Consider the following 57,671-nt stretch of genomic DNA (forward strand, 5'->3'; position numbering starts at 1 on the left):
GGCCGACATCAACACGCCGGAAGGCAAAGTCCAGTTGGCCAAGGAAATCATTACCCAGCTGCGCGAACCGTTTGAAGACCGCGGTTCGCAGCAGGAAATCGAAGACGTGCTGTTCACGTCCTTCATCATCCAGTAATAGCGAGTAACAGCGAGAATCATGGCTGATAATTTTCTCTCCCAGGAAGAAGTCGATGCCCTTTTAAAGGGCGTCAACGGCGACCAAGATGACGTTGCGGCGCAAGAAGACGTCGCGGGAGTACGGACGTATAACCTGGCTACCCAGGAACGGATCGTGCGTGGGCGTATGCCGACGCTGGAAATTATCAACGAACGTTTCGCCCGCTTGCTGCGCGTCGGCCTGTTCAACTTCCTGCGCCGCAGCGCCGAGGTCTCGGTCGGCTCGGTGCGGGTGTCGAAGTACTCGGAATTCATCCGTAACCTGGTGGTGCCGACCAACCTGAACCTGGTACACATGAAGCCGCTGCGCGGCACGGCGCTGATGGTGTTCGATCCGGGCCTGGTGTTCCTGCTGGTGGACAACCTGTTCGGCGGCGATGGCCGTTTCCACACCCGCGTCGAGGGCCGCGACTTTACCCAGACCGAGCAGCGCATCATCCTGCGCATCCTGGACATCGTGTTCGAGGCTTACACCAAGTCCTGGGAACCGGTCTACCCGGTCGAGTTCGAGTACATCCGCTCGGAAATGAATACGCAGTTCGCCAACATCGCCACCCCAAACGAGGTGGTGGTGGCGTCGACCTTTACCGTGGAACTGGGCTCGGTGTCGGGCCAGATCCACTTCTGCATGCCGTACTCGATGATCGAGCCGATCCGCGATTCACTGACCTCCAGCCTGCAAGGCGAGGCGCTGGAAGTGGACAAGCGCTGGATCCGCCTGATGACGCAGCAGATCCAGATCGCCGAGGTCGAAGTGGTGGCCTCGCTGGGCACCGCCAAGGTCAATTTCGACGAGATCCTGAACATGCGCGTGGGCGACATCATCCCGCTGTCGATCCCGGAGTTCATCAGCGCCACGGTGGACGGCGTGCCGGTCATGGATTGCAGCTATGGCGTGATGAATGGCCAGTACGCGCTCAAGGTCGAGAAACTGTTAGCCAATACCGATAATCTTAAATAAGCCACACACCGGAGAGAATCATGTCGGACAATCAAGACGATCAACCGCTGGACGAAGACGATCCATGGGGTGCGGCGATCGCCGAGCAAGCGCAGGCCGAAGCGGCCGCGCTGGAGAAACAGCAAGCCGCGCAAGCGGCCAGCGCCGCCGTGTTCAAGGACTTTTCCAGCACCCCCAGCAAAACTGAAACGCACAACGATATCGACTTCATCCTCGATATCCCGGTTCAGCTGACGGTGGAACTGGGCCGCACCAAGATCGCCATCAAGAACCTGCTGCAATTGGCGCAGGGCTCGGTGGTGGAACTGGACGGCCTGGCCGGCGAGCCGATGGACGTGCTGGTCAATGGCTGCCTGATCGCCCAGGGCGAGGTGGTGGTGGTGAATGACAAGTTTGGTATCCGCCTGACTGACATCATCACGCCGTCCGAACGTATCCGAAAACTGAATAAATGAAGCACGGACTGACTTACATCCTCATCGTCGCGGCGGCTCTGGCCGCCGCGCCTGCAATGGCCCAGCGCAGCGTGTCGGGCACCATCGGCGGCGCCCATGCCGCCACCCCGGCAGCAGCCGCCGCACCGGCCCAAGCCGCACCAGCCCCTGCCGCAGAACCTGCCACAACGCCTGCCGCAACACCTGTCACACCATCGGCCGAGACACCGGCCGCCGCTGCCGCCGCGTCCGTGCCTGCCGAGGCGCCTGCTGCGGCACCAGCACCAGCCCAGCCTAGCGCGCTGGCCATGACCATCCCGACACCGCAAGCAAGCACCACCTCGACCGGCGGCGGCTTGCTGCAAACCTCGATTGCGCTGCTGTTCGTCATCGGCCTGATGCTGGGCCTGGCCTGGCTGACCAAGCGCTTCGGCCCGAAAAACTTCGGCGGCGGCAACAGCAACGTCAAGCTGGTCGGCTCGCTGAGCGTGGGCACGCGCGAGCGCATCCTGGTGGTGGAAGTGGGCGAACAGTGGATCGTGGTCGGCGCCTCGCCGGGCCGCATGAACGCGCTGGCCACCATGCCGCGCCAGGAAAGCAGCGAACCAGTGCAACCGGCCAGCGTGCCGGGCGCCAACTTCGCTGACTGGATCAAACAAACGATAGACAAACGTAATGGCAAATAAGCTGTCCGCCTACGCCAAGCCGCTGCTGATGCTGGCGGTATTGGCCCTGCCGCTGGCGGCCGGCGCCGATTCCAACATCGGCATCCCCGCCCTGAACTCGACGCCGGCACCGGGCGGCGGCACCAACTACACGCTGCCGCTGCAAACCATGCTGCTGATGACGGCGCTGACCTTCATCCCGGCCGCGCTGCTGCTGATGACCAGCTTCACCCGCATCATCATCGTGCTGTCGCTGCTGCGCCAGGCGCTGGGCACGCAGTCGGCGCCGCCGAATCAAGTCATGGTCGGCCTGGCCCTGTTCCTGACCCTGTTCGTGATGGGCCCGACTTTCGACAAGATTTACAACGAAGCTTACCTGCCGCTGCAAGAAAACAAGCTGACCATGCAGCAAGCGATGGAAAAAGGCGCGGCGCCATTAAAAACTTTCATGCTCAAGCAAACCAGGCAGGCTGACCTCGCCTTATTCGTCAAATTGTCGCGCAGCCCTGCCCTGCAAGGGCCGGAAGACGTGCCGCTGCGCATCCTGGTGCCGGCCTTTGTCACCAGCGAACTGAAAACCGCGTTCCAGATCGGCTTTGCCATCTTCATTCCATTTCTGATTATCGACATGGTGGTCGCCTCTGTACTTATGTCGATGGGCATGATGATGATGTCGCCGGCGGTGATTTCGCTGCCGTTCAAGCTGATGCTGTTCGTGCTGGTGGATGGTTGGCAGTTGCTGCTGGGCTCGCTGGCCCAGAGCTTCTACTAGGAGGCCGCAATGACGCCCGAAAGCGTGATGACCATGGGCCGCCACGCCATGGAGATTACCCTGATGATCGCCGCGCCGATGCTGCTGGTGGCGCTGATCATCGGCCTGATCGTCAGTATTTTCCAGGCCGCCACCCAGATCAACGAGCAAACGCTGTCCTTCATCCCCAAGCTGGTCGGCATTTTCGTCGCGCTGGTGGTGGCCGGGCCGTGGATGCTGGCGGTGATGCTCGACTACATGCGCGAAGTGTTCAACGGCATTCCCCTGCTGGTGGGCTGAACATTTTATCAATATGTAACAGTTTCCGATTTACTAAAAAGTTCGTCTACAATACAAAAAAGATGCCGGACGGAAATGTAACAAACCCTTATGCTGACCGTCTCTTCCGCCGATATCAATATGTGGGTCGCTGGGTTGCTGTGGCCGCTTGCCCGCATCCTGGCCCTGATTGCCGCCTCGCCGCTGCTTGGTAACAGCGCGGTGCCGGCCAGCGTCAAGGTCAGCCTGGGCGTAGCGATTGCCGTGATCGTGGTGCCGGCGGTGCCGGCGTGGCCGGCCACCGACCCGCTGTCGATGGCTGGCTTGTTGATCGTGCTGCAAGAAATGCTGATCGGCCTGGCGATGGGTTTCAGCATCCGCATCATTTTTGCGGCAGTGGAAATGGCCGGGGAAATTTCCAGTTTGACCATGGGCTTGGGCTTTGCGACGTTTTTTGACCCAACCACCCAGGGCCGCTCGTCGGCCATCAGCCAGTTCCTGTCGCTGGTGGCCACGATGGCGTTCCTGGCGGTGAATGCGCACTTGGTGCTGATCTCGGCGCTGGTAGAGAGCTTCTCCACTCTGCCGGTGTCCAGCATCCCGATCTACGGCGGCGGCTTCAAGCAGCTGGCCGACTGGGGCGGGCGGATTTTCAGCACCGGCGTGCAGTTGTCGCTGCCGATCGTGGCAGCGCTGTTGATTACCAACGTGGCGCTCGGGATTTTGACGCGCGCCGCACCGCAGTTGAACTTATTTGGGATTGGTTTTCCGATTACGCTGGGCGTGGGCTTGCTGGTGATTGCCATGACCCTGCCCTACCTCGGAACGCCGATCCAGAACCTGTTCCTGGACGGGATTGAACGTGCAAGGCTGATGCCGCGCACGTGGTCGCAGCGACCGCAAGTAGTTAAACCGGCAAGCTTGCCGGTTCGACCTCCGGGCCTGCAGCCATAGGGAAATACAATAGCCGTCACTTGATTTTTGGTTTCCATGAGGCAATAAGCCGCGTATCATGGAAGCTTGCCTGGAGAAGCCTGTAATGAGCACGATCGTACCAACTTTTACCACTGACGATATCCTCTCGTGGACGACCTATCAGATCACCACGCTGACCACCGAGGATATGCAGGCGTTTAGTTCCGACCAGATCGGCGCATTCTCCACGAACAATATCCGCGCCCTATCGACGCTGCAAATCTCGCGCCTCAGCCTTGACGGCATCCTGGGCCTGACCACCGACGCCATCCAGGCCATCAAGCCAACCAATATTCCGGTACTGACCAGCGACCAGATCCTGACGCTGAGCACCGACCAGCTGGTGGCCCTGACCACGCAGGAAATGACCGCGCTGACCTCGCGCCAGCTCAATGTGCTGGCGCCAACCCAGCTGGCGGCGCTGGAAACCAACGATATCCGCGCCCTGCTGACCCAGCAGGTCAACGCCATCAGCTCGGATCAGATCGTCAACCTGACCACCGACCAGCTCACCAGCATGAGCTCGCAGCAGCTGCGCGCCATCAGCACCCGCGCCATCGCCGCGCTGAGCACGCAGCAAGTGGCGTCGCTGACCTCCAATCAGTTGCAGCAGATCGCCACCCAGCAGATCAACTCGCTGACCGCCGGCCAGTTGTTCTACATGTCGACCGACCAGATCGCCCAGCTGAGCACGCTGCAAATTGCGTCCCTGGCTACCGCCTCGCTGCAGAACCTGAGCAGCGAACAATTCGCCGCCATCGAAACGCGCGACCTGATCTGGATGACCAGCCAGCAAATCCGCGCCCTGACCTACACCCAGCTGTCGGGCCTGAGCACCGACCAGGCGCGCGCTCTGCGCAGCAATGAGATTGCCGCCCTGCGCGCCGACCAGCTCAACGTGCTGACCACCGACCAGCTACTGGCCTTCACCTCGCTGTCGCCGTTGACTTCGGCCCAGATCGCGGGCCTGACCACCGACCAGATCACCTCGCTGGCCACCCAGACCGTGGCCGCGCTGACCAGCGCGCAATTGGCCGCCTTCAACGGCGACCAGGTGATGGCGCTGAATACCAACCAGGTGGTGGCCCTGAGCAGCTTGCAAGTGGGCGCGCTCACCACCAACGCCGTTAGCCAGCTGACCACCGACCAGATCGCCGCGATTGAAACGCGCGACATCCCGGCCCTGACCAGCAGCCAGTTGCGCGTCCTCAGCAGCGAGCAGTTGAACGCGCTGAGCACGCAGCAAGTGTTCATGCTGTCGACCGCCATCATTCCATTCCTGCGCCCGGATCAGCTGGGCATGATGAGCACCGACCAGATCGCCGCGCTGAAATCGCTGGTGACGCTGACCACCGCCCAGATTCAAGGCCTGACCACCGACCAGTTGATCTCGCTGGAAACCAAGGACGTGGTGGCGCTGACCAGCGCCCAGGTAGCCGCCTTCACCTACGACCAGGTGCAAGCGTTCACCACCGACCAAGTGGTGCTGCTGAGCTCGCAGCAAGTCGCCGGCCTGACCACCAGCATGCTGACCCAGATGACTACGGGCCAGATCGCCGCGATTGAAACGCGCGACATCACCGCCTTGAACAGCGCCCAGTTGCGGGTGCTGAGCACCGAGCAGCTGGCGGCCATGAGCACCGGCCAATACGCGGTACTGGCCAGCGACATCCTGGCCACCCTGCTGCCGGAGCAAATCGCCGCCCTGAGCAGCGACCAGTTGGCCGCGCTGAAGAACCTGCTGACGCTGACCACCGCGCAGTTTGCCGCCCTGACCACCGATCAGTTGGTCACCCTGGAAACCAAGGACTTGGTAGCCCTGACCAGCAACCAGCTGGCCGCGCTGACGGCCGACCAGGTCACCGCCCTGACCACCGACCAGGTAGTGCAGCTGACCTCGCAGCAAGTGGGCGCGCTGACCACCAGCGTGGTGGCACAGCTGAGCACGGCGCAAATTGCCGCGATCGAAACGCGCGACATCCGCGCCCTGACCACCAACCAGATCCGCGCCCTCACCACCGACCAGCTGGTAGCTCTGACCACGGCGCAGATTTACTCACTGACCACGGAAGACGCGCAAGCGCTGCGCCCGGATCAACTGGCCGCGCTGACCACCGACCAGATCGTCGCCATCAAGTCGCTGCTGCCGCTGACCACCATGCAGGTGTCGTCGCTGACCACCGACCAGATCATTGCGCTCGAAACCAAGGTCATTGCCGCCCTCACCAACGCGCAGCTGGCCTCGCTCAATATCGACCAGGTGCAGGCGCTGACCAGCGACCAGCTGGTGGCGCTGACCACCCAGCAGGTGGCCGGTCTCAACACCGTCACCCTGAGCGAACTGACCACGCAGCAAGTGCAAGCGCTGGAAACGCGCGACGTGGCCGTCCTGAGCGGCAACCAGATCCGCAGCCTCAGCACCGACCAGATCGTGGCGCTGGCCACCGACCAGGTCGCAGCCCTGAACGCCGCCGCCGAGCAGGCGCTCACGCTCGATCAGATCGCCTCGCTGACCACCGACCAGATCGTCGCCTTGAAATCGCTGGTGCCGCTGACCACCGCGCAAATCCAGGCCATGACCACGGCTCAGCTGGTATCGATCGAAAGCAAGGACGTGATCGCGCTGACCAGCGCCCAGCTGGCCGCCCTGACCAGCGACCAGGTGCAAGCGCTGACCAGCGACCAGGTGATCGGCCTGACCGTGACCCAGTTCGCCGACTTGAGCACCAATATGCTCAACACGCTGACCACCGACCAGATCCGCCTGATCGAAACGCGCGACATCGGCGCCCTGCGCACCCAGCAAGTGGCGCGCTTGTCGACCGACCAGCTGGTGTCCTTGCTGACCGACCAGTTCACCGCGCTCAGCAGCGCCGCCGTCGGCGCCCTGACCACCGACCAGATCACCGTGCTGACCAGCGACCAGCTGAACGCCATGGCCACCCTGGCCGGCGTCTCCAGCCGCCAGCTGGCCGCATTCACCACCGCGCAGCTGAGCGCGCTGACCACGCGCAACCTGGCCACGCTGGCCAGCAACCAGCTGACCGTGCTGAACTCGGATCAGGTGCAAGCCTTGACCACCGACCAGATCGTCGCCCTGAGCGGCGGCCAGTTCCGCGGCCTGAGCTCGGACGGCATTGCCGCCCTCAGCACCGACCAGGTGCGCGCGATCGAGACGCGCGACGTGGCCGTGCTGAACACCCAGCAGCTCAACAAACTGAGCACCGACCAGATCGTCGCCCTGCTGACCCAACAAATCTACGCGCTCAGCACGGCGCAGGAAGCGGCACTGACGGCCGACCAGATCAGCGTACTCAGCAGCGACCAGATCGACGCCCTGCGCACGCTGTCGGCGCTGACCACGCGCCAGATCCGCGCCCTCACCAGCGACCAGATCGGCACCATCAACTCCACCGACATCGTCACGCTGACGACGCGCCAGCTGGCCGCCTTCACCAGCGACCAGCTGCAATCGCTGGGCACCGACCAGATCATCGCCCTCAACAGCGAGCAAATTGCCGCGCTCAGCACCTCGGCCATTGCCGTGCTCAGCACCGCCGCGATTGCCGCGATTGAAACGCGCGACATCCGCGCCATGCGCACCGCGCAAATCGCCCGCCTCAGTACCGACCAGGTGATGGCGCTGCGCACCGACCAGCTGATGGCCTTCACCACCGCCGAAGTGCGCGCGCTGACCGCCGACCAGCTGGCCGTGATGAGCAGCGACCAGCTGGCCGTACTGCAACTGGCGCCGCTGGGCACCAAGCAAATCATCGCCCTGACCAGCGACCAGATTGCCACCATGGGCACGGCCGACTTTGCCGCCCTGAGCACGCAGCAAATTGGTGTGCTGACCTCCGACCAGGCCGGCGCAATTACCAGCGACCAGATGATCGCGCTGAACACCACCCAGCTGCGCGCGCTGAGCACCAGCGCCCTGGCCGCGCTGGCAACCGACCGCATCGTCGCGCTCACCAATAGCGACCTGGCCTCGCTCACCACGCGCCAGATCGCCGTGCTGACCACCGACCAGCTGCTGAGCCTGAAAACCCAGCAATTGCGCGCGCTCACCACCCAGGAAATCGCCGCGCTGACGCAACTGCAACTGGGCGCCATGAACAGCGAGCAGCTCGACGCCCTGCAGACCCTGAGCGCGCTCAGCACGCGCCAGCTGCAGGCGCTGACCAGCGACCAGATTGCCACCCTGAACCTGGCCGACCTGCGCTCGCTGACCACGCGCCAGATGGCCGCGCTGTCGACCGAACAGATCGCCGCGCTGACCACCGCCCAGATCGTTGGCATGCTGACCGAGCAACTGCGCTCGCTGGGCGTGGCTGCCATCCAGGCTCTGAGCAGCGAGCAGATCCTGGCGCTGACCGCCAACGAGCTGGCCAACATGAGCACGCGCCAGATCGCCTCGCTCACCACCGACCAGATCCTGGTGCTGCGCACCGACCAGATCCAGGCGCTGACCACGCAGGAAATTGCCGCCCTGACCACGGCGCAGAAATCGATCCTGACCAGCGACCAGCTGGGCGCCCTGAGCTCGCTGGCGAGCTTCACCACCGCCTCGATCGCGGCCCTGACCACCGACCAGATTATTTCTCTGTCGCTTGGCATCTTCGCCAACCTGACGACCAACCAGATCGCTTCGCTGAGCACCGACCAGGCCTCGGTGCTGACCACCAACCAGATCGTCGCCCTGACCACGCAGCAGGCACGCGCCCTGAGCAGCCGCCAGCTGGGCGTGCTGAGCACCGACCAGCTGCGCGCCATGGAACTACAAGACTTGCAGGCGCTGGGCACCAAGCAAATCGTCGGCCTCACCACTGACCAGGTGAGCAACCTGCTGCTGGGCCAGATCAACGGCCTGAGCACGCAAATCATCGCTGCGCTGACCACCGCGCAGGTGCACGCGCTGACCACCGACCAACTCGCTAACCTGGCCACGCTGGCGCCGCTGACCAGCCGCCAGATCGGCGCCCTGACCACCGCGCAAATCGCCAGCCTGGGCAGCATCGCCACGCTGAAAACCAACCAGATCGCCGGCCTCACCAGCGCCCAGATCGGCGCCCTGACCACTGACCAGATCGTCGCCCTGACCACCGGCCAGATTCGCAGCCTGAGCTCGGCCACCCTGGCCGCGCTGAGCACCGAGCAGGTGGTCGCCATCGAGGCGGTGGACATCGCCGCGCTGGGCAGCAACCAGATCGTCGGCCTGAACAGCGACCAGCTGGGCGCCCTGACCGCCAACCAGTTTGCCGCCATCGGCACCAAGGTACTGAGCGCCTTCACCACCAAGCAGATCGCCGCGCTGAGCACGGCACAGATCGACAGCCTGGCCTCGCTGGCGCCGCTAACCACCGCGCAAATCCGCGCCCTGACCTCGGACCAGCTCAGCAACCTGCTGCTGGGCCAGATCGTCACGCTGAAGACCCAGCAACTGAGCGTACTCAGCAGCCAGCAAGTGCAAGTGCTGACCACCGAGCAGATCGTCGCGCTGACCACCCAGCAGGTGCGCGGCCTCGGCACGGCGGCCCTGCGCTACCTGACCACCGAGCAAACCGCCGCCATCGAACTGGCCGACATTGCCGCGCTGACCACCGCGCAAGTGGCCAGCCTGACCAGCGACCAAATCCAGGCGCTGACCGTCCCGCAACTGTCGGCCTTCACCTCGCAGGAAATCGCGGCGCTGACCACGGCCCAGCTGGGCGTGATGAGCACCCAGCAGTTTGCCGCGCTGGGCAGCCTCGGCGGCCTAGGCACCAAGCAAATCGCCGGCATGAGCTCGGATCAGATCATGGCCCTGACACCGAGCCAGATCGCCAACCTGAAGACCGTGCAGCTGGCGGCGCTGACCAGCTACCAGATCCAGTTCCTGAGCTCCGACCAAATCCCGGCGCTGACCACGGCGCAAATGCGCTCGCTGTCGACCCAGGCTCTTGCCGCGCTCAGCAGCGACCAGCTCAACTACCTGGAATACGACGACATCCGCGCGCTGACCTCGCGCCAGATCGCCGCGCTGACCAGCGACCAGCTGGGCGGCCTGTCGAACACCCAGTACGGTTCCCTGACCACGCAGGAAATCGCCGGCTTCAGCACGCGCCAGATCGGCTACCTGACCACGCCGCAGCTGGAAGCGCTGAGTACCCTGACCGCGCTCAACAGCAGCCAGATCCGCGCCCTGACCACCGACCAGATCAACGCGCTGTCGGTGGGCAGCCTGATCACGCTCAAGACCAGCCAGCTGGCGGCGCTGACCAGCGCGCAAGCGGGCGGCCTGACCGATCCGCAACTGATCGCGCTGTCGACCGCACAGGTACGCGCGCTGTCCACCGGCCTGATCTCGCGCCTGAACTTGACGCAAATCGTCGCCATCGAAGTGGAAGACTTTGCCGCCATGAGCACGGCACAGCTGCGTTCGCTGACCACCGACCAGATGCAAGTGCTGACCACCGACCAGCTGCACTCGCTGAACGCGGCCAGCATTGCCGCTTTCACCCAGACGCAGATCGGCGCGCTGGATGCCAACCAGCTGGCCGCACTGGGCAATCTGTCGGACTACACCACCAACCAGATTGCCGGCCTGTCGACCACCCGCATTGCCTCGCTGACCCAGGGCGATATCGACTCGCTGAGCACGCGCCAGATCGGCGCCCTGACCTCGCTGCAAGTGTCGGTGCTGGATCAAAACCAGCTGGCCTTCCTGAGCGGCGAGCAAGTCGGCGCCCTGAGCACCAACGCGCTCAAGGGTCTGGACTTCAACAATATCCAGTTCATCGACGCTGGCGACTTTGCCTTCTTCAAGTCCTCGCAACTGGGCTCGCTCAATAGCGACCAGCTGCAAGCGCTGAGCACCGACCAGGTGGCCGCGCTGAGCACGCAAAGCCTGAACGGCGTGAAAGCCACCCAGGTGCCGCTGCTGAGTACCGACCAGCTCAACGCGCTGGGCAATATTGCCGCCCTGAGCACGGCGCAAGTGCGCGCGCTGACCACCGACCAGCTGCCGGGCCTGTCGGCGGCCCAGATTGCCGCCATGAACACCAAGCAGATCGCGGCGCTGACCAACACCCAGACGCCGATGCTGACCTCGGATCAGATCATCGCCCTCGATACCGGCGACCTGATCGCGATGAACACGCGCGCCCTGCAAGCGCTGACCACCGACCAGATCATCGCCATCGAGGCGGCCGACATCGCGGCGCTGCGTTCGGCGCAGCTGGCGGCACTGACCACCGACCAGTTCGTGTCCATCACCACCGACCAGATCGGCGTGCTGAGCACGGGCGCCATGGCCGGCATCAGCATCAACCAGGCCCACATCCTGACCACCGACCAGATCGTCGCGCTGACCGGCGGCCAGCTGCGCGCCATGAGCACCAAGGCGATTGCCGCGCTCGACACCGACCAGTTCGCGTCCATCGAGGCGGGCGACCTGGTCTCGCTGACCACCGCGCAAATCGTGGCGCTGGGCACCAAGGACATGATCTCGATCACCAACGCCCAGCTGCAGGCGCTGACCTCGCAGCAGGTGCGCGCGCTGACCACGGCGCAGGTCAACACCCTGACCACCGACCAGCTGGCGCTGATCCCGCTGGGCTGGCTGCCGACCCGCGCCATTGCCGGCCTGGCCACCGACAGCCTGAGCTCGCTGACCGACGAGCAGCTGGCGTCGCTGAGCACGGCGCAGATTGCCGTGCTGTCGACCAAGCAGATCGCCTCGCTCAACACGCACCAGATCCAGGCGCTGAGCCTGGCCCAGTGGCGCGCCATGAGCACCAATGCGATCCGCGCGCTCGACTCCGACCAGCTGGCGGCGCTGGAGCAGGAAGACCTGGCCGGTCTCAAGACCAATCAGATCGCCGCGCTGAGCACGCTGCAGGTGTCGCAGCTGAGCGTGGATCAGATGGGCCAGTTCACCACGCAGGAAATCGCCGCGCTGACGCAGGCGCAGATCAAGGCGCTGAGCACCGAGCAGCTGGCGGGCCTGGTCTCGCTGAATCCGCTGACCGCGCTGCAATTTAGCGCCCTGACCAGCGACCAGCTGCAATCGCTGGACGCCGACCACATCGCCACGCTGAAAACCGCGCAGATCGCTTCGCTGGTCAAGGCGCAGGTTGCCATCCTCAGCACCGGGCAAATCATCGCCCTGACCACGGCGCAAACGCGCGCGCTGTCGGCGGTCGGCCTGACCGGCCTGACTTCTGATCAGATCGCTGCGATGGAAGTGGAAGACGTGCAAGCGCTGAGCAGTGTGCAGATCGGCCTCCTGAGCACGCAGCAATTCAGCTCACTGACCGGCGACCAGCTGGCTGGCCTGAAAACCGCCCAGATCAAGGGCATTACCGCCAACGACATCAAGGCGCTGAGTACCGACCAGCTCAACGCCCTGTCCACGCTAGGCACGCTGAACGATACCCAGGTGCAAGCGCTGACCTCGGATCAGCTCAGCTCGATGGACGCTGACAGCTTCGAGTCGCTGCGCTCGGCGCAAATGGCGGCGCTCAAGCAGGCGCAGATCGCCATGCTGTCGACCGACCAGTTGGGCAATTTGACCACCCAGCAAGCGAGCGGCCTGACGCTGAAATACCTGACCACCGACCAGATCCCGCTGCTGAGCGTGAATGCGATGTCAGCCGTCACCTCGGCGCAGCTGCCGACGCTGACCACCGCGCAGGTTTCGGTGCTGACGGCCGATCAGCTGAACGCGCTCTCGACCCGCGCCCTGCCGTCGCTGACGCAGCTGCAAGTGCGGGCGCTGACCACCGACCAGCTCAACGGCCTCAACACCATGAGCAAGCTGGCCACGGCGCAGATTTCGTATCTGACCTCCGACCAGATCGGCATGCTGGACGACAACCTGTTCGACACCCTGAGCACGCGCCAGCTGGCCGCGTTCAACTCGACGCAGATCCTCGGCCTGACCACCTCGCAGATCGGCACCTTCAATACCGCCGAGATCGGCGCACTGTCGGCCAACGCCATCAACGCCTTCAACTCCGACCAGGTGGCGTCGCTCGATGCGACCGACATCGGGGCGCTGAAGTCGGCGCAGATCAACGGCCTGAAGGCGGCCACGATGGCGCGCCTGAGCGTCGACCAGGTGGCGGCCTTCACCACCCAGCAGATGCGCACCATGAGCAACGCCGTGCTGAAATTCATGAGCACCGACCAACTGGCCGGCTTGACCATGACCCAGGTCTCGGCGCTGACCTCGGCGCAAATCTCGGCGCTGACCACCGACCAGCGCTCGGTGCTGACGGTCAGCCCGCTGATCCTGGACCTCGACGGCAACGGCGTCACCACGCTGGGCATCGGCAGCGGTGTGCAGTTCGACATCCGCGCCAACGGCCAGAAGGTCAACACCGGCTGGGTCGGATCGGGCGACGGCTTGCTGGCACTGGACCGCAACGGCGACGGCCTCATCAACGACGGCAGCGAATTGTTCGGTACCGCAACGAACAGCAGCAGCGGCGGCAAATCCGCCGACGGCTTCGCTGCACTGGCCGACCTCGACAGCAACCATGACGGCGTGGTCGACAGCAAAGATGCGCAATACGGCGCGCTGCGCGTGTGGGTAGACAGCAATGCGGACGGCGTCAGCCAGGCCGACGAGCTGAAAACCCTGGCCTCGCTCAACATCGCCAGCCTGAAAGTGACGGCGCAGGCAAGCAGCGTGGTCGACAACGGCAACTGGATCGGCCTGCAATCGAGCTACACCAGCAGCGACGGCAGCACGCACGCGCTGGCCGACGTCTGGTTCCTGGCCGCGCATACCGCCACGCTGACGCAAGCGATCGGCAGTTACAGCCAGCAGCCGGACAGCACCAGCAGCACCGCCGGCCACCTGACCCAGCCAAGCACCGATAGCAGCCTCAACAACAGCGTCGTAGCACTGGCGGACCAGATGCAGCAATACCAGTCCACCACCGCGCTGAGCGGCGCCGCCACGGCAACGCACGAGGACTGGCTGCGCAAGCCAGCCTACGCCAACAGCAGCCAGGGCATCCTGGCTGCCAAATAAAATCAGGGTCGGCAAACAAAAACGGCCAGCTTTTACAAGCTGGCCGTTTTCATTGGAGCGGATTTTTCTTTAGCTGATGTAGTTGAACAGCGAGAGCCCGGACATGGTGGTGAACGATTTCTGCGCCGCCGTCAGCGTGGTCTGCTGCTGTGTGAACAGCGAGATCGCCGCCGTGTAGTCCACGTCCTGCAATTGCGACAAGGTGGTCGCGTACTGCAAGCCGAGGTCGTCGCCCGAGCTGTCGAGGTAGTCGATTTCTTTCAGGCGCGAACCGACCGCCGCCTGCACCGACAGCACGTTGTCGGTCGCATTGTCGACGTTCACTTGTAACTGGTTGAGCTTGTTGCTCAGGCTGGCTTGCCCGGCCGCACCGCTGCCCGGCGCGCGCAGCGCGTCGATGAAGCCTTGCACGGTGGTGAAGATCGACTGGTTGGTGGACGGCGCCACCGCGAAGTTATCGCCGTCCGCAGGGTCGCCCTTGACGTCGAACTGGATGCCGTCAAAGGTGATGTTCTGACCACTCACATAATCTTGCGGCACGGCCGGCACCGGCGCCGGCGGCACCGGATTGCCGGTGGTCAGGTCGGTCACGGTGTAGGTGGTTTTCTTGGGCACGCCCGCCGTTTCTGGCACTACCTGGAAATCAATCTGGTATTTGTGGCCGGTCAGCAGCGTCGCGTCCTTGACCGAGCCGGCGCTGATGATGCCGCTGCCATTGCGGCCGTAGTTGGCCGGATCGGCGGTGGTCACGAAGGTGCCGTTGCCGGTGACATTGCTTTCAAACACAGACGCGCCCGAATCGGTAATCGGGATGGTGCGGGTCGAGCCCACTTGCAGCGAGCGCTGGCCTTGGTCGCCCTGGTAATCGGCGCCGGTGGCGGTCTTGGTGAACGGCAGCGTGGTCGATTTGTAGCCGGAGAATACATAGCCGCCGACGCCGTCCGCCGTGTTGGCAATACCGAGCAAGTCGGCCAGGCGCGCCTCCAGTTCCACCGCCACCGATTCGCGATCCGAATCCGTGTACGAGCCATTGCCCGCCTTCACCGCCAGATCCTTGATGTCTTGCAGGATCGAGGTAGCGCTGGCCAGCGCCGTGGTTTCGGTCGACAGCACGCCCTTGGCGTTGGCGCGGTTGGTCGCCAGCTGGGTGTTGAGCGACTGCGACTGCGTCACTTCCAGCGCGCGCGCGGTGGCGATCGGATCGTCGGCTGCCGTCAAATTCTTGCGGCCGGTGGACAGCTGCTGCTGCGTACGCGACATGGCCGTCTGCAAACTCGTGATCTGCGACGAGCCGACGTCATAAATTGTCCTGGTGCTGATGCGCATAACCATGATGCTACCCTATCTGTTTAACCGCCGATGTTCAGCAAAGTGTCGAATAACTGGCTGGCCACTTGCATGACCTTGCCGCTGGCCTGATACGCTTGCTGATAGCGTAGCAGATTGGCCGCCTCTTCATCCAGATTCACACCGGACACGCTCTGCTGCGCGTTGCTGGCTTGCTTGACGGAAGCGTCCGCCGCAGTGCCGCTGATCTGCGCCTCGCGTGCCTTGGTGCCCACGTAGTTGACCATCTGGGCGTAGGTGGTCTGGAACGTGGCCTTGCCGTTGTCCAGGATGTTTTTGGTTTGCAGGGCGGCCAGCAGTGCGCCGTTGCGGCTGTCGCCGACGCCGCTGGTGTTGGGGCCGACCGTGAATTTATCCTGATCCGCCGGCGTGCCGCTGATCGTAAAGTTGACGCCGCCGAAGCTGATGTTGGCGCCGTCCGTGTACGGCACCGGCGTGCCGGCCGGGTACACGGTGGAGGTGCCGTTGGCGGTCACCGTCACGTCCTGCCCCGCCGGGAAACCGGAGAAGGTGCCAGTAGCCTGGTCGAACGTCAGCGTGGACGGCGTCGTGACCTGGTTCCCCGGCAGCAGGTAATTGTTGTCCACCGTGCCAGCCGAGATTTTGCCGTTGCCGGCATTGGTGGTCGGCGCGGCAGTCGCAATCGGCGCCGCCAGCGCGATCTTGTCGCGATCCTTGATCGCCACCGTCAAGCTCTGGGCCGCCGTGTAGGTCGGCCGCACCAGGAAGTTGTCGTTCTGTGCCGGCGTGCCGCTAATGCTGTAGGCGACGCCGTCGATCACCTGCGGCGTGGTCTGCGGGAATGGATTGATCTGCGTGACCTTGCCGTCGCTCTTGCGGGTGACGTTGAAGTTGGTGCCGTCGAAGTCCACGCTGTAATCGCTGGCGGTCAAGCCGCCCGCATCGACCACGGTTGCCGTCACCTCGGCCGTGCTGGCCGGCGAATTGCGCGTGTTGGTGCCGACATAGGCTTCGATCGGGTTGAAGAAATTGGTGCCGAGGTCGCCGTTCTCATCCTGTCCCAGCACGTGCTGGGCGTTGAAGGCGGTCACCAGCCCGGCCGCAACCTGGCCCAGCGAGTTTTGCGCGCGATCCATGGCGCCGTCGCGGAATTCCATCAGGCCGCCCAGTTGGCCGCCGGTGAAGACCTTGTCCGGCAGTTCGGTGAAGGCGCCGGCGTCAGTAACGTAACCGAGCGTCACGCGGCTGACGTCGGTTGGCGAAGTCGAGGTGCCCAGCTGGAAGGCCTTGTTGGCCACCACCAGCGGCTGGCCGGTGCCGAACTGGACGTTGAGCATATTGTTGTCGCCCGGCGTGACGGTGATTTTGACCAGCTTGTTCAGCTCGGTCAGCATCTGGTCGCGCTTGTCGAGCAGGTCGTTCGGCTCGGCGATGCTGGTGGTCAGGCCGGCGATCTGCAAGTTGATGTCGGCAATCTGCTTGGCGTAGGCGTTGATCTCGCCGACGTTGGAACTGATCTGGTTGTTGACGCCGGTCGCAATCTCGTTCAAGCGCGCCGCCATGCCCTGGAAGCGCGAGGCCAGCGATTCCGCATTCGACAGCAGCGATTGGCGCGCAGCAGCCGAGGCCGGGCTGGCGGTCGCATCCTGCACGCCGTTGAAGAAGTCTTGCAGCGCCGGCGACAGGCCTGCGGTCGGATCGGCCAGCAGGTTGTCGATCTGGCTGATCTGCGAGCTGTAGGCGTCCAGCGAGGCCTGGTTGGCCTCGGCATTGCGCAGCGAGGTGGCCAGGAAGTTGTCGTAGTAGCGGCGCACGGCCTGAATCTCGGTGCCCGAGCCCACGTAGCCGAAACCCTGGTACTGGGTGCCGGTATCGCCCTGAATCGCCACCTGGCGGTTGTAGCCGGGCGTGTTGGCGTTGGTGATGTTGTTACCCGTGGTCGATAAACCGACCTGGGCCGCCAACAAACCACTTTTACCGATGCTGAGAAGACTGGACATAATATTTTTACTCTATCTGTGAAGGGTAACGGCAGGCCGTGCCAAAACTTTATTACCCGGCCAGCGAACGCTTGATGATGCTGGTGAGCTTGGTCGCGTAATGGGGATCGGTGGCATAGCCGGCCTTTTGCAAGCCCTGCGCAAAGCTGGCGGCATCGCCGGCGCTGGCCAGCACTTTTTCGTAGCGCGGATTGCTTGCCAATAACTTGGCGTAATCCTTGAAGCTGTCGGCGTAGCTGTCGTAAGCGCGGAAGCGCTCGACCTTGGTCTGCGCCTTGCCGTTGACGTATTCGGTGGTGGTGGCCTCGACCACTTTGCCTTTCCAGTCGCCGGTGGCTTTGATGCCAAACAGGTTGTGGCTGTTGCTGCCGTCGCGGCCCTTGATCTCGCGCCGGCCCCAGCCGGACTCCAGCGCGGCCTGGCCCAGCATGAACTTGGCCGGGATGCCGGTGGCCTTGCTGGCCTCTTCCGCATGGGCCGCCAATTTGTCCTGGAAGCTGCGCACGTGCGGCGCTTGCGAGCCTTTGTTGGCGCTGTCGGTCGCAGTCGTCGTGGTGGCCGCAGCATTGCCGCCGGCCGCCGCGATCGCGCGCTGCAACTTGGCGTCCATCAAGCTGGCAGCGCCATTAAAGCTGCCATCGCCGTTAGCTGCTGAGCCTATGCCTTCGCTGCCGATCGCGAGCGCCGCCGCATCGTTCTTGGCCGACAGCTGGCGCACCAGCATATCGGCCAGGCCGATGCCCTTCTTGGCGATGTTCTGGCTGGTCTGCTGATCCAGCATGGTGGTGAACATTTTGCTCTGCTGGCTGTCCATCATGCCGTCCTGCGGCGTGGCTTCGCGCATGCTCTTCAACATCATGTTGACGAACATCGCCTCGAACTGGGTGGCGGCGGTCTTCAGCGCCTCCGGGCTGCCGGCGCGGGCCGACTGCTTGAGGCTGCCCATATCGCGCACGTCCAGCGAGAACTTGCTGCTCAGGTCGTTAGTGGTGGAAGTCTGGCTCGCCATGATCGCACCTGCTTAGATAATTTCCAGTTCCGCGCGCAGCGAACCGGCGGCCTTCATGGCCTGCAAGATGGACAACAAGTCCTGTGGCGTGGCGCCTATCGCGTTGAGCGCTTTCACCACTTCGGCCAGCGAGGCACCGCCCTTGACCATCATCACTTTGCCGCCATCGGCCTTGATGCCGACTTGCGGATTTTGCGTGACCACGGTGCGGCCGCCCGACAGCGGGTTAGGCTGGCTCACCTGGGTGTCGGCGTTGACCGATACTGACAGGTTACCGTGCGAGATGGCGCACGTATCGAGCGTGACCGCGCGGTTCATTACCACCGAACCGGTGCGCGCATTCATGATGACCTTGGCCGGCTGCTCCGCCGGGTTGACGTTCATGTCTTGCAGCGTGCCGATGAAGCTCACGCGCTGGTCGCTGCCGCTAGGCGCTTGCACGCGGATCACGCGGCTATCCAGCGCGTAAGCGATGCCGGCGCCGTACTTGTCGTTGATGGCTTCCACCACGCGGCTGGCGGTGGCGAAGTCTGCATTGTTGAGTTCGAGCTTGATCATATTGCCCTCGCCCAGGTTGGTGGCAACCGCGCGTTCCACGGTGGCGCCGCCGGAAATCTTGCCGACGCTCAGGTGGTTGACGGTCAGCGAGCTGCCGCCGCCACCGGCACCGCCGCCCGCTTGCACGCCGACGCCGCCGACCAGCACGTTGCCTTGCGCCATGCCGTAGACCTGGCCGTCCGCGCCTTTCAGCGGCGTCATCAGCAGCGTGCCGCCGCGCAAGCTCTTGGCGTTACCCATCGACGACACCGTGATGTCCAAGGTCTGGCCCGGCTGCGCAAATGGCGGCAGCGAGGCCGTCACCATCACGGCCGCGACGTTTTTCAGTTGCAGCTGCGAGCCGCCCTGTGGCAGGTTGACGCCCAGCTGTTGCAGCATCGAGATCACGCTCTGCACGGTGAACGGGGTTTGCGTGGTCTGGTCGCCGCTGCCGTCGAGGCCGACGACCAGGCCATAGCCCAGCAATTGGTTGTTACGCACGCCGGCAATGCTGGCCAGGTCCTTGATGCGCTCGGCTTGGCCCGGCAGCGCCAGCAAGGACAAGCTCAACAGCAGCGCGGCTTTGATGGAAGTTTTCATGATGGTCAGAACGGCAGCAAGCTTTGGAAGAAACGCGACGCCATCGAGGCAATCTCGGCGCGGTCGACCGAGTTGGCGGTGCGGTATTCAACGCGGGCATCGGCCACCGCGGTCGATTGCACGGTGTTGCCGGTGGCAATGCTGTCCGGGTTAATCATGCCGGAAAAGCGGATGTATTCCGTGCCCTTGTTCATGCCGATTTGTTTTTCGCCGGCCACGATCAGGTTGCCGTTGCTCAGCACTTCCACCACGGTAATGCCCATGGTGCCGGTGAAGGCGTTGCTGGCGGCCTGGGTATCGCCATCCGAGTAGGTGTTTTCCGTGCTCACCGACAGCGGATTGCCGAAGGTGCCGGCCAGCTTCTTCGGCATGGTGGCGCTGACACTGCCCGACTTGTTGCCGGTGGCGGTGCCGCTCTTGTTGGCGGAAGTGCGCTCGGTGATCACCAAGGTCAGCACATCGCCCACATGGCGCGCGCGGCGGTCTTCGAACACCGGGCGGAACGCGGCCGGCTGGTAGATGGCGCCGTTGTTCGGCACCGCCTGCATTTGCTCGGTGCTCAGCGGACGCGCGCTCATCGGGCCGGCAACGATGGAGGTCGGCGTGGTCTGGCAGGCGCTCAACGCCAGCGCGGCAACAAGAAGGGTAGCGTATTTCATGGCGGTGTCCTTACATCTGCGACAGCTTTTGCAGCATCTGGTCGGAGGTGGTGATGGCCTTGGAATTGATCTCGTATGCGCGCTGGGTCTGGATCATATTGACCATCTCCTCCACCACGTTGACGTTGGAGGTTTCGACATAGCCTTGCAGGATCAGGCCGGTGCCGTTGGCGCCCGGCGTGTTTTGCTGCGGCGCGCCCGAGGCGGTGGTTTCCACGTACAGGTTCTCGCCCTTCGATTCCAGCCCGGTCGGATTGATGAAGGTGGCCAGCTGCAGGTTGCCCAGCTGCTGGGTAGTGGTGGCGCCGTTGGTGCCGGCGATATTCACCGACACGGTGCCGTCGCGCGCCACGTTAATCGATTGCGCGGTGATCGGGATGGTGATGGCCGGTTGCAGCACGAAGCCTTCCGAGGTCACCATCTGGCCGTTCTGGTCGCGCTGGAACGAGCCGTCGCGGGTGTAGGCAGTGGTGCCGTCCGGCAGCAGCACGGTGAAGAAGCCGCTGCCGTTGACCATCAGGTCTTTATCGTTGCCGGTCGACTGGGGATTGCCTTGCGTGTGGATGCGCTCGATAGCGACGGTGCGCACACCGGTACCGAGCTGCATGCCGGACGGCAGATTGGTCTGCTGCGACGATTGCGCGCCCGGCTGGCGGATGTTCTGGTACAGCAGATCTTCGAAGACGGCGCGCGACTTCTTGAAACCGTTGGTGCTGACGTTGGCCAGATTGTGGGACGTGACGTCCATCTGCGTCTGCTGCGCTTCCATGCCAGTCTTGGCGATCCATAACGAACGTATCATGATGCTTCTCCCAATGCCGGATGAACAGTGAGGGTTCATCCCATGCAAGCATTATGCGGGAGAGGTCATCAACTCAAAGCGAGGATCTGGGTGGCTTTTGCGGCGTTATTCTCGGCGTTCTTCATCAGGCTCATTTGCATTTCAAACTGCCTTGCCAAGCTGATCATGTTGACCATGGAGTCAACCGGATTGACGTTGCTGCCCTCCAGCGCGCCATCGACCACGCGCACGTTGGCGTCGGCTTGCGCTACCGTGCCGTCGGCAATGCGGAACAGGCCGTCATCGCCGCGCAGCAGGGTCTTGGTGTCTGGATTGACCAGCTTGATGCGCCCCAGCGTGTTGGCCGGGCCCGGCTGGAAATTATTGTCGATCACGCTCACCGTGCCGTCGCTGGCGATGCTGACGTTGGTGTCGGGCGGCACCGTGATCGGGCCGCCGTCGCCGATCACCGTCTGCCCGCTGGTGGTTTGCAGGATGCCGTTTTCGGTGATCTTCAAGCTGCCGTTGCGGGTGTAGGCTTCCGAACCGTCGGCCGACTGCACCGCGATCCAGCCCTGGTCGCGGATCGCGATATCGAGCGAGCGCCCGGTGGTCTGGATCGGGCCGGCGCGCCAGTCCGAGCCGACCGTGGAGTCGACCACGAAGGCGCGCGTCGGCAAGCCCTCCGACACCACCGGCACGGCACGGAAAGTGTCGAGCTGGGCGCGGAAGCCGGTGGTGGTGGCGTTGGCCAGGTTGTTCGACACGGTGGCTTGCTGCTCCATCACGTGTCGAGCGCCGGTCATCGCGGTGTAGACGAGACGGTCCATGTTTTACCTCATTAACGCAGATTCACCAGCGTCTGCAGGATCGAGTCCTCGGTCTTGATGGTCTGCGCATTGGCCTGATAGACGCGCTGCGCGGTGATCATATTGACCAGCTCGGCCGTCAAATCGGTGTTCGAGGTTTCCACTGCGGCCGAGCGCAGCTGGCCCATCGAACCCGCGTTCGGCACGCCCACGGTTGGCGGGCCCGAGGCCGAGCTTTCCGCCCACGCGTTGTTGCCAAGCGGCGTCAAGCCATCGACGCTGGCAAAGTTGGCCATGGCGATCTGACCCATGGCGCGCGACTTGCCGTTGCTGTACTGGCCGAGGATGATGCCGTTCTCGTCAATCGAGTAACGCTGCCACGAACCGGCCGAGTAGCCGTTCTGGGTCGAACCCAGATCGTTGGTGACGCTGCCGTACTGGGTGGTTTTGTCAAACGAGGTCGCCACCGTCATCGGGATTTGCGCACCGGTGTCCGGGAAGATCGGCAGCTGGATCTGGATCGGCAAGGTGGTCGGGTTGGTCAGCGAGGTGGCCATGGCCTGCGGATCGAGTGCGCCGTTCTTGGTGAACACCAGCGTACCAGCCTTGACCGCAGGCACGGTGATGGCCGCGCCCAGGATGGCGTTAATCTGATCCGGCGTCTTGCCGGTGATCGCGCCGGTGCTGCCCGGATCGAGCGCGGTGAAGGCGGCGGTCAGCGCGTCCAGCTGGGCTTGGGTAGCAGCAGCTGGCGGCACTTGCGCAGCGCCCAGCATGGCGTTGTAAGCAGCGGTGGCGTAGTTGAAGGCGGCCTGCGCGATCGCCGTATCATCCGGCGGCGTGGCGCGCACGGCGTCGTTATAGAGGGAACGGGCGTCGATGGTCGGCTGGTCGGTCGAAACGCTGGCGGCCACGCTGGCCGAAACGATTTCCTTGTTGTCGGCAGCGGCGTACACGTCCCAGGTGTTGGCATCGGTCTTGACGTAGTAAGTCGTCATGATGTGCGCGGTGCCCAGCGAGTCGTACACGTTCAGCACGGTTTGCTTGTTGTAGCTGGTCGGATCGTTGGCGTCGAACGGGATGGTTTCCGGCACTTTTTCAGCCGAGCTCAAGTTCAGCTGGAAGTTGGCTTCGGTGGTTTGCACCGGGGTCAGGTCGGACTTGTCCAGCGTCAGCGGCACTGGAGAGCCAAGCTGAATCACGCCGGCTTTGTTGGACAGGTAGCCGGTCAACTGCGCGCCCTGTGCGTTGACCAGGGTGTGGCTGGCATCCTCGTGGAACTGGCCGTTGCGCGAATACTGCACCGCGCCGTTGACCACCATGCGGAAGAAGCCGCCGCCGTTGATCGCCACGTCCAGCGGGTTGCTGGAGGTCTCGATATTACCCTGCGTGAATTGCTGGGCCAGCTTCGATACCGTCACCCCGATACCGGCGTTATTGCCCGATACGCCGTTCAGCGAGTTGGCGTACAGGTCGGCGAACTGCGCCTGCGAGCTCTTGAAGCCCACGGTGCTGGCATTGGCGATGTTGTTGCCGATGACGTCCAGCGATTTGGATGCAGCATTCAAGCCGCTCAGTCCTTGTTGGAACATGGTATTCCCCTATGGTGATGACTGCTTACAGAACTTCTTTCACATCGCTCATGGCAAAATGGCCGAGCGAGGTATTCAATTTGACGCCGCCACTGCCGGTCGACACGCTGGCCACGGCCGCCAGTTGCAGCGGCGTGGCGGTGACTTTGCTGCCGGCGTTGGTGGCGCTGACGGTAAAGGTGTAGCTGCCGGCCTTGGCCGTGGTCTTGGCGTCGGTAGTACCGTCCCAGGTGATTGGGTAGGTGCCGGCCTCGGCGTTGGTCATGCTCATGGTGCGCACGGTCTTGCCGGCGCTGTCCTTGATCTCGATGCTGACGCTTTGCGCATCATTCGGCAGGTCGATGCCGAATACGCTGGAACTGGTGGTCTTGCCGTCCTCGTCGGTGCTGCTGTTGAGCTCGATGCCCTTGCCTTCGACCAGGATGCCCTTGCCGATCAGGCTGATGGCGGTGGACGACTGGGTGCTGGCGATATCGGTGCGCAGCGATTCGAGCGTGGCGTTGACCTTGTTGATGCCGGTCACGGTCGACAGCTGGGCCAGCTGGCTGGTCATGGCGGCGTTGTCCATCGGGTTCAGCGGATCCTGGTTTTGCAGCTGCGTGACCAGCAGCTTCATGAACTTGTCCTGATCCGCCTGCACGCTGTCGGTGGTTTTGGTCGTGGTGGTATCGACCGCGTTGTTGGTTGCCGCCTTGGGCGTGTCGATGATGCCGCTAATAGCCATGATGATGACCTCTTCTTAATTTTTTACGATTGACCGATGGTCAGGGTTTTCAGTAACAGCGTCTTGGCCGCGTTCATGGTCTCGACGTTAGTTTGGTAGGAGCGCGAGGCCGACAGCATGTTGACCATCTCGTCCACCACGTTCACGTTGGGCATGGTCACGTAGCCGTTCTCGTCGGCGGCCGGGTGTTTCGGGTCGTACATCAGCTTCATCGGCGACTGGTCTTCCACCACCTGCTTCACCCGCACGCCAGTGGAGGTGCCGCCGGCGGTTGGCGTCTGCGCTTCGAACACCACCTGGCGCGCGCGGTAGGCTTCGCCGCTGGCGCTAGTCGCGCTGTCGGCATTGGCCAGGTTGGACGCCACCACGTTCAGGCGCTGCGCCTGCGCGCTCATGGCCGAACCCGACACATCAAAAATTTTAAACAGCGACATAATTAGCTCCCGGACTGGATGGCGGCCATCATCGACTTGATCTGGTTGTTGATGGCGGTGATCCCGGCTTCGTAACGGATGGCGTTGTCGGCAAACTGGTTGCGCTCCACGTCCATGTCCACCGTGTTGCCGTCCACCGCGCCCTGGATCACGCCGCGGTACAGCAGCGGCGTGCCGTCGGCCAGCGTACCGGCGTCTTGCAGAGGGTTGGGGTAATGCTTCTTGGCAGTGGTGGTCAAGGTTTGCGGCTGATTCGGATTGGCCTTGTCCAGCGCCGACTGCAAAGCACTGCTGAAGTCGATATCGCGCGCCTTGTAATTCGGCGTATCCGCGTTGGCAATGTTGGAGGCGAGCACATTCTGGCGCTGTGAACGCAGGCTGAGCGCGCTTTCATTGAAGCGCAAATAATCGTCTAACTTGCTGCCGAGCATGATTCGCTCCCCTTCCACATTGATGACAGGATCGATGATACGGAGTTGCCCCTCTCAACCATCGGGCGATAAGCACGCCATTTCCGGTCTTATTCAGAGTTTCAAGTTCGCCCCGGCCGACTATGATGGCTACATTGAAGGGGAAACCGACACCATGAAATCACGCTTACTTCTCACTGCGCTGCTGGCCGCCACGGTCAGCACCGGCGCCGCCGCCCAAGGCGCGCGCCAGGACATCGCCGAGCTCAAGCGCACCGTTGAACAGTTCCTGCAAGTGCAGGCCGGCGGCCTGCCGGGCCAAGTGACGGTGAATGTGGGCGCGGTCGATCCACGCATTAACCTGGCCGCCTGCGCCGATCCGCAAGCGTTCTTCATGCCCGGCGCGCGCGCCTGGGGCAAGACCTCGGTCGGCGTGCGTTGCGCAGCGCCCTCCGCATGGACTATTTACATTCAAGCCAGCGTCACAGTGGTGGGCGATTACGTCGCCAGCGCCGCGCCGCTGGTGCAAGGCCAGCCGATCGACGCCAACCAGCTGACCATCCTCAAGGGCGATCTGACAATGTTGCCGGCCGGGATAGCCACCGACATCAGTCAGGTGGTCGGCCGCAGCGCCAATGTGTCGTTGCCTCCGGGCACTCCACTGCGCCTCGACACGCTGCGCAGCAAGCCGGTGGTGCAGTCGGGCCAGCTGGTGCGTTTGGTGTCGAGCGGCAGCGGTTTTAGCGTTTCCTCCGAGGCGCGCGCCATGGGCACGGCCGGCGACGGCCAGGTGGTGCAGGTAAAAACGGCCAGCGGCCAGCAAATTACCGGCATTGCCAAGAGTGGCGGCATGGTGGAGGTAGCATTTTGAGCAACAGATGGGCTAAAGTTTCCGGCCATGCGGCCGTTACCGACTCAGATCCCGGAGTTTCGTACTCCTAGCTGAGAAGGAAAAGCTGTGAAAATCAACGACACACTCAAGAGCACGCCCGGCTTGCCGTCGACGCCTGCTGCCACCTCCTCCACCGCGCGCGGCGCGGAAAAGGCGGCGGAAGCAGCACCGGCGAATGTAGCCTCGGACAATGTGCGCCTGTCCCCGCAAGGGCAGGCAATGGCGGCCAGTTCGGCCGGCGGCGCCAATGCGGTGTTCGACACCAAGAAAGTCGAACGCATCAAGCTGGCAATTGCCGACGGTCAGTTCCAGGTCAACTCGGAAAAAGTAGCGGATGGCCTGTTAGACACAGTCAAGGATCTGCTGCACTCACGCAAACGATAGGATTACCATGACCACCGTCACCCCGCTGAACAGCCTGCGCGAAGAAGAGCAAATCATGTCCACCTTGCTGGACTTGCTGCGCCAGGAACAGCACCTGCTGGTGACGGCGGAAATCGAGGCCCTGCCGGCGATCACTACCCGCAAGACCGCGCTGGTCACGCAAATGACCTTGTTGTCGGCGCAACGTCACCGTTCTCTGGGCAAATCGGGCTTCCCGGCTGAGGAAGCCGGCATGGACGCGTGGATTGCCGCCAGCGGCGCCGCGCGCGAAGAATCGGCCAGCTTGTGGTCGGCGCTGCTGCAACACACGCGTGAAGCCAAGGAGCTGAACCGCGTCAATGGCATGTTGATCAATAAGCAGATGGGTCACACCCAGGGCGCGCTGCAAGCGTTGAGCCCGAAAGGCGCCAACTTCTACAGCCCGGGCGGCATGTCCACGTCCCTGCCGCGCAGCCGCGGCTTCCTTGCTGGCTGATTTCCCCCCCCACCCCGCACTGCGCACACCCGGAACAAGCGGGTGGATTTCTGCATTCCCTGAGCTGCAGCGAGCACGCCACTCCGACAATTATTACCCCGCACTTCGCATACCGGGGTCTGACCCCGTACGGGGTCAGACCCCTTCGGGTGAAGGGTTACTGCGTCGGCACTTCCGTGCTTGGATCGGGGATACCAGAAAGAATGGTGACCGCCACGCGGCGGTTGCGCGCGCGGCCTTGCAGCGTGTCGTTGTCCGCCACCGGCACGTTGGAACTGTAGCCGACCGCCGTCAAGCGCTGCGGCGCCACGCCAGCGTCGATGAACAGCCGCACCACGCTGCTGGCACGCACCGAAGACAATTCCCAGTTGGATGGAAAACGCGTATTCCCGATCGGCTGATTATCGGTGTGGCCTTCCACTTGCACGTCATGCGTATCAGCCTTGAGCAAGCTGGCAACCGCGCGCAAGGCTTCCACCGATTCCGGCATCAAGCGCGCATCGCCCGGATCAAACAGCACCGAAGCATTGATCTCAACGCTAACGCCGCGGCTGTTTTGCGTCACCCGCACCTTGCCCTCTTTCACCAGCGGCGCCATAGTGGACAGCAGATCCTGCGCCAGCTTGGTCATCTGTTCTTTTTCCTTGCGCAGCAATTCATTGCGGCGTTTCAGCGCAGGATTGGGAATCGGCAGATTCGGCACCTCGGTATTGACCGGCGTTGCCGCGCCCTTGCCGCCGAAAGCGTCGCCAAGCGCATCAGAAAACACCTTGTACTTGCCAATGTTAACTGCCGAAATCGCATACATCACCACAAAGAACGCAAACAGCAGCGTGATGAAATCGGCGTAGGAAATCAGCCAGCGCTCGTGGTTTTCCGCTTCGTCGTCGAATTTCCTGCGGGCGCGGCGGTACTGCATCTCAGTGCTCCCGCAGCAGCGTGGCGATGCGCTCGTCGATCACGCGCGTGTGGTCGCCGGTGGCAATGTCGTAGAACACGGCCGCCGCAATCTCTTGCTGGTGCACGGACTGGGTGACGATGGCTTTCAGCTTGTTGGCAATCGGGTAGAAGAACAGATTGGCCAGGCCGACACCGTAAATGGTCGAGACGAAGGCCACGGCAATGCCGGAACCGAGCTTGCTCGGGTCGGTCAGATTCTCCATCACATGAATCAAACCCAGCACCGCGCCCAGGATGCCGATGGTCGGCGAATAGCCGGCCGCCGATTCCCAGATGCGCACCGCTTGGCGCTCCTCGGTTTCATAGGCGGTGATCTCGGTGTCGAGCAGCTGGCGCAGCTTGTCCGGCGCAATGCCGTCCACGATCAGGCGCAGGCCCTTGGTGTTGAACTTGTCCTTGGACGCCAGCATGTAGCGCTCCAGCGACAGCAAGCCGTCGCGGCGCGCCGCCAGATTCCAGGCGTTGATGTCGCGCGCCAGTGCGGCGCGGGTATCGGGCGGCGGCGCAAACACCAGGCGCAGCATGCGCAGGCCGCGCCACAGGGTCTTCGGCCGCGTCTGCAACAGCACCGCGCCAAAGGTGCCAATCACCACGATGGCGAACGCGGCCGGCTGCAACAGCGAACTGATCTTGCCGCCCTCGAGGCTCTGGCCAATCACAATCCCGGCCAGCGCCACCAGTACCCCGGCTACGCTGGCCCAGTCCAAGACCGCTCCCGGAGTGAGGCGCGCAGGCGCGCCACGGCTTGCGTATGCAATTGCGATACGCGCGATTCGGATACACCCATGACGGCGCCGATTTCTTTCAAGTTGAGCTCCTCTTCATAGTAAAGCCCCATCAGCATTTTTTCGCGCTCCGGCAAGGCGTCGATGGCGTCAATCACTGCCTGGCGGAAGTCGCCGTCCAGCAGCGAGCGCAGCGGATCGGCCTCGTCGTCCGAGGCGTAACGGTCGAGGAAACTGTCGTTGCCGTCGTCGTCGTGGAAATCCTCGTAATACACCAGCTGGTGGCCGCCGCCGTCGGACAGCATTTCCTGGTAGTCGGCCAGCGACAGCTTGAGCGACTTGGCCACTTCCGATTCGCTCGGCGGCCGGCCCAGGCGCTGCTGCAAGGTGGACATCGCGGCCTCGACCTTGCGCATGTTCTGGCGCAGCGAGCGCGGCAGCCAGTCGCTATTGCGCAGCTCGTCCAGCATGGCGCCGCGGATGCGCAGCACCGCGTAGGTTTCAAATTGCGCGCCGTGCGTTTCTTCGTAACGGCTGATGGCGTCGAGCAGGCCGATCATCCCGGCTTGCACCAGATCGTCGACTTCGACGCTGGGCGGCAGTTTCGCCTTCATGTGGTGGGCCAAGCGCTTGACCAACGGCATGTGCTCCGTCAGTAAGGTATCCTTGTCCGCTTTCCCTTTTACCGTATACATTCGAATAATTATTGTCTTGATTAAGCGCTGAGCTGACTATTCCCTCCCAGCGCGAAGCGGCCCGCCAATTGACGGAACGCGACTGAAGCACCGGCCAGCGGAAACGCATCGACCACCGCGCGCCCCAAGCGCGCAGCACGTTGCAGGTATTCATCCGCCGGCACCGAGCCCATGGAAACCAGGTTGACGGCCAGATATCGGCTGGCTGCCTGTGCCATATTATCGTATACCACCTTTGCTTCCGCTTCGGAAGCCCCGGTGACCAGAATTCCGAACGGGCGCCGGCCCAGTTCCTGGTTCAGGCGCTTAATCATACTGTAGGCGGCCTTGATCGAGGTAGCGCTGTTAGACACTTGCACCACGATTTCCGAGCTAGCCATGACCGGCACCGGGAAGGCCTCGCCGTCAAATTCCCCATCCACCAGCACCATGCCGGTTTGCTTGGCCATCACGTCGAAGGCTTTCGCCAGCCGGCGCGTTTCGTCCGGGCCGGAGCGCGGCGCGCCGCGTGTCATGGACGCCACAGCAAAACCTTGCGGCACCGGGTGGATCACCTGGTTCAAGGCGCATTCCTGGCGCGCCACGTTGAGCAGGCTGTGGCCGCCGTCGACGCCGAGGCGGCTGGCGACGCCGTGCGCGCTGGCGCAGGCATCGACAATCAGCACGTCGTTGCCGGCGCGGGCCAGCGAGGCGCCGAGGTTGACCAGCATGGAACCCTTGTCGTCCTGCGGCGCAGCCGACAGGAAGGTGACGATGCGGGGCTGCGGCCCCGCCAGCATGCGGCGCAGGCCCTCTGCTTGATCGAAATTGAAGTTAGCCAAGGTGCACCTCGCGCTCGGCGGTAAGGCCGAAACCTTCTCCACTCATCAACAGCGGCAGCTCGGCATCCAGATACTGGGTGTTGACCAGATCGCGTTTCAACTTGAAAGCGCGGTCGATCAGGTAGGCTGGATCGGCCAGGTGCAGGTCTTCCGGCACGCGCTGCCCGTTCGAGACGTAGAACAGGTTGAGCTTTTGGCGGATTACCACGTCCAGCACGTTGCCGATGGCGGCCGCTTCGTCCAGCTTGGTCATGATGCAGCCGGCCAAGCCGCTGCCCTGGTAGGCGCGCACTACTTCGCTCAGGGTTTCCTGGGTGGCGGTAGCGTTCAGGCACAGCAGGCGTTTGACGTTGGCGTCGGCACCTTGCAGCATGGAGACTTGTTCGGTCACCATTTGATCGCGCTGGCTGACGCCGACGGTGTCGATCAACACGGTGTGCTTGTTCTTCAGTTCCTTGAGGGCGATGCGCAGGTCGGCTTCATCTTTGACCGAGTGCACCATCACGCCAAGGATCTTGCCATAGATGCGCAGCTGTTCGTGCGCGCCGATACGGTAGGCGTCGGTGGTGATCAGGGCCAGCTTGTCCGGGCCGTGGCGCATCACGCAGCGCGCGGCCAGCTTGGCGGTGCTGGTGGTCTTGCCGACGCCAGTTGGGCCCACCAGCGCGAACACGCCGCCCTGGTCGATCAGCGCATCTTCGTTGGCCATGGTTTGCAGATTGCGCGTGAGGACGGTTTTAATCCAGCGCATGCTGTCGGCCGCGTCGCGCTGATTGGCCGGCAGTTTTTCGATCAGGTAGCGTGCCAGGCTGGCGGAGAAGCCGGCGGCCAGCATGGCGCGCAGCACGGCGGTCTTGTGCGGTTCGCGCGCCTGGGTCGCGCCCCACGACAGTTCGGCCAGCTGGGTTTCCATCATGCCGCGCATGGCGCGGATTTCATTCATCATGCCGTTCATTTCGACGGCGGCGCTTTCCTTGGCGCTGGTCACAGCGGCGCTGACAAGGGCGGCGATTTGGTTGGCGTCGATGGATGGAGCGGCTTTCGCTTGCGGCTGCTGAGGCTGCGCTTGCGGCGCGGCAGCGGCGGCCGCGACCTTGGTGCTCAGCGATGCGTGCGAAGCGACCACGCGGCGCTGCGGCTGCTGCGGCAGACTGGCCGGCTTGGCGGCGACCGGCGGCGACATATGCGGCAGCTCATCTTCAAAGCGCGGCTCGATACGGTTTGATGGTATGGCAGTCGTCATGCCGAGATCCAGCGACGGTGCCGGTTCAGCCATCGGCGAGTGCGGTGCAGGCATGGCCAGCGAGGCGGCATCGTCGTTGGCGAGAGCGAGGATTTCAACCACGCCATCGGACTGGCGGTTGGACAAGATCACGGCGTCAGGGCCGAGCGATTCGCGGACTTTGCGCAGCGCTTCGCGGGAAGTCGACGCGGTAAATTTTTTAACGTTCATGACCGTCTCTCAAGGAAAGCAGATGGAGTAGCTTCACTCCCATGCTTGCATTATTGACGATGCACTCTGGAAACGATCTGATGAACAAGGGCAGAAATGGCCCGCAATTCAGTCGCGGAAAACCTCGTCGAGCGTGCGGGCGTCAACGAAGCATAGATGCCAACCAGTCGACCAGCGCGTGCGCCTCGGGAAAATAGAAGGCCATGAATTCGGGGAAGTAGCGCGTGACCACTTCCTTCCACGGCGTGTCGTAGTCGTCATTCATCCACGCGGTCTAGGCCGACTGCGTGGATGGAGTTAAAGACAGGTCAAACTCAGACCGGTTGCTGGCCTACCAGCGCGGTGACGCGGATGGTTTTGCTTTCCGGGATTTCGGCGTGCGACAGCACTTTCAACTGCGGCAGCGCGCGCCGCAGGAAGCGCGACAGCAAGGCGCGCAATGGCCCCGGCACCAGCAGCACCGGCGTCAGGCCCAGCGCTTCCTGCTGCGCGGCGGCTTGCTGCGCTTGCTGGGCGATGGTGTCCGCCAAGCCCGGCTCGATGCCGGCGCCGTCCGGGCCGCTGGCTGCCAGCGCCTGCATCAGCAAGCGTTCGAGGCGGTTATCCAAGGTCATCACCGACAACTCGCTGGCGCCCGGGAACAACTGCTGCACGATGGCGCGGCCCAGTGCGATACGTACCAGGATGGTCAGGTCACCAGCGTCTTGCGTATGCACCGCGTGCTCGGCCAGCGTCTCGATGATGGTGCGCATGTCGCGGATATGCACGCCTTCCGCCAGCAGGTTCTGCAACACCTTCTGCAAGGTCGACAACGGAATCAGTTTCGGCACCAGGTCTTCCACCAGCTTCGGCGCTTCCTTGCTCAAGTGATCGAGCAGCGACTGCACTTCTGAACGGCCCAGCAGTTCGGACGCGTGTGTGGTGATCAAGTGATTCAAGTGCGTGGCCACCACAGTGCCCGCATCGACCACGGTATAGCCCATGCCCTGCGCCTGGTCACGCAGATTGGCGTCGATCCACACGGCCGGCAAGCCGAAGGCGGGATCGGTAGTCACCATACCCTGCAAGGTGCCAGTCGCCATGCCCGGATTGATCGCCAGGAACTGGCCGTTGTACGCCTCGCCCGTGCCCACCTCCACGCCTTTCAGCGCGATGCGGTAAGCCGACGGCTTCAATTCCAGATTGTCGCGAATGTGCACCGGCGGCGCGAGGAAGCCCACCTCCTGCGCAAACTTCTTGCGGATGCCCTTGATGCGCTTGAGCAGCTCGCCGCCCTGCGTCTTGTCCACCAGCGGAATCAGGCGATAGCCTACTTCCAGGCCCAACGTATCGACAGGCATCACGTCCTGCCAGCTGGCCTCTTCCTGCTCGGCCGCCGCTGCCGCAGCCGGCGCCGCTGCTTCCGCCGCAGCCACCTCGGCCGTTTGCTTCTCAGCCGCGCGCTTGGTCATCATGTAGCCGGAGCCTGCGAGAATCGCACCCAGCAGCAGGAACACCAGGTTCGGCATGCCGGGAATCAAACCCATGCCGCCGATGATGGCGCCAGTGATATACAGCACTTGCGGCTTGCCGAACAGCTGGCCCATCAGCTGCGAGCCGATGTCCTGCTCGCTAGCCACGCGCGACACCACGATACCGGCCGCAATCGAAATCACCAGCGAAGGAATCTGCGCCACCAAGCCGTCACCAATCGCCAGCAGCGTGTAGTTCTTGATCGCATCGGCAAACAGCATATCGTGCTGGATCAAGCCGACCAGCAGACCACCGACCACGTTAATCACCGTCACCAAAATACCGGCGATCGCATCGCCGCGCACGTACTTCGAGGCACCGTCCATCGCGCCGTAGAATTCGGCTTCCATCGACACTTCGCTACGGCGTTTTTTCGCCTCGGCCTCGCCGATCAAGCCGGCGTTAAGGTCGGCGTCAATCGCCATCTGCTTACCCGGCATTGCATCCAAGGCAAAACGCGCGCCCACCTCGGCGATACGGCCCGCACCCTTGGTCACCACCACGAAGTTAATAATCGTCAGGATCACGAACACCACGATACCGACCGTGTAGTTACCGCCGATCAGGAAGTGGCCGAAGGCCTCAATCACCTTACCGGCCGCATCCGCGCCGGTATGGCCTTCGGTCAGCACCACGCGGGTCGACGCCACGTTCAAGGACAGGCGCAGCATGGTGGACAGCAGCAGAATGGTCGGGAAAGCCATGAAGTCCAGCGGCTTCACCGTGTACAGCGCAGTCAGCAGCACAATCACCGACAGCGCGATGTTAAAGCTGAAGAACAGATCGAGCACGAACGCCGGCAGCGGCAAGATCATCATCGCCAACAGCATGATGATCAGGATAGGCGCCGCCAGGCTGGCCTTGTTTTGCGCCGTGGCCAAGCCTTGCAGCCATGGCGGCAGTTTGATGTTGCTCAGGGCGTTCATGCAGATGCTCCGTTATTCAAATCTGGTGGTGTGCTGTTCTTGGGAACATACAGGGGATCCAATGGATCCATGGTGCGCGGCACATCGAGTTTGCTTGGCTTGTCTGGGTACTTGCCCTTGCCTTTGCTAAACAGACGCAGCTGGAACACATAAGCCAGCACTTCGGCCACCGCCGCGTACAGCTGTTCTGGAATCTCGTCGCCGATCTCGGTGTGCTTGTGCAGCGCACGCGCCAGCGCCGGCGCTTCCAGCATGGCGACCTTGTGTTCCTTGGCGATTTCGCGGATCTTGGCCGCCACTTCGTCGGTACCCTTGGCCACCACTTTCGGCGCGCCGCGCATGCCGTCGTTGTACTTCAGCGCGACCGCGTAGTGAGTCGGGTTGGTCACCACCACGTCGGCGGTCGGCACGTCGGCCATCATGCGGCGCTTGGCCATCTCGCGTTGCAGCTGGCGGATCTTGCCCTTGATTTGCGGGTTACCGTCGGATTCTTTCGATTCCTGGATCAACTCCTGGCGCGTCATCTTCAGCTTGTTCGCGTAGTGCCACATCTGATACGGGCCGTCGATGGCCGCGATCAGGCCCAACGCGCCGACGATAAACATGAAGCTCGAGGACAGCATATTGAGCGTGTGGCCGATGCCGAGCTTGAGCGGCTCGACCGACAGGCCGATCACCGCATCCTTGTACTTAAGCACCACCAGCCACGTCACAAAGCCGACCACGATGGTTTTCAGGATCGCCTTCACCAGCTCAACCAGCGCATTGGTCGAAAACATATTGCCGATGCCGTTGATCGGATTGAGCTTGTTAAAGTTCGGCATGAAGGCCTTGCCGCTGAACAGCCAGCCGCCGACCAGCATCGGCGAGGCCAGCGCCACGATCATCACCGCAATGCCAAGCGGCAGGCAGGCAATCAGCACCTGCACCACGTCCACCGCAATCCGGTGGAACAGCACGTCTGAGTCAAAGATTTGTTCCTGGGTCAGGGACAGGCCGGACACCAGCGCGCCCTGCATCTGGCGCACCAGGCTGTCGCCACTGACCCACAGGCAGGCGCCCGCCGCCATCAGCACGGTAAACGTCGCTACTTCCCGCGATCGGGGAACGTCGCCTTCTTCACGCGCCTGCTCGAGGCGCTTCGCTGACGCGGGTTCGGTCTTTTCTGCGTCGCTATCGTCTGCCATTTGGTCTGCCTGCTGCTAAGGTTAATCTCGACCGTGCCATTATGGATTGCGGCACGGCAAGATCATCGATGGAATACGGCAGGAAACTCAGGCTTGCTTGACGGTTTGGTGGATAGCGCCGAACACGGATTTACCGTCGTCCAGCATCTCGATGCGGATGGTGTCGCCAAACGCCATGAACGGCGTGACCGGCTCGCCGCCGGCAATCATTTCAAGGCAGCGCTGCTCGGCGATGCAGGAATAGCCCTTCTTGCTATCTTTGTTGGAGACAGTGCCGGAACCGATGATGGAACCAGCCCGCACATTGCGCGACTTGGCGAGGTGGGCAATCAACTGCGGGAAGTTGAATACCATGTCGACGCCAGCCTGCGGCTTGCCAACCAGCTTGTCGTTCCAGGTCGACAGCAGCGGCAGGTGGACTTTGCCGCCTTTCCAGGCGTCGCCCAGCTCGTCCGGCGTGACTGCTACCGGCGAGAAGCTGGTGGCCGGCTTGGATTGCAGGAAGCCGAAACCCTTGGCCAATTCTTCTGGAATCAGATTGCGCAGCGAGACGTCGTTGGCCAGCATCAGCAGCCGGATGCGCTGATGCGCCTGATCGGCAGTCGAGCCCATGGGCACATCGTCGGTGATCACGCACACTTCTGCTTCGAAATCGATGCCCCACTCTTCGCGCGCCAGCGTAATGTCATCGGTCGGGCCGAGGAAATCGTCGCTGCCGCCCTGGTACATCAGCGGCTCTTCCCAGAACGAGGCCGGCATCTCGGCGCCGCGCGCCTTGCGTACCAGCTCAACGTGATTGACGTAAGCCGAACCGTCCACCCACTGGAACGCACGCGGCAGCGGCGCCATGCAGTTGGCCGGCTCGAAATCGAAACTGCGGCGGCCACCGCCACGGTTCAATTCCTGGTAGATGGCGTCCAGTTGCGGTGAGATGAAAGTCCAATCGTCCAAAGCGCGTTGCAGAGTACGGCACACACCGTCGGCCAATTGGGCGGTTTTCAGGTCGCGCGAGACCACCATCAGCTGGCCGTCTCGGGTGCCGTCTTTCAGGGTAGCGAGCTTCATGCGGGTGCGAGCAAGGCCAGTTGTTCAGGGGTGAGGTAGCACCATTCGCCTTCGTTCAGGTCGAGCGAAGCCAGCTCCAGATTGCCGATGGCCGAGCGATGCAGCGCCGCGCAGTGGTTGCCGGCAGCGGCCAGCATGCGCTTCACCTGGTGATATTTGCCCTGCTCCAGCACGATCTCCAGCTGGTACTCGCCGCGCTTGACGCAGGTTTGCGCCGCCAGCGGCGCCGGTTCGTCGTGCAGCTGCACGCCGGCCAGCATTTGCGCGATCAGCTCATCAGTGACCGGCTCGGCCGTGGTGGCCTGGTAGATTTTCGGTACGTGGCGCTTTGGCGACGATTGCGCATGGATAAAGGCGCCATCGTCCGACATCAGCAGCATGCCGGTGGTGTCATGGTCGAGCCGGCCGACCGGTTGCACGTCGCGCCAAGTCAGTTCTTCCGCCAGCAAGGTCAGCACGCCCGGGTGGTGGCTGGGCTTGCGTGAACACTCGAAGTTGGCAGGTTTATGCAGCGCGATGTAGACGTGTTCGCGGTACACCACGTCCTCGTCGAACAGGCGGAACACCAACCCATCGGTCTCGATGGTTTCTTTGTAATTGTCGTGCACCACGCCGTTGATCGTGACTTCGCCGTCCTCGATCAAGGTGCGGCAGAATTTGCGGGTGCCATAGCCCTGCGATTGCAGGATGCGGTCCAAGGATAATTTGCTCATGGGCGCGATTTTACTGGAAGCGGGCGACTCCGCAAAAGAAAACAGCGGCACGGAGCCGCTGTTTTCAGTTCCACAAAGGAACTTAATGAGGAATCTAAATTCTCTCTACTCCGCATCAATGATGCAGCTGAGTAGTTCTCTACGTTGTACGACACGACCGGAAAGTATTTATATTTGCCCCCCTAGGTAAGAACTACAACACTAATATAGTTCACCATGAGCGATCTGCAAGTGAAAAGGAGACTGTATTGATAATATTAATCGCTCAGCCAGTCATCCTACCACTGAGGCTAATGCAAGCTCGGCCGCGCCGTTTCCACCGCGGACTTCATCGCGCCGGCGCCCATGGCCGCGCCGAATTTCTTCAGCACGCGTTCCGGCAAGCCTTCATGCTGGGTGTAGTCGACGATGTCTTCAGCCTTGACCACGTCGCGCGCGACGCTGTCCACCGTGCCGTAAGCGTCGGCCAAGCCCATGTCTATCGACTTGGCGCCAGTCCAGAACAGGCCGGAGAACGTCTCCGGCGTTTCCTTCAAGCGTTTGCCGCGGCCGTTGCGCACCACTTGAATAAACTGCTGATGGATTTCGTTGAGCATGGCTTGCGCGTGCTGCTTGTGCTTTTCGGTCAGCGGGCTGAACGGGTCCATAAAGCCCTTGTTCTCGCCGGCAGTCAACAGACGTCGCTCAACTCCAACTTTCTCCATGATGCCGGTGAAGCCGAAACCATCCATCAGCACGCCGATCGAGCCGATGATGCTGGCCTTGTTGACGTAGATGCGGTCAGCGCCGGCCGCGATGTAGTAGCAGCCGGACGCGCAAATCTCGTCCACCACAACGTACAGCGGCTTGCCCGGATAGCCCTTGCGCAGGCGGATCATCTCATCGACGATCATGCCAGCCTGCACCGGACTGCCGCCCGGGCTATTAATATGCAGCACCACGGCTACCGAACCGCTGTCGGAAAACGCCTTGTTCAGCGCCGGGATCACCACGGCGGCCGAGCCGCTGCCTTCGGATTCGATCGAACCTTCCACCTCGATCAGCGCCGTATGCCGGCCCAGCGCCTCGCCGTCCGAGCCAGTCCAGCTGACGTCGAAGTAAGCGCTCAGCGCAAACACCACCACCAGCAAGGTCAGCGCCTTGAAGAAAATGCCCCAGCGGCGCGATGCCTTCTGTTCTTTCAGCGTGGCAAACACCAGCTTTTCCAGCACCTCGCGCTCCCAGTTGGAAGCGCTGACGCCAGGTTTGGCCGGCTGCGGCGCAGGCGTCGGTGCGGGTGCTGGGGTGCTGCCGGTGTCGAGATCGTCACTCATGGATTGCTTTATTAGTTAAGTCAGGCGCGCGCGGGACGCACGTAATCATCCGGTTGCCAATAGATTTGCTGCTCGCGTTCCACCACGGCGATCGGCCGCAGGCGGCCGCCACGGCATGGGCCGCCGGCGCACTGCCCGGTTTCCGGCACATAAATCGCGCCGTGGGTCGAGCACATGATGTACAGCTTGCTCGATTCAAAAAACTCACCCTCGGCCCAATCCAGTTCGATCGGGACATGGGCGCATCGGTTCAAATAGGCGTAAGCCTTGCCGCTGTGGCGCACCACGAAACCGGTGGCGTCCTCGCCGCCGGCCGTCAGTGCAAAGCGTACGCCTTTGCCGCCATCCAGAATGGCGTCCGAGGCGCAAATCAAAATCTCGTCCATTACGCGTGCTCGCTCAGCCATTGATGCAGTTCGGCCACCGTTTTAGCGGAGAACAGCGGTTTGCAGGCGTGTAATTGATCCACCGGATGGGCGCCGTACTCGACCGCGATACCGGCCGCACCGGCATTGCTGGCCATCAGCAGGTCGTGCGTGGTATCGCCGATCATCACCGTACGTCGCATATCTTGACCTAACTCCCGAGTCAGTTCTTGCAGCATGGCCGGGTGCGGCTTGGAGAAGGTTTCGTCGGCACAACGGGTGGCGTCAAACAGCGACAGCACTTTGACGTCGTTCATGGCGCGATTCAGGCCAACCCGGCTCTTGCCGGTGGCCACCGCCAGGAAATAGCCGGCCTGCGACAGTTCTTCCAGCATGTCGTGCACGCCGGGGAACAGGCTGATCTCGTGATCGCGCGACAGGAAATGGTAGCGATAGCGCTCCACCATGCGCGGGTAGAACGCCGGATCGACATCGGGCAGCACCGCCTGCATGGCTTCGTGCAGGCCGAGGCCGATCACGTGAGCCGCGCGGTCGTCGCCCGGCACCGGCAATTTCAGGTCGCGCGCGGCTGCCTGGATGCACTTTACGATCGTTGAGGTCGAATCCATCAACGTACCGTCCCAATCGAAGACGATCAGATCAAATTGCTTTCTTGCCATGTGTTTTCGATTAGTTAAGAGGTTTGCCCAAGCTTACCAAGAATCGTTCACATTCGGCAGCCAACGGCGCGTTGAGCGTCATCTTTTTACCGGATTCCGGGTGGGTAAAGGTAATTTGGTGCGCGTGCAGGAACATGCGCTTGAGGGCGCCGCGCGTGTCGGTGGCCTTTTGCAGCGCCTTGTTCAAGGCGAAATCGCCGTACTTGTCGTCACCTACGATGGGGAAGCCAGACGATGACAGGTGTACGCGGATCTGGTGGGTGCGGCCAGTCTTCAGCTCGGCTTCCAGCAAGGCAAAGCCCTCGAATTTCTTCAACAACGAGAAAATCGTGTGCGATGGCTGGCCGCCCTCTTCCGATACGGTCACGCGGCGCTCGCCGTCGGCCGTGGTGTATTTATGCAAAGCCAGCTTGATGTGCTGGCGCGCATTTTTCCAGTCGCCTGCCACCATGGTCAGGTAGCGCTTGTCGGTCTCGCCGTCGCGCATTTGCTCGTGCAGGCTGGTCAGGGCCGAACGTTTCTTTGCCAACAACAACAGGCCGGACGTTTCGCGGTCGAGGCGATGCACCAGTTCCAGAAACTTGGCGTCCGGGCGCGAGGCGCGCAACTGCTCGATCACGCCGAACGACACGCCGGAACCGCCGTGCACGGCCACGCCGGCCGGCTTGTCGATCACCAGCAGGTGGCTGTCTTCGAAAATAATCTTGAATTCGGCGGCCGGAACGTGATTATCCGGCTTTTCCGCCAGGCGGATCGGCGGAATCCGCACCACGTCGCCTTGTACCAGTCGGTACAGTTGGTCGATACGACCTTTGTTTACGCGCACTTCGCCCGAGCGCAGGATGCGATAGACGTGGCTTTTCGGCACGCCTTTGCAAACGCGCAACAGGTAGTTATCGATCCGTTGACCGGCTTCTTCTTCAGTGATGGTGACGAATTGGGCTTGCAGCGGGGCGGACGTTGAAGCGGGAACAACATCTTTTTGCATCTTCATTTGCTCTGTCTTCCCAGAAATCTCTCTAAGTCCTTCATTTTGAATATATAATCGTTTCGCTGCGGTTCTCACTGCGGCAAGTGTAAGAATAAAAGCACATTTTACACAGGGGCGTCTCCACTGGCCTCGCCAAATTGCAAATTCAGAGGAAAAAATGTATGCGCACCATCCCTGCCGGAATCAGGGTTGCACCGTAGTTGTAATCGGATGGCGACAGGGATGCTGAAGAAGAATGATTGGATAGTAAGGATAAAGTCCGGTCAGCCAGATCATAAGTTAGGCTGGCCGGTTGATGAGTAGTTGATAACGCTTGCCGTTTTCGTCAGACCCCATGCTCACTGCAAGCTCGACGGAAGGCTGATATCAGCCTGGTTACCGAAGTTGCAACACTTGTAGTTTGTAAGCCTGGTCGAGATCTGGCCATTAAGACGCTGCTCTCCGTCTGTTCTTTTCTGCCGTCCGTTGGGGCCGCATGGAGAACTACAGATGAAGCGAGCACTCGGCATGTCGATCAACCTCATGCGCCCAGTTGCGGCCGCTCCGTGCGGCTGCACAGGATGGGCATACCCACCGCAATCACTCCGATTCTCGCGCATATCCCTGTAGCTTGCTGTACCGGACCTAGAAAAACCGGGCAGCACACATGGCCCAAGGGTCGCGGAGTTTATAAAAATGAAACGCATGTTGTTTAATGCTACGCAGCAAGAAGAACTGCGCGTAGCGATCGTCGATGGTCAGAAACTGATCGATATCGACATCGAAACCGCCGGACGCGAACAGCGCAAGTCCAACATCTACAAAGGCGTGATCACCCGCATCGAACCATCGCTCGAAGCTTGCTTCGTCAGCTATGGCGAAGATCGCCACGGTTTCCTGCCATTCAAGGAAGTAGCACGCACTTACTTCAAAGAAGGCGTCGATGTCCGCAATGCTTCCGTCAAAGAAGCGCTGCGCGAAGGCCAGGAAATCATGGTGCAGGTGGAGAAGGAAGAGCGCGGCAACAAAGGCGCCGCCCTGACCTCCTTCGTGTCGCTGGCCGGCCGTTACCTGGTGCTGATGCCGAACAACCCGCGCGGTGGTGGTGTTTCGCGCCGGGTTGAAGGTGAAGAGCGCCAGGAACTGCGCGAAACCATGGACAAGCTGGACCTGCCGCCAGGCATGTCGGTCATCGCCCGCACCGCCGGCATCGGCCGCAGCGTGGAAGAACTGCAGTGGGACTTGAACTACCTGATGCAACTGTGGCGCGCGATCGAAGGCGCCGGCAAGTCGGCTTCCGGCGCGTTCCTGATCTACCAGGAGTCGTCGCTGGTGATCCGCGCGATTCGCGACTACTTCCAGCCGGATATCGGCGAGATCCTGATCGATACCGACGAGATCTACGAGCAAGCCCACCAGTTCATGAGCCACGTGATGCCCGACATGGTGCACCGTGTAAAACGCTACAGCGACGACGTACCGCTGTTCTCGCGTTTCCAGATTGAACACCAAATTGAAACCGCGTACTCGCGTACCGTGCCGCTGCCATCGGGCGGCGCCATCGTGATCGACCACACCGAGGCACTGGTATCGGTCGACGTCAACTCGGCCCGCGCCACCCGCGGTTCCGACATCGAAACCACCGCTTTCCACACCAACTGCGAAGCCGCCGAAGAGGTAGCCCGCCAGCTGCGCCTGCGCGACTTGGGCGGCCTGATCGTGATCGACTTCATCGATATGGAAGTGGCCAAGAACCAGCGCGAAGTGGAACAGCGCCTGAAAGACGCCCTGCACCACGACCGCGCCCGCGTTCAGATGGGCAAGATTTCGCGCTTCGGCCTGATGGAACTGTCGCGCCAGCGCCTGCGTCCGTCGCTGTCGGAAGGTTCGCACGTGACCTGCCCACGCTGCTCGGGCACCGGCCACATCCGCGACACCGAATCGTCGGCGCTGCAAGTCCTGCGCATCATCCAGGAAGAGGCGATGAAGGAAAACTCGGCCACCATCCACGTGCAAGTGCCGGTGGACGTGGCAGCCTTCCTGCTGAACGAAAAGCGCGGCGAAGTCCTGAAGATCGAGACCCGCCATCGCATCACCATCATCCTGGTGCCGAACAAGCACCTGGAAACTCCGCACTACAAGCTGGAACGCATCAAGCACGACGATCCGCGCCTGGAAGACAGCAGCGCCAGCTACACCCTGGCCGAGCAAGCCGAAACCGACCTGGCCTACAGCAAGCGCCAGAAGGAAGAAGCCAAGCCGCGCCAGGAAGCCATGGTCAAGACCATCACCCCTGAGCAGCCTGCACCGCTGGTTGACCGCAAGCCGACCGAGACCGTCATCAAGCCGGCCCCGGCCCCAGCACCGGCGCCAGCCGAGCAAGGTTTCTTTGCCAAGCTGATCGGCTTCTTCACCGGCAAGCCGGCCGCACCGGCCCTGCCGCAGCAGCCGACCATCGTGGTCAAAACGCCTGCCAACGGCGAGCGCGGCGACCGCAACGCGCGTGGCCCACGCGGCCGCAACCGCAACGGCAAAGGTGGCCGTGGCGAGCGCGAAGAGAAAGAACCGGGCGCAGCCCGTGGCGAGAAGGAAGAAGGCAAGGCAGCGGACGCCAATGGCCGTCCACCACGCCAGCCGCGTCCTCCACGCGAACCACGCGAGCCGCGTGAGCAGGCAGCAGAAGGCCAGGCACGCGAACGTGCAGAGCGTCCAGAGCGCGCCGAGCGCCCGGAACGTGCTGAGCGCGCAGAACGTGGCGAGCGTCCAGCACGCCAGCCACGCGAACCGCGGGGCGACAAAGCGCCAGTGGAAGCCAAAGCTGAAGAGCTGGCAATGAACGCCGTTGCACCAAACGCCGGTCCTGCGACCGACGCCGCTGCAAGCATCCTGAAATCGGCGCCTAACGCCGGCCCAGAGGGCGATGACAACGAAGTGGCAGGTGAAGGCGATGAGCCACGCCGTCGTCGCCGTCGTGGTGGCCGTAACCGCAATCGCCGTGAACGCGAAGGCGTAGAAGGCCAAGAGTCGGCAGCAGGCGCCGATGGCGAACAAGCTGAACTGAGCTTCGCGCCAGTGGCCGAAGTCGCGGAAGCTGCTGAAGCCGCCGCTGCTGATGCACCGGCTGCAGCCGCTCCAGTTGCACCAGCGCCAGCCGCCGTGGAAGCCGTTGAAGCGCCAGCCGCTGCACCGGTCGCCGCTGCGCCAGCGCCAGTGGTAGAAGCTCCTGCTGCGCCAGTGGCTGCCGCACCGGTGGAAGTTGCACCGGTGGAAGTTACACCTGTGGCCGCCACTCCGGTGGAAGCCGCGCCTGCCGTAGCTGCTCCTGTCGAAGCTGCACCAGTAGCAGCCGCTCCGGTGGAAGCCGCACCGGTCGTTGCTGAGCTTGTCCCTGCTGCTCCTGCATCAGTTGCAGCCCCGGTCGAAGCCGCTGTTGTGGAAACCGCTCCAGTTGCCGTTGCTGCGCCAGTCGCCGCACCGGCAGTAGAAGCCGCACCAGCCGTGGTGGAAGCACCTGCTGCTGTCGCCGTCGAAGCACCGGCCCCAGTGCCCGTGGCCGCCGAGCCAGCACCTGCTCCTGCTGCACCAGCAGTTGCAGCGCCAGCACCAGTAGCAGCCGCACCGGCCCCATCGGCCCCGATCGACCTGCAAGCCGTGCTGAGCACCGCCGGCCTGACACTGGCCGCCACCGACCCAGCCAAACTGCGCGCCGCGCAGGAAGCCGCTGCCCAAGTGGTGCAGCCAGTGCGCGTGCCACGCGAGCGCAAGCCGCTGCCGCCGCAAGTTGACGAGCCGCTGATCCAGGTCGACACCCGCCGTTAAGCCGCACCGGCTGACAGCAAAAAAGGGAAGCCTCGTGCTTCCCTTTTTTTATCATGCTATCGTAGCTGTCTGAGTCATTAGCAATCGCTTTCATAAACAGCAATATGGCAGAAAAAATTATTATGATGACCGAGCAGCGCGGTGCCGCGCCGGCCATCCCCGCAACACTGGAAACGCCAACCGGCTTGCTGAGCGACCGCATGGCGCGGCCGCTGCACGACCTGCGCATCTCCGTCACCGACCGCTGCAACTTCCGCTGCGTGTACTGCATGCCGAAAGCGGTGTTCAACAACGACTACCCTTACCTGCCGCATACCTCGCTGCTGTCGTTTGAAGAAATCACCCGCATCGCCAAGCTATTCATCGCCCACGGCGTGGAAAAACTCCGCCTGACCGGCGGCGAACCGCTGCTGCGCAAAAATATCGAAAAGCTGGTCGGCATGCTGGCCGAATTGAAAACGGTGAGCGGCAAGCCACTGGATTTGACGCTGACCACCAACGCCTCGCTGCTGGCCCGCAAAGCGCAGTCGCTGAAAGACGCCGGCCTGCAGCGTGTGACCGTCTCGCTGGACGCCTTGGATAACGCCACCTTCCAGCGCATGAACGACGTCGACTTCGCGGTCGAAGACGTGCTGAAAGGGATAGACGTCGCCCACCGAGTTGGCCTTGGGCCGATCAAGATCAACATGGTGGTCAAGGGCGGCATGAACGATCACGAGATCCTGCCGATGGCGCGCCACTTCCGCGGCTCGCCCTACATCCTGCGCTTCATCGAATACATGGACGTGGGCGCATCCAACGGCTGGAAGATGAACGAGGTAGTGCCATCGTCCGAAGTCGTGCGCCGCATCAGCGCCGAAATGCCGCTGGAGCCCGTGGCCGCCAACTACACCGGCGAAACCGCATCGCGCTGGCGCTACGCCGACGGCAGTGGTGAAATCGGCTTGATCTCAAGTGTATCCCAGGCATTCTGCTCGGACTGTACGCGCGCGCGCCTGTCGACTGAGGGTAAACTGTACACCTGCCTGTTCGCCACCAGCGGCCACGATCTGCGCGCCCTGCTGCGCGAAGGCCGCAGCGACGCCGAAATCAGCACCGCGCTGGCGCACCTGTGGCGTGCGCGCGAGGACCGTTATTCGGAGCTGCGCACCAGTCAGACCGAGGTACTCAAGCGAGAGCGCAGTGCCAACAAAGTAGAAATGTCTTACATCGGGGGTTAGTTTTGTCTTTGAAGAGCAAGATCACCGGGTTGATACTGGCGGGTGGACGCGGCACGCGCATGGGTCGCGTGGATAAGGGCTTGCAGCCGTTTCGCGGATCGACGCTGGCAGCGCACGTGCTGGCGCGCTTGTCGCCGCAGGTAGCCACGGTCGCGATCAACGCCAATCGCAATCTGCCGCAGTACCAGGCGCTGGCCGGCGAGTCGCCGGTGCTGCCGGATTTCCTTGATGGTTATGCCGGGCCGCTGGCCGGGCTGCAAATCGGCTTGCAGTTTTGCCCGACCGAGCTGCTGTTGACGGCGCCGTGCGATTCGCCGTTCTTCCCGGAGGATTTGGCCGCGCGTTTGTACGCGGCCATGCAAGAACAAGGCGCCGACATGGCGATAGCGGTGACGATGGAGCGCGATCCGGAGCAGCCGGACGCCGCGCCATTCCGCCAGCCGCATCCAGTCTTCGCACTGCTCAAGGCCAGCGTGCTGCCGCAACTGGACGCTTACCTCGACACCGGCGCGCGCCGCATGGAAGGCTTCTTCAACACGCTGAAAGTGGCCGAAGTGCTGTTCGAAGACAGCGCCGCCTTCAGCAATATCAACACGCTGGAAGAACTCCAACACCACGAACGCAGCACGCCAGCGCCAGCCGCACCGAGCGCCGCGCCACGCGATAGCGATCCGCCCGCACTGCCGGTCGCCGAGGCCCAGCGCTTGATCTGCCAGCGCATCACGCCAGTCGACGCCACTGAAACGCTGCCCCTGCTGGCCGCTCTGGATCGCGTGCTCGCCACCGACATCATCTCGCCGATCAACGTCCCCGCCCATGACAACTCGGCGATGGACGGCTACGCCCTGCGTGGCGCCGACCTGCCAGCCGACGGCACGGCCACGTTTAAGGTCATCGGCGTCGCCTACGCCGGCCATCCGTTCACGCAAGCGCCGCAAGCCAACGAATGCGTGCGCATCATGACCGGCGCCAGCATCCCAGAGGATTGCGACACCGTGCTGCCGCAAGAACTGGCCGCCGCCATCGAAGGCGACCAAGTCACCATCGCCGCCAACGCCGTCCGCGCCGGCGCCAACCTGCGCCGCGCCGGTGAAGACTTGAAAGCCGGCGGCGTCGCCATCGCCGCCGGCAAACAAATCCGTCCTGCCGACATGGGCTTGATCGCATCGCTGGGCATCGGCCAAGTCACCGTCAAGCGCAAACTCAAAGTCGCCTTCTTCTCCACCGGCGACGAACTGCGCTCACTGGGCGACAAGCTCGAACCAGGCTGCGTCTACGACAGCAACCGCTACACCTTGTTCGGCATGCTGACCCGCCTGGGCTGCGAGGTAATCGATATGGGCGTAGTAAAGGACGACCCGCAAGCGCTGGAAGCCGCCCTGCGCGAAGGCGCCAACAAAGCCGACGCCATCATCACCTCCGGCGGCGTCTCCGAAGGCGCGGCCGACTACACGCGCGACATCATGGCCTTGATCGGCGACGTCGCCTTCTGGAAGCTGGCCATGCGCCCAGGCCGCCCGCTGGCCTTCGGCAAAGTCCAAACGGAGCAAGACAGCGCTTGGCTATTCGGCCTGCCCGGCAACCCGGTGGCCGTGATGATCTCGTTCTATATGTTCGCCCGCCCCGCCCTGCTGCGCATGATGGGCAGCGAGACAAAACTGCAAACCGTTCAAGCCCGCGCTACGGAAGCCATCCGCAAGCGCCCCGGCCGCACCGAGTACCAGCGCGGCATCCTGAGCACTGGCGCCGACGGCACAGCGCAAGTGCGCCTGACCGGTGCACAAGGCTCAGGCATCCTCAGCTCCATGAGCGAGGCAAACTGCATCGTGGTGCTGCACCACGATCAGGCCAACGTCGCCGCCGGCCAGCTGGTTGAAGTTATGCTGTTCGACGGGCTTGTGTAGCCACCAGCAGCATGCCGACCGCCAGTGCGGCAAAGGCCCACTGCAAGCCAACGGCATGCGCGACAAAGCCAATCAAGCCCGGGCCGGCCAAAATACCAGCATAGCCGATGGTTGAAATGGCGCTCACCGCCAGGCTGGCCGGCATATCGTTCTGGTTACCGGCCGCCGTGAACAGCACTGGCACAATGTTCGAGGCGCCGCAACCGATCAGCACAAAGCCCACCAGCGCCAGCCAAGCCGACGGCGCCAGCACCACGATGAAGAAGCCCGCAGCAGCAGCCAGGCCGCCCAGCAGCAACACGCGTCGGCCGCCCCAGCGCTGCACGATCTTATCGCCATTCAAACGTCCGACCGTCATCGCCACTGCGAACGCTGCGTAGCCAAGACCGCCCTGCGCGCCGCTCATGCCACTATTGGTCAGCATCACCGCGCTCCAATCCAGAACGGCGCCTTCGGCCAGGAACACGAACATGCACAGCACGCCGATTACCACCACCGCGCCGCGCGGCACCACCAGCAAAGGCGCATCGCGTTCCGCCGCCGGTGCTTCGCGCAGCAAATTAGGGCCGGCAGCCAGCAGCACCAAGGCCACCGCAATCGTCATCGCCACCGAAGCGCGGACAATGTCCATGCCCAGCCACAGCATCAAACTCATGACGCCTGCGCCAACGATGCCGCCCACGCTGAACATGCCGTGGAAGCCCGACATCAGCGCACCGCCATAATCCTTCTCAACGATCACCGCCTGCACATTCATCGATACATCGAGCGTGCCCAAAGTTGCGCCGAACAGGAACAAGGTCAATCCCAGCAAAGGCGCGCTAGGCGCTATCGCCAGAAACGGAAACACCGCGCAGCAGCCGAGGCCCGACAACAGAATCACCGGGCGGCAGCCATAACGCGCCGCCAGCAAGCCAGTCACCGGCATCGCCAGCAGCGAGCCTACGCCGAGGCACAGCAGCAGCAAACCCAGTTGCGCAGCTTCGACGCCGGTGCGCGACTGCGCATACGGCACCAGCGGCGCCCACGAAGACATGGCCATACCGGCCGCCAGAAAAGCGAGGCGCGTGGAGACGCGTTGTTTCAATCCGTAGTTATTCATGGGTTCAAGCCTCAGCGCGCAGCAAGCGGGTACCGGCAAGGGCATATGCCTCCGCCACATCCTCATTGGTGTCTGCCTCGACGATCAAGTGGGTTAATTGGGGAATCGCCAGCACGCGATACGATGCGACCGCACCGATCTTGCTGGCGGTAGCGACAACTGCGGTGGCTTTGCTTTGTGCCGACAGCCGGCGTTTGAATTCGGCTTCTTCAAAGTCGATGGCGGTGACGCCGGCGTGCAAGTCCACGCCGCACGCGCCGATGAAATACAGGTCGGGATGCATCAGCTCCAGCTCGCGCAGCGCAGTCGCACCGACACTGCCGCCCAGGCTTTGCTTGATGCGGCCACCGATCATGACCAGATCGATATGCGGTTTATCCAGCAGCCGCGCGGCAATGGATGGCGCGTTGGTCAGCACCGTCAGCGGCACCTGCGGCAGCGCCTCGGCAATTGCAAGGTTGCTGGAACCGGCATCAAGGAAGATGGTGCCACCAGCCGGCACCAAGGTCGCAGCCGCCGCAGCGAGACGTGACTTGTCGGACTGGTGACGCTCCATGCGCTGCACCAGCGTGCCGCTTTCCGGCGCGGCCGGCATGCGCACCGCGCCGCCGTAGACCTTCTGGCACAAGCCGGCAGCAGCCATATCGCGCAGGTCGCGGCGGATGGTGTCTTCGGTGACGTTCAGTTCACGCGCCAGCAGCGCGGCCAGCACGCGGCCTTCTTGATTTAGTTGCTTAAGGATTAATGCGTGCCGCTCGGGCAGCAGGAGGTTGTCGCGTTTCATGGGCGTGATTGTACACAAGTACGCAAAATTGCGCACAAATACGCCCAAACACGGATCAATCGTGTTCGGGTTCGGTTCCGATCAAGCGTTGCGCCTGCTCGGTCGGCAGGGCTTCCACGGTTTTCAGCTTGCGCGCCATCTGGCGGCTGCGGGTCTCGGCCGATTCGATATTCTTGGCGGCGCGTTCCAATGTGAGCTTGGTCGCGGCCAGCACATCGCCGAACTTGGCAAACTCCGTCTTCACCGCGCCCAGCACCTGCCATACTTCGGACGAACGCTTCTCCAGCGCCAGCGTGCGGAAGCCCATCTGCAAACTATTAAGCAGTGCCGTCAAGGTGGACGGCCCGGCGATGCTGATGCGGTTCACGCGTTGCAGCTCGTCGGCCAGGCCGGGACGGCGCATCACTTCTGCGTACAAGCCTTCGGTCGGCAGGAACAGAATCGCAAAGTCAGTGGTGTGCGGCGGCGAGACGTACTTCTCGGAGATGGTCTTGGCTTCCACGCGAACCGCGCGTTCCAACTCGCGGCCGGCCGCAGCCACGCCTTCCGCATCGGCGCTGTCGGCCGCTTCCAGCAAGCGTTCGTACTGCTCTTTCGGGAATTTGGCGTCGATCGGCATCCATACCGGCGCGCCGCCTTCTGTTTGCCCCGGCAGCTTGAGCGCAAACTCCACGCGCGCACCAGTGCCGGCGATGGTCTCGACGTTCTTCGCATACTGGTCGGGCGTTAGCACCTGCTCCAGCAGCATCTCCAGTTGCACCTCGCCCCACGTGCCGCGCGTTTTCACGTTGGTCAGCACGCGCTTCAAATCGCCCACGCCAAGCGCCAGTTGCTGCATCTCGCCGAGGCCTTGGTGCACGCGCTCCAGGCGCTCGGACACTTGCTGGAACGAGGCGTTCAAGCGTGTCTCCAGCGTAGCGTGCAGTTTTTCGTCCACCGTCTTGCGCATCTCTTCAAGGCGCGCACCGTTATCGGCTTGCAGATCCTTGATCTTGGTCTCCAACATCACGCGTACTTCCAGCATGCGCTGGTTCATGGTGTCGGCGAACAGCTTGAGATTGCGGGTCTGTTCGTGGCGGCTGCTGACACCCTGCTCCTCCAGCTGGCGGCGCATCGCCTCGAACTGCTGAACGTTGGCGGCGTTGCTGGTCTGCGCGGTGGTTTGCAGTTGCATGCGCACTTCACGTTCGACACGTTCGATGCGCTCGGCCAGATCGGAAGACGCACCGGCCGCGCCACCGCGAGAACGCAGCAGCACCAGCACTTGCAAGACGATGACGGCGGCCAGTGCGGCCAGCAGGACGAAAAACTCGATAGAGGTCATGGAATCAATCCGGCTTGTTGCGCATCCAGTCTGCGGTTTGGAAGAAGGAGTTCATCAAGCGCACGCGCAGTTCGGTGTCGATGCCGGTATCTTCCATCGCCCACGCCATGCAGCGCAGCCACTGGTCGCGTTCCTGCGTGCCGATGGCGAACGGCATATGCCGCATGCGCAAGCGCGGATGGCCATGCGCCTCTTGATACAAATCCGGGCCGCCCATCCAGCCGCTGAGGAACATGAACAAGCGCTGGTTGGCATTCTCCAGCGAGGGGCCGTGCACGGAGCGCAGCAGTTGGAACTCAGGTTCGAGTTCCATCAAATCATAAAAGCGGTCGACCATCGCGCGGATGGTCGATTCGCCGCCAATTACTTCGTAGAGGGTGCGGGATTCTTCAGTCATACCCGCAATGATAGCTTATACGAGGGCCAGCTTGCGCAGGCGCCGCGTGGACGACCAGTTCTCCAGATCGACCTGCCCGCGGATCTCATCGCAAGCGTGAACAATGCGCGCCAACTGCGCTTGATCGAGGCCGGAATTCAGCGTCAAGCGCACCAGCGAACGGTTCTTGGGCGTGGCCGGTGCACAAAACATCGCGCCATAGACGCCGTGCTGTTCCAGCAGCTTGCGCAGGGCCAGCGTCTTGGGCTCCGGCCCGGGCTCCAGCGCGATGATTTGCTCGCTGCCGTCGCTGACGTTGTAGCCTAGCGTACGCAATTCCTCACGCAGCATGCGCGCGTGCCGGTGCAGGCGGGCGCGCCGCCGATCCGCCGCAGCGATGAAGTCAATCGCCGCATCGAACCACGCCAGCTCATGGCCCAGCAAGCAGGAACTGAAGATCGCCGGGCGCGACTCGGACAAGAAGTAGCCCTTGAATTTACCGGAGCAGGTAATGAAGCCAGCCCGCCCGGCAAACGCCTTGGCCAGGGACGCGGTGCGGAAATGCACGCGCTCACTCAAGCCTTCCGCCGCCACCAGCCCGGCGCCGCGTGGGCCGTGCGTGCCCAGCGAGTGCGATTCGTCGACGATCAATATGCAGCCGCTACGCTCCGCAATCTCCACCAGCGCGGCCAGCGGCGCCACGCTGCCGTTGGTGCTGTACAGCGCATCGACCACGATCAAGCCGCGGCCGTGGCGCTGCAACTGCTTCTGCAAATGCTCCATATCGTTGTGCAGGAAGGACACCGGCGTGGCGCCGGCCGACTGCACGCCCTCCCACAGCGAGGCATGCGCCTGCATATCGAGGTACACGGGAATGCCCGGCGCGGCCAGCGTCTGCACCAGCCCCACATTCGCGGCCCAGCCGGATTGCGCCAGGATGCCGTCCTCCGCGCCCATGAACTGCGCCAGCTTGCGCTCCAGGCGATGCTGCGCGCTGCCCTCTTGCAGATACACGGCCGACATCAGCAGCTCGCCGGCGCTGTGCTGCAAGGCCGCCACCTGGGCGCCCACCAGCGCCGGTTCGCCGGCCAGGCACAGATAGTCATTCCCGGCCAGGAACACCGCGCTGGCCGGCGTCGGCTGCCACGCGTGCGGATGCTCGCCGCCCAGCAGTTGTTCGATACGGGTGATGTAATGCAGATCCATGCGCCGGGTCACAAAATCAGGCAAGGCGGTGGTCAAATGGGTGTGGCGGGCAATTGCGTAGGTCATGGCGCATCTCCAATTGGGTTTTGGACAAAAAGATTGTTTTTTTATGAACTGAGGCCTCACCATGCGGCGAAAAAATCCACCAGAGATTGATGCGGATCAAGATCCGTTTTGATATTGCAGAATCCGTTGCAAATACAGGCGATGATGGCAACTTGATAAAAATCAAAAGCCACCATGAAGTCTCCCCTGCACGAACGCTGGAAACGCTGGCAGCACGGACTGGTACATTCGCTGCTGCAATACCACGGCCGCGAGGATCACGCGACCGTGCGCGTTCTGCTACTGGCCTGCATCGGCACGGTGGGTATGCCGCTGTACTACGTGATCTGGCAGCACTTCTTCCCGCAGGCGTACGAGTCGCTGCCGCTGCGCATGCTGGGCATTCTGCTGTGCGCCATGGGCCTGTTCGCGCGCCAGTTCAGCCGCCAGATGCTGAACACCTATCTGCTGGTCACGCTCAGCTACATCTTCCCGTTCTTCTTCACCTTCATGTTTTTGATGAACCACGCGTCCGGGGTGTGGAGCGAATCGCTGCTGATCGGCCTTGTGGTGCTGTTCCACTTCGATACCGGGCTGGCACTGCGCGCGTACGCGATCGGCACGGCGGCGGCCTGTATTGGCACGGCCGCGCTGGGAGAAGGCGGCATGCTGTTCAGTCGCGAAGTGCTGCAACAGGTGCCGATCCACTGGTTCACCATTGCCGTGCTGTCGGCGGCCAAAATCAGCCGCCACGTGCTGGCGCAGGAAAAGCTGGCCGGCATGGGCGCCGGCCTCGCCACGGTGGCGCACGAGTTGCGTACGCCGCTCACCAGCGTGGACGCCAATGTGCGCGGCCTGCTGCGCATGATGGCCGCCGCCCAAATCCACAACAAGGACGACCGCCTCACCATCCTCGACGCGCTGGCGCGCATCCAGTTCGAGGTGCGCCACATGAACCACATGATCGATCTGTTTTTATTGAGCGCCACGGCGGTGCGGCAAAACCTGCATCCGGTGGAAACGGTGTCGATGGAAACCGTGGTGAAAGCGGTGCTCAAGCGCTATCCATTCTCCAGCCACAAGCAGCAGAAGATGGTGCAACTGGAGCTGCGCAACAACTTCCAGTTCGCCGGCCAGAGCGAGCTGGCGGTGGTGGTGCTGCTTAACCTGATGCGCAACGCCCTGCGCGCCGTGCAGCGCGCCGGCAAGGGCCGGGTGCGCATCGTGATCGATGGCGGCCACACGCCGCCACGCCTGCTGTTCATCGACACTGGCTGCGGCATCGCCGCACAGCATATGTCGCTGATCTTCCGCCGTTTTTATTCGCACCCGCCGCACAACGGCGCCGGCATCGGCCTGGCCTTGTGCCAGGAGATCATGGATGCCTGGGGTGCGCGCATACGCTGCGTCTCGCGCGAGAGCGCCTACGCTATCTTCGTTCTTGAATTCCCCGCGAGGTGAATCATGCATCTACCCGTCTATGCCCATCCCACGCTGACCGTGCTGGTTGACGACAGCGATTCGTTTTTGCGCAGCCTGTCGTTCCAGCTCGATCCCATGCTGGCCAATAAAACCTTCCATGACACCGTGGAAGCGCTGCACTGGCTGCGCAATAGCGCGCCGGAAAGCGGCGTGCCGCTGCACGTCAATTTCGATATGCAGAACCTGCCGGGCGATCAATGCAATGTAGCGCTGGACGTGGAACGCATCTACCACATCGCCGAGCAGCGCCAGCGCTTTGCCACGCCGTCGGTGCTGGTGGTGGATTACTCGATGCCGCAGATGAACGGGCTGGAATTCTGCGAAGCGGTGGCGCATCTGCCCTGCAAGAAGATTCTGTTCACCGGCGCGGCCGATGAGAAAATCGCCGTCAGCGCCTTCAATCGCGGCCTGATCGACCGCTACATCAAGAAGAGCGACGACCACGCGCTGGACATTCTGGAGATGGAAGTGGCGGCGCTACAGGACTGCTATTTCGACAACCGCTCCGACACCTTGCGCGAGATGCTGGCCTTGCACGATTACCGCTTCCTGACCGATCCGGCGCTGGCCGAAGTGGTGCGGGAACTCAAGCGCACGCTGGGTTTCGTCGAGCATTACATCTTTCCGAATCCGACCGGCATCCTGTTCATCGACAAACTAGGCAAGACCACGCTGATGGTGATTGAAACGGAAAAGAGCATGGTCGCGCAATACGAGATCGCGCGCGACAGCGATGCGCCGCGCTCACTGCTGCACGCACTGCTGGAGCGGCGCGTGCTGACCTTCTTCAGCGATCCGTTTGGCGACGGCATGTACAGCAGCGGCATGAGCGAACACTGGCACCGCTACTGTGCCGCGCCGCGCATTTGCCAGGGCGCGGAAACGTATTACTGGGCGCTGTTCGATCTGCCCAACCACTACTTCGACAAGCGGCCGCAGACCTACGCCCAGTTCCTGCAAGAGCTGATGCCGCAGACGATTGCCGCTTAAGCTTCGCGCAGGGTTTGCAGCGGTGGCTGGCGCAAGACGTTGCGCAGTCCCAGCCAGCCGCCGGCGATGGCGCATAGCGCACCGGCCAGCAAGCCGACCAGCCACACCATCGGGCTAAACGCCCAGGCAAACTTGAACTGGTAAGTCGCCAACGCCCAGCCCATGGCCGCCGCGCCGCTGGCCGCCAGCACGCCGGACAGCGCGCCGACCAGCGTGAACTCGATCAACTGCGCCTGCGACAGCTGCTTGCGGGTCGCGCCGAGAGCGCGCAGCAAGCCCGCTTCGCGCGTGCGTTCGTCCTGTGATCCCATCAAGGCCGCGTACAGCACCAGTACACCGGAAGCCAGCGTGAAGATGAACAGGAACTCCACCGCCGTAATCACTTGATCCAGCACCGCCTGCACCTGCCGCAAAATGCCGCCGACATCAACGATGGTCAGGTTTGGAAAGTCTCGCGTCAGCGCATTCATCACCGCGCCCTGTCCTGACGGCAGATGGAAGGCGGTGATCCAGCTTTGCGAAATATCGGTCATCGCCGCCGGGTTGATGATGGCGAAGAAGTTCACCCGCATCGAGCCCCAATCGAGCTTGCGGATGCTGGTGATGGTCACGTCCACCGGCGCTCCGGCGATATCGAAACGCAGCTTGTCGCCCAGCTTCCAATTGAGCGTCTTGGCGATGCCCTGCTCCACCGACACTTCCGGCGATCCCGGTTTATCCTCGAACCACTTGCCGTCGACGATCTTGTTCCCGGCCTGCATTTGCGCCATGGTGGACAGATTAAATTCGCGGTCGGCCAAGCCCTTGGCGCGATCTTCGGTGTAGGTCTCGGCGGTGACCGGTTTGCCATTCACTTGCGTCAGGCGGCCGCGGATCATCGGATACTGCGGCGCTTCGATCACGCCTGCGGCTTTAAGACGCTGCGCAATCTCGGCCTGCTGCTCCGGTTGAATATTGATGATGAAGCGGTTCGGCGCATCAGCGGGCGTGGCGTTGCGCCATGCGGTCATCAAGTCGCCGCGCACCACGGTCAGCACCAGCAGCGCCATCATGCCCAGCGCCAGCGAGACGATTTGCACGATGGTCGCACCAGGGCGGCGCTGCAAAGACGTAATCGCAAAGCGCCAGCTTTGATGGTTGATCATACCGCGCAGTGAGCGCAGCGATTTGAGTCCCAGCCAGCCGACCAGGCCAAACACCGCAAACGCGCCGAGGAAGCCGAGCGCCGTGTACAGCGCCATCTTCCAATCGCCCGCTTGCCACAGCAGCAGCGCGACAAAGCCGGCCATGCCGAAACCGTAAGTGGCCAGCGCGCCGATTTGCGGCGGGTCTTGTTCGCGGCGGATCACGCGGTTGTGTGGCACTTTGCGCAGTTGCAGGATCGGCGGCAGCGCAAAGGCGGCCAGCAGCAGGATGCCGATGGCAAGGCCTTGCAGCGCCGGGTAAATCGTCGGCGCAGGCAGTTCGCTCGAGACCAAGGCGCCCAGCACTTCCAGCAGCACGTAGTGGCCGCCGAAGCCGACCAGCACGCCCAAGGCACTGCCGATTAAGCCGACCAGCAGGAATTCGATCAGGTACATCGCCGTGACTTGATTTTGCGTCAGGCCAAGGCAGCGCAACATGGCGCAAGCGTCGAGGTGACGCTGCATGAAGCGGCGTGCTGCCATCGCTACGGCGACAGCAGCCAGCATGGCCGACAGCAGGCCGACCAGCGACAGGAAGCGGTCAGCACGTTCCAGCGTGGTTTGCATTTCCGGGCGGCCGTCCAGCGATTCCACGCGCACGCCCTTGATGTTGTTGTCTTTGATTTGAGCGTCTACCCATTCCTGGTAGGCTTTGGCGGCGGCGGCGCCCTTGTTCAGCGATGGCGGCGCGCCGACCAGCAGGCGGTAGTTCACGCGCGAACCCGGTTGAATCAGGTTGGTCGCGTCCAGATCCTGCAAGGCGAACATCACGCGCGGCGCGAAGGCGAGGAAGTTGGCGCCGCGATCCGGTTCGGCGGCGATCAGTTGCGCGATGGTGAAGGTTCTGTCGCCGAGCTTGAGCTGGTCGCCAACCTTGGCTTTCACGCTGCCCAGCAGGCCCGGTTCAACCCACACCGTGCCGGGGGCAGGCGCGCTGGTGGCCGGCGTGCCTATGCTTTGTTCGGCTTGGGCGGCGTCGGTGGTGATTTTAACTTTGCCGCGCAAGGGGTACTCGGGGCCGACGGCTTTCAGCGCCGCCAGTACCGAAGAAGATTGCTCGCCCTCGCCCGTTTGCGCCATGCTGGGGAAAGTGATGGCGTCTGTCACCACCAAGCCGCGCTGCACGGCCTGTGCGCGCCACTCGGCACGTACCGGCAGGTCAGCGCTGACGGCGACATCGGCGCCCAGCAATTGGTGCGCATCGCGATCCAGGCCGCTGCGCAGGCGGTCGATGAAAAAGCCGGTGGCCGACAAGGCGGCCACCGCCACCGTCAAGGCGATCAGCAGGAAGCGCAATTGGCCGGCGCGCCAATCGCGCGCCGTCATTTTCAAGGCTAGTTTGAACATAAGACCCTCGGGTTACAACCCCGCACCCCGGAGGCGGAGCCTGATACTAAGAGTACAGCACGCGGAAACCGTTTAGCCCCGCACACCGCGAACAGGGGTCTGACCCCGGAGGGGTCAGACCCCAATTTTTCGGGTTACTAAACAGCAGCGAAGAAGGCGTCAACTTCGGCCAAAAACTTCTGCTTCTGCTCTTCCGGCAGGAAGGCAGCCACAAAGCCATTGCGCGACAAGCGGTGTGCGTGCGACAGGCCCAGTGGCAGCGCCTCAAACGTGGCGATGAAGTTATCGTTCATGTAGCCGCCGAAGTACGCCGGGTCATCCGAATTCACCGTCGCCAGAATGCCTGCATCCAGCAGTTGCAGCAGATTGTGCTGCTCCATCTGATCGAATACGCACAGCTTGATGTTGGACAGCGGGCACACCGTCAGCGCCATCTGCTCTTTCGCCAGACGCGCCGTCAGCTCAGCATCTTCCAGACAGCGCACGCCGTGGTCGATACGCTCCACCTTCAGCGTATCCAAAGCCGTGTAGATATAAGCCGGCGGGCCTTCCTCACCCGCATGCGCCACCAGATGCAAGCCGAGATCGCGGCAGCGTGCAAACACGCGCGCAAACTTCTCCGG

Annotated in this window: 48 protein-coding genes (2 of these 48 running past the window's edge); 16 read left to right on the forward strand and 32 right to left on the reverse strand. The window is 62.7% G+C overall.

What is annotated here, in order from left to right:
- From fliL to GTP45_RS16950, 8 genes are all read left to right on the forward strand, one after another.
- Positions 1–136, forward strand: the 3' end of a protein-coding gene (gene fliL / locus GTP45_RS16915) for a flagellar basal body-associated protein FliL (RefSeq protein WP_161015057.1). Its footprint begins 383 nt before the window's first position; the window shows 136 of its 519 coding nt (coding positions 384–519); its start codon lies off the left edge, out of view; it ends in the stop codon at positions 134–136.
- Positions 137–157: 21 nt separating this feature from the next.
- On the forward strand, positions 158–1,138 hold the full coding sequence (gene fliM / locus GTP45_RS16920) for a flagellar motor switch protein FliM (RefSeq protein WP_161015058.1): 981 nt from the start codon (positions 158–160) through the stop codon (positions 1,136–1,138).
- A 20-nt stretch (positions 1,139–1,158) separates the two neighbouring features.
- Positions 1,159–1,593, forward strand: coding sequence for a flagellar motor switch protein FliN (gene fliN, locus GTP45_RS16925; protein WP_155468307.1), 435 nt, complete (start codon positions 1,159–1,161; stop codon positions 1,591–1,593).
- A complete protein-coding gene (gene fliO, locus GTP45_RS16930) occupies positions 1,590–2,258 on the forward strand; it encodes a flagellar biosynthetic protein FliO (protein ID WP_229258513.1) in 669 nt (222 codons plus the stop codon). The genes fliN and fliO overlap by 4 nt, the downstream gene beginning before the upstream one ends.
- A complete protein-coding gene (gene fliP, locus GTP45_RS16935) occupies positions 2,248–3,009 on the forward strand; it encodes a flagellar type III secretion system pore protein FliP (protein ID WP_161015059.1) in 762 nt (253 codons plus the stop codon). Before fliO ends, fliP begins: the two co-directional genes overlap by 11 nt.
- Before the next feature lie 9 nt (positions 3,010–3,018).
- The gene (fliQ, locus tag GTP45_RS16940; RefSeq protein ID WP_161015060.1) at positions 3,019–3,288 is read left to right on the forward strand and encodes a flagellar biosynthesis protein FliQ; all 270 of its coding nucleotides are present in this window, start codon (positions 3,019–3,021) and stop codon (positions 3,286–3,288) included.
- 90 nt (positions 3,289–3,378) lie between these two features.
- Entirely contained in the window at positions 3,379–4,221 is an 843-nt protein-coding gene (gene fliR / locus GTP45_RS16945; protein WP_161015061.1) for a flagellar biosynthetic protein FliR, read from the forward strand.
- Between the two features lie 85 nt (positions 4,222–4,306).
- Complete coding sequence (locus GTP45_RS16950; RefSeq protein ID WP_229258514.1) at positions 4,307–14,266, forward strand: beta strand repeat-containing protein; 9,960 nt, start codon at positions 4,307–4,309, stop codon at positions 14,264–14,266.
- A 69-nt stretch (positions 14,267–14,335) separates the two neighbouring features.
- Here the strand turns inward: GTP45_RS16950 and flgL are convergent, their stop codons facing one another.
- The 11 genes from flgL to flgB form a co-directional block, all read right to left on the reverse strand.
- Positions 14,336–15,598: a flagellar hook-associated protein FlgL gene (gene flgL, locus GTP45_RS16955; protein WP_161015062.1), complete on the reverse strand. Its 1,263-nt coding sequence runs from the start codon at positions 15,596–15,598 to the stop codon at positions 14,336–14,338.
- Between the two features lie 17 nt (positions 15,599–15,615).
- A complete protein-coding gene (gene flgK, locus GTP45_RS16960) occupies positions 15,616–17,574 on the reverse strand; it encodes a flagellar hook-associated protein FlgK (protein ID WP_161015063.1) in 1,959 nt (652 codons plus the stop codon).
- Positions 17,575–17,626: 52 nt separating this feature from the next.
- Complete coding sequence (flgJ, locus tag GTP45_RS16965; RefSeq protein ID WP_161015064.1) at positions 17,627–18,583, reverse strand: flagellar assembly peptidoglycan hydrolase FlgJ; 957 nt, start codon at positions 18,581–18,583, stop codon at positions 17,627–17,629.
- A gap of 12 nt (positions 18,584–18,595) precedes the next feature.
- On the reverse strand, positions 18,596–19,720 hold the full coding sequence (locus GTP45_RS16970) for a flagellar basal body P-ring protein FlgI (protein ID WP_161015065.1): 1,125 nt from the start codon (positions 19,718–19,720) through the stop codon (positions 18,596–18,598).
- Positions 19,721–19,725: 5 nt separating this feature from the next.
- Positions 19,726–20,379 (reverse strand): flagellar basal body L-ring protein FlgH, encoded by a 654-nt coding sequence (locus GTP45_RS16975; protein ID WP_161015066.1) that lies wholly within the window; start codon positions 20,377–20,379, stop codon positions 19,726–19,728.
- A gap of 10 nt (positions 20,380–20,389) precedes the next feature.
- Positions 20,390–21,181 (reverse strand): flagellar basal-body rod protein FlgG, encoded by a 792-nt coding sequence (gene flgG, locus GTP45_RS16980; protein WP_161015067.1) that lies wholly within the window; start codon positions 21,179–21,181, stop codon positions 20,390–20,392.
- A gap of 68 nt (positions 21,182–21,249) precedes the next feature.
- The gene (gene flgF, locus GTP45_RS16985; RefSeq protein ID WP_161015068.1) at positions 21,250–21,990 is read right to left on the reverse strand and encodes a flagellar basal-body rod protein FlgF; all 741 of its coding nucleotides are present in this window, start codon (positions 21,988–21,990) and stop codon (positions 21,250–21,252) included.
- Positions 21,991–22,001: 11 nt separating this feature from the next.
- On the reverse strand, positions 22,002–23,561 hold the full coding sequence (locus GTP45_RS16990; protein ID WP_161015069.1) for a flagellar hook protein FlgE: 1,560 nt from the start codon (positions 23,559–23,561) through the stop codon (positions 22,002–22,004).
- Positions 23,562–23,586: 25 nt separating this feature from the next.
- Positions 23,587–24,285, reverse strand: coding sequence for a flagellar hook assembly protein FlgD (locus GTP45_RS16995; RefSeq protein WP_161015070.1), 699 nt, complete (start codon positions 24,283–24,285; stop codon positions 23,587–23,589).
- 23 nt (positions 24,286–24,308) lie between these two features.
- Complete coding sequence (gene flgC / locus GTP45_RS17000; RefSeq protein ID WP_161015071.1) at positions 24,309–24,719, reverse strand: flagellar basal body rod protein FlgC; 411 nt, start codon at positions 24,717–24,719, stop codon at positions 24,309–24,311.
- Between the two features lie 2 nt (positions 24,720–24,721).
- Positions 24,722–25,150 carry a flagellar basal body rod protein FlgB gene (flgB, locus tag GTP45_RS17005; RefSeq protein ID WP_161015072.1) on the reverse strand — a complete coding sequence of 143 codons (429 nt, stop codon included), beginning with the start codon at positions 25,148–25,150 and terminating at the stop codon, positions 24,722–24,724.
- Between the two features lie 154 nt (positions 25,151–25,304).
- Here flgB and flgA point away from each other — a divergent pair, with 154 nt between their 5' ends.
- From flgA to GTP45_RS17020, 3 genes are all read left to right on the forward strand, one after another.
- On the forward strand, positions 25,305–26,000 hold the full coding sequence (gene flgA / locus GTP45_RS17010; protein ID WP_161015073.1) for a flagellar basal body P-ring formation chaperone FlgA: 696 nt from the start codon (positions 25,305–25,307) through the stop codon (positions 25,998–26,000).
- A gap of 87 nt (positions 26,001–26,087) precedes the next feature.
- On the forward strand, positions 26,088–26,405 hold the full coding sequence (gene flgM, locus GTP45_RS17015; protein ID WP_161015074.1) for a flagellar biosynthesis anti-sigma factor FlgM: 318 nt from the start codon (positions 26,088–26,090) through the stop codon (positions 26,403–26,405).
- Between the two features lie 7 nt (positions 26,406–26,412).
- Positions 26,413–26,880 (forward strand): flagella synthesis protein FlgN, encoded by a 468-nt coding sequence (locus GTP45_RS17020; protein ID WP_161015075.1) that lies wholly within the window; start codon positions 26,413–26,415, stop codon positions 26,878–26,880.
- A 157-nt stretch (positions 26,881–27,037) separates the two neighbouring features.
- Here the strand turns inward: GTP45_RS17020 and motD are convergent, their stop codons facing one another.
- From motD to GTP45_RS17090, 14 genes are all read right to left on the reverse strand, one after another.
- A complete protein-coding gene (gene motD, locus GTP45_RS17025; RefSeq protein WP_161015076.1) occupies positions 27,038–27,799 on the reverse strand; it encodes a flagellar motor protein MotD in 762 nt (253 codons plus the stop codon).
- Between the two features lies 1 nt (position 27,800).
- Entirely contained in the window at positions 27,801–28,547 is a 747-nt protein-coding gene (locus GTP45_RS17030; protein ID WP_161015077.1) for a flagellar motor protein, read from the reverse strand.
- Positions 28,529–29,260 (reverse strand): RNA polymerase sigma factor FliA, encoded by a 732-nt coding sequence (locus tag GTP45_RS17035; protein WP_155466123.1) that lies wholly within the window; start codon positions 29,258–29,260, stop codon positions 28,529–28,531. Before GTP45_RS17035 ends, GTP45_RS17030 begins: the two co-directional genes overlap by 19 nt.
- A 20-nt stretch (positions 29,261–29,280) precedes the next feature.
- Positions 29,281–30,081 carry a MinD/ParA family ATP-binding protein gene (locus GTP45_RS17040; protein ID WP_161015078.1) on the reverse strand — a complete coding sequence of 267 codons (801 nt, stop codon included), beginning with the start codon at positions 30,079–30,081 and terminating at the stop codon, positions 29,281–29,283.
- The gene (gene flhF / locus GTP45_RS17045) at positions 30,074–31,534 is read right to left on the reverse strand and encodes a flagellar biosynthesis GTPase FlhF (protein ID WP_161015079.1); all 1,461 of its coding nucleotides are present in this window, start codon (positions 31,532–31,534) and stop codon (positions 30,074–30,076) included. Before flhF ends, GTP45_RS17040 begins: the two co-directional genes overlap by 8 nt.
- A gap of 142 nt (positions 31,535–31,676) precedes the next feature.
- On the reverse strand, positions 31,677–31,799 hold the full coding sequence (locus GTP45_RS29035) for a hypothetical protein (protein ID WP_267876203.1): 123 nt from the start codon (positions 31,797–31,799) through the stop codon (positions 31,677–31,679).
- A gap of 49 nt (positions 31,800–31,848) precedes the next feature.
- The gene (flhA, locus tag GTP45_RS17055; RefSeq protein ID WP_161015080.1) at positions 31,849–33,972 is read right to left on the reverse strand and encodes a flagellar biosynthesis protein FlhA; all 2,124 of its coding nucleotides are present in this window, start codon (positions 33,970–33,972) and stop codon (positions 31,849–31,851) included.
- Entirely contained in the window at positions 33,969–35,159 is a 1,191-nt protein-coding gene (gene flhB / locus GTP45_RS17060) for a flagellar biosynthesis protein FlhB (RefSeq protein WP_161015081.1), read from the reverse strand. The genes flhA and flhB overlap by 4 nt, the downstream gene beginning before the upstream one ends.
- Positions 35,160–35,246: 87 nt before the next feature.
- Entirely contained in the window at positions 35,247–36,224 is a 978-nt protein-coding gene (locus tag GTP45_RS17065; RefSeq protein WP_161015082.1) for a fumarylacetoacetate hydrolase family protein, read from the reverse strand.
- Positions 36,221–36,937, reverse strand: a complete 717-nt coding sequence (locus tag GTP45_RS17070; RefSeq protein ID WP_161015083.1) for a pseudouridine synthase — start codon at positions 36,935–36,937, stop codon at positions 36,221–36,223. Before GTP45_RS17070 ends, GTP45_RS17065 begins: the two co-directional genes overlap by 4 nt.
- A gap of 290 nt (positions 36,938–37,227) precedes the next feature.
- A complete protein-coding gene (locus tag GTP45_RS17075; protein ID WP_161015084.1) occupies positions 37,228–38,250 on the reverse strand; it encodes a S49 family peptidase in 1,023 nt (340 codons plus the stop codon).
- A 20-nt stretch (positions 38,251–38,270) separates the two neighbouring features.
- Positions 38,271–38,636, reverse strand: a complete 366-nt coding sequence (locus tag GTP45_RS17080) for a Rieske (2Fe-2S) protein (protein ID WP_161015085.1) — start codon at positions 38,634–38,636, stop codon at positions 38,271–38,273.
- Positions 38,636–39,295, reverse strand: a complete 660-nt coding sequence (locus tag GTP45_RS17085; protein WP_161015086.1) for an HAD-IIIA family hydrolase — start codon at positions 39,293–39,295, stop codon at positions 38,636–38,638. Before GTP45_RS17085 ends, GTP45_RS17080 begins: the two co-directional genes overlap by 1 nt.
- Positions 39,296–39,305: 10 nt before the next feature.
- Positions 39,306–40,289, reverse strand: a complete 984-nt coding sequence (locus GTP45_RS17090) for an RluA family pseudouridine synthase (protein WP_161015087.1) — start codon at positions 40,287–40,289, stop codon at positions 39,306–39,308.
- A 672-nt stretch (positions 40,290–40,961) separates the two neighbouring features.
- On the opposite strand from GTP45_RS17090, the gene GTP45_RS17095 reads away from it, so the two are divergent.
- The 3 genes from GTP45_RS17095 to moeA all read left to right on the forward strand — a co-directional run bounded on the left by GTP45_RS17095 (position 40,962) and on the right by moeA (position 47,208).
- Complete coding sequence (locus GTP45_RS17095; RefSeq protein WP_161015088.1) at positions 40,962–44,084, forward strand: Rne/Rng family ribonuclease; 3,123 nt, start codon at positions 40,962–40,964, stop codon at positions 44,082–44,084.
- A 104-nt stretch (positions 44,085–44,188) separates the two neighbouring features.
- Positions 44,189–45,304: a GTP 3',8-cyclase MoaA gene (moaA, locus tag GTP45_RS17100; protein ID WP_161015089.1), complete on the forward strand. Its 1,116-nt coding sequence runs from the start codon at positions 44,189–44,191 to the stop codon at positions 45,302–45,304.
- A 2-nt stretch (positions 45,305–45,306) separates the two neighbouring features.
- On the forward strand, positions 45,307–47,208 hold the full coding sequence (gene moeA, locus GTP45_RS17105; protein WP_161015090.1) for a molybdopterin molybdotransferase MoeA: 1,902 nt from the start codon (positions 45,307–45,309) through the stop codon (positions 47,206–47,208).
- Here the strand turns inward: moeA and GTP45_RS17110 are convergent.
- Genes GTP45_RS17110 through cqsA form a run of 5 tightly spaced genes read right to left on the reverse strand, consistent with a single transcriptional unit; the run spans position 47,183 to position 52,066 of the window.
- Positions 47,183–48,310: an MFS transporter gene (locus GTP45_RS17110; protein WP_161015091.1), complete on the reverse strand. Its 1,128-nt coding sequence runs from the start codon at positions 48,308–48,310 to the stop codon at positions 47,183–47,185. The genes moeA and GTP45_RS17110 overlap by 26 nt on opposite strands.
- Before the next feature lie 4 nt (positions 48,311–48,314).
- Positions 48,315–49,094: a DeoR/GlpR family DNA-binding transcription regulator gene (locus GTP45_RS17115; protein WP_161015092.1), complete on the reverse strand. Its 780-nt coding sequence runs from the start codon at positions 49,092–49,094 to the stop codon at positions 48,315–48,317.
- Between the two features lie 55 nt (positions 49,095–49,149).
- Positions 49,150–50,418, reverse strand: a complete 1,269-nt coding sequence (locus tag GTP45_RS17120; RefSeq protein ID WP_161015093.1) for a DNA recombination protein RmuC — start codon at positions 50,416–50,418, stop codon at positions 49,150–49,152.
- 4 nt (positions 50,419–50,422) lie between these two features.
- Positions 50,423–50,815, reverse strand: coding sequence for a group II truncated hemoglobin (locus GTP45_RS17125; protein ID WP_161015094.1), 393 nt, complete (start codon positions 50,813–50,815; stop codon positions 50,423–50,425).
- 15 nt (positions 50,816–50,830) lie between these two features.
- On the reverse strand, positions 50,831–52,066 hold the full coding sequence (cqsA, locus tag GTP45_RS17130) for an alpha-hydroxyketone-type quorum-sensing autoinducer synthase (RefSeq protein WP_161015095.1): 1,236 nt from the start codon (positions 52,064–52,066) through the stop codon (positions 50,831–50,833).
- A gap of 174 nt (positions 52,067–52,240) precedes the next feature.
- On the opposite strand from cqsA, the gene GTP45_RS17135 reads away from it, so the two are divergent.
- Both GTP45_RS17135 and GTP45_RS17140 read left to right on the forward strand, forming a co-directional pair.
- Positions 52,241–53,506: a sensor histidine kinase gene (locus tag GTP45_RS17135; protein WP_161015096.1), complete on the forward strand. Its 1,266-nt coding sequence runs from the start codon at positions 52,241–52,243 to the stop codon at positions 53,504–53,506.
- Between the two features lie 3 nt (positions 53,507–53,509).
- Positions 53,510–54,517 carry a response regulator gene (locus GTP45_RS17140; protein ID WP_161015097.1) on the forward strand — a complete coding sequence of 336 codons (1,008 nt, stop codon included), beginning with the start codon at positions 53,510–53,512 and terminating at the stop codon, positions 54,515–54,517.
- On the opposite strand, the gene GTP45_RS17145 is transcribed toward GTP45_RS17140, so the two are convergent.
- Both GTP45_RS17145 and GTP45_RS17150 read right to left on the reverse strand, forming a co-directional pair.
- A complete protein-coding gene (locus GTP45_RS17145; RefSeq protein ID WP_161015098.1) occupies positions 54,514–57,048 on the reverse strand; it encodes an ABC transporter permease in 2,535 nt (844 codons plus the stop codon). The two genes, GTP45_RS17140 and GTP45_RS17145, sit on opposite strands and share 4 nt — an antisense overlap.
- A 137-nt stretch (positions 57,049–57,185) precedes the next feature.
- Positions 57,186–57,671, reverse strand: the 3' end of a protein-coding gene (locus GTP45_RS17150) for an adenosine deaminase (protein ID WP_161015099.1). Its footprint extends 522 nt past the window's final position; 486 of the gene's 1,008 nt are visible here — the last part of the coding sequence; the start codon falls outside the window, past its right edge; the stop codon is at positions 57,186–57,188.

Origin of the sequence: Duganella rivi (genome assembly GCF_009857435.1) — a bacterium.
GTDB classification, from domain to species: domain Bacteria; phylum Pseudomonadota; class Gammaproteobacteria; order Burkholderiales; family Burkholderiaceae_D; genus Rugamonas; species Rugamonas rivi.

What these genes read in the sequence shown, in the direction of transcription:
- fliM (WP_161015058.1), top strand. Translation starts at nt 158, where the DNA reads ATGGCTGATAATTTTCTCTCCCAGGAAGAAGTCGATGCCCTTTTAAAG.
- fliN (WP_155468307.1), top strand. Translation starts at nt 1,159, where the DNA reads ATGTCGGACAATCAAGACGATCAACCGCTGGACGAAGACGATCCATGG.
- fliO (WP_229258513.1), top strand. Translation starts at nt 1,590, where the DNA reads ATGAAGCACGGACTGACTTACATCCTCATCGTCGCGGCGGCTCTGGCC.
- fliP (WP_161015059.1), top strand. Translation starts at nt 2,248, where the DNA reads ATGGCAAATAAGCTGTCCGCCTACGCCAAGCCGCTGCTGATGCTGGCG.
- fliQ (WP_161015060.1), top strand. Translation starts at nt 3,019, where the DNA reads ATGACGCCCGAAAGCGTGATGACCATGGGCCGCCACGCCATGGAGATT.
- fliR (WP_161015061.1), top strand. Translation starts at nt 3,379, where the DNA reads ATGCTGACCGTCTCTTCCGCCGATATCAATATGTGGGTCGCTGGGTTG.
- GTP45_RS16950 (WP_229258514.1), top strand. Translation starts at nt 4,307, where the DNA reads ATGAGCACGATCGTACCAACTTTTACCACTGACGATATCCTCTCGTGG.
- flgL (WP_161015062.1), bottom strand. Translation starts at nt 15,598, where the DNA reads ATGGTTATGCGCATCAGCACCAGGACAATTTATGACGTCGGCTCGTCG.
- flgK (WP_161015063.1), bottom strand. Translation starts at nt 17,574, where the DNA reads ATGTCCAGTCTTCTCAGCATCGGTAAAAGTGGTTTGTTGGCGGCCCAG.
- flgJ (WP_161015064.1), bottom strand. Translation starts at nt 18,583, where the DNA reads ATGGCGAGCCAGACTTCCACCACTAACGACCTGAGCAGCAAGTTCTCG.
- GTP45_RS16970 (WP_161015065.1), bottom strand. Translation starts at nt 19,720, where the DNA reads ATGAAAACTTCCATCAAAGCCGCGCTGCTGTTGAGCTTGTCCTTGCTG.
- GTP45_RS16975 (WP_161015066.1), bottom strand. Translation starts at nt 20,379, where the DNA reads ATGAAATACGCTACCCTTCTTGTTGCCGCGCTGGCGTTGAGCGCCTGC.
- flgG (WP_161015067.1), bottom strand. Translation starts at nt 21,181, where the DNA reads ATGATACGTTCGTTATGGATCGCCAAGACTGGCATGGAAGCGCAGCAG.
- flgF (WP_161015068.1), bottom strand. Translation starts at nt 21,990, where the DNA reads ATGGACCGTCTCGTCTACACCGCGATGACCGGCGCTCGACACGTGATG.
- GTP45_RS16990 (WP_161015069.1), bottom strand. Translation starts at nt 23,561, where the DNA reads ATGTTCCAACAAGGACTGAGCGGCTTGAATGCTGCATCCAAATCGCTG.
- GTP45_RS16995 (WP_161015070.1), bottom strand. Translation starts at nt 24,285, where the DNA reads ATGGCTATTAGCGGCATCATCGACACGCCCAAGGCGGCAACCAACAAC.
- flgC (WP_161015071.1), bottom strand. Translation starts at nt 24,719, where the DNA reads ATGTCGCTGTTTAAAATTTTTGATGTGTCGGGTTCGGCCATGAGCGCG.
- flgB (WP_161015072.1), bottom strand. Translation starts at nt 25,150, where the DNA reads ATGCTCGGCAGCAAGTTAGACGATTATTTGCGCTTCAATGAAAGCGCG.
- flgA (WP_161015073.1), top strand. Translation starts at nt 25,305, where the DNA reads ATGAAATCACGCTTACTTCTCACTGCGCTGCTGGCCGCCACGGTCAGC.
- GTP45_RS17020 (WP_161015075.1), top strand. Translation starts at nt 26,413, where the DNA reads ATGACCACCGTCACCCCGCTGAACAGCCTGCGCGAAGAAGAGCAAATC.
- motD (WP_161015076.1), bottom strand. Translation starts at nt 27,799, where the DNA reads ATGCAGTACCGCCGCGCCCGCAGGAAATTCGACGACGAAGCGGAAAAC.
- GTP45_RS17035 (WP_155466123.1), bottom strand. Translation starts at nt 29,260, where the DNA reads ATGTATACGGTAAAAGGGAAAGCGGACAAGGATACCTTACTGACGGAG.
- flhF (WP_161015079.1), bottom strand. Translation starts at nt 31,534, where the DNA reads ATGAACGTTAAAAAATTTACCGCGTCGACTTCCCGCGAAGCGCTGCGC.
- GTP45_RS29035 (WP_267876203.1), bottom strand. Translation starts at nt 31,799, where the DNA reads ATGAATGACGACTACGACACGCCGTGGAAGGAAGTGGTCACGCGCTAC.
- flhA (WP_161015080.1), bottom strand. Translation starts at nt 33,972, where the DNA reads ATGAACGCCCTGAGCAACATCAAACTGCCGCCATGGCTGCAAGGCTTG.
- flhB (WP_161015081.1), bottom strand. Translation starts at nt 35,159, where the DNA reads ATGGCAGACGATAGCGACGCAGAAAAGACCGAACCCGCGTCAGCGAAG.
- GTP45_RS17065 (WP_161015082.1), bottom strand. Translation starts at nt 36,224, where the DNA reads ATGAAGCTCGCTACCCTGAAAGACGGCACCCGAGACGGCCAGCTGATG.
- GTP45_RS17070 (WP_161015083.1), bottom strand. Translation starts at nt 36,937, where the DNA reads ATGAGCAAATTATCCTTGGACCGCATCCTGCAATCGCAGGGCTATGGC.
- GTP45_RS17075 (WP_161015084.1), bottom strand. Translation starts at nt 38,250, where the DNA reads ATGAGTGACGATCTCGACACCGGCAGCACCCCAGCACCCGCACCGACG.
- GTP45_RS17080 (WP_161015085.1), bottom strand. Translation starts at nt 38,636, where the DNA reads ATGGACGAGATTTTGATTTGCGCCTCGGACGCCATTCTGGATGGCGGC.
- GTP45_RS17085 (WP_161015086.1), bottom strand. Translation starts at nt 39,295, where the DNA reads ATGGCAAGAAAGCAATTTGATCTGATCGTCTTCGATTGGGACGGTACG.
- GTP45_RS17090 (WP_161015087.1), bottom strand. Translation starts at nt 40,289, where the DNA reads ATGAAGATGCAAAAAGATGTTGTTCCCGCTTCAACGTCCGCCCCGCTG.
- GTP45_RS17095 (WP_161015088.1), top strand. Translation starts at nt 40,962, where the DNA reads ATGAAACGCATGTTGTTTAATGCTACGCAGCAAGAAGAACTGCGCGTA.
- moaA (WP_161015089.1), top strand. Translation starts at nt 44,189, where the DNA reads ATGGCAGAAAAAATTATTATGATGACCGAGCAGCGCGGTGCCGCGCCG.
- GTP45_RS17110 (WP_161015091.1), bottom strand. Translation starts at nt 48,310, where the DNA reads ATGAATAACTACGGATTGAAACAACGCGTCTCCACGCGCCTCGCTTTT.
- GTP45_RS17115 (WP_161015092.1), bottom strand. Translation starts at nt 49,094, where the DNA reads ATGAAACGCGACAACCTCCTGCTGCCCGAGCGGCACGCATTAATCCTT.
- GTP45_RS17120 (WP_161015093.1), bottom strand. Translation starts at nt 50,418, where the DNA reads ATGACCTCTATCGAGTTTTTCGTCCTGCTGGCCGCACTGGCCGCCGTC.
- GTP45_RS17125 (WP_161015094.1), bottom strand. Translation starts at nt 50,815, where the DNA reads ATGACTGAAGAATCCCGCACCCTCTACGAAGTAATTGGCGGCGAATCG.
- cqsA (WP_161015095.1), bottom strand. Translation starts at nt 52,066, where the DNA reads ATGACCTACGCAATTGCCCGCCACACCCATTTGACCACCGCCTTGCCT.
- GTP45_RS17135 (WP_161015096.1), top strand. Translation starts at nt 52,241, where the DNA reads ATGAAGTCTCCCCTGCACGAACGCTGGAAACGCTGGCAGCACGGACTG.
- GTP45_RS17140 (WP_161015097.1), top strand. Translation starts at nt 53,510, where the DNA reads ATGCATCTACCCGTCTATGCCCATCCCACGCTGACCGTGCTGGTTGAC.
- GTP45_RS17145 (WP_161015098.1), bottom strand. Translation starts at nt 57,048, where the DNA reads ATGTTCAAACTAGCCTTGAAAATGACGGCGCGCGATTGGCGCGCCGGC.